Source organism: Streptomyces sp. NPDC046805, from assembly GCF_040645355.1.
In the GTDB taxonomy this organism is placed as follows: domain Bacteria; phylum Actinomycetota; class Actinomycetes; order Streptomycetales; family Streptomycetaceae; genus Streptomyces.
The window spans coordinates 1-54227 of the sequence record NZ_JBEYYC010000032.1 but is presented as its reverse complement, the minus strand read 5'-3'; the positions used below and the strand labels follow the sequence as shown (position 1 = coordinate 54227).

Annotated in this window: 59 protein-coding genes, 1 rRNA gene and 1 pseudogene (1 of these 61 running past the window's edge); 30 read left to right on the top strand and 31 right to left on the bottom strand. The window is 70.4% G+C overall.

Annotated elements, in window-relative coordinates:
- Nucleotides 1-645 carry the 3' end of a SpoIIE family protein phosphatase gene (locus tag ABZ910_RS29045; protein WP_361370473.1) on the top strand. Its footprint begins 672 nt before the window's first position, so only the last 645 of its 1317 coding nucleotides appear in the window; its start codon lies off the left edge, out of view; its stop codon occupies nt 643-645.
- Nucleotides 646-804: 159 nt separating this feature from the next.
- Here ABZ910_RS29045 and ABZ910_RS29040 read toward each other — a convergent pair whose 3' ends face one another.
- The 8 genes from ABZ910_RS29040 to ABZ910_RS29005 form a co-directional block, all read right to left on the bottom strand.
- The gene (locus ABZ910_RS29040) at nt 805-1149 is read right to left on the bottom strand and encodes a DUF2516 family protein (RefSeq protein WP_361370470.1); all 345 of its coding nucleotides are present in this window, start codon (nt 1147-1149) and stop codon (nt 805-807) included.
- A gap of 101 nt (nt 1150-1250) precedes the next feature.
- Complete coding sequence (locus tag ABZ910_RS29035; RefSeq protein WP_361370467.1) at nt 1251-1907, bottom strand: hypothetical protein; 657 nt, start codon at nt 1905-1907, stop codon at nt 1251-1253.
- A gap of 87 nt (nt 1908-1994) precedes the next feature.
- A complete protein-coding gene (locus ABZ910_RS29030; protein ID WP_361370464.1) occupies nt 1995-2498 on the bottom strand; it encodes a helix-turn-helix transcriptional regulator in 504 nt (167 codons plus the stop codon).
- 104 nt (nt 2499-2602) lie between these two features.
- Entirely contained in the window at nt 2603-3112 is a 510-nt protein-coding gene (locus tag ABZ910_RS29025; protein ID WP_361370461.1) for a hypothetical protein, read from the bottom strand.
- 30 nt (nt 3113-3142) lie between these two features.
- A complete protein-coding gene (locus tag ABZ910_RS29020) occupies nt 3143-3907 on the bottom strand; it encodes an HAD family hydrolase (protein WP_361370458.1) in 765 nt (254 codons plus the stop codon).
- Nucleotides 3907-4758: a winged helix-turn-helix domain-containing protein gene (locus tag ABZ910_RS29015; protein ID WP_361370587.1), complete on the bottom strand. Its 852-nt coding sequence runs from the start codon at nt 4756-4758 to the stop codon at nt 3907-3909. Before ABZ910_RS29015 ends, ABZ910_RS29020 begins: the two co-directional genes overlap by 1 nt.
- A gap of 71 nt (nt 4759-4829) precedes the next feature.
- Nucleotides 4830-5726 (bottom strand): GntR family transcriptional regulator, encoded by an 897-nt coding sequence (locus ABZ910_RS29010; protein WP_361370455.1) that lies wholly within the window; start codon nt 5724-5726, stop codon nt 4830-4832.
- Nucleotides 5727-6098: 372 nt separating this feature from the next.
- The gene (locus tag ABZ910_RS29005) at nt 6099-6716 is read right to left on the bottom strand and encodes an aerial mycelium formation protein (RefSeq protein ID WP_361370452.1); all 618 of its coding nucleotides are present in this window, start codon (nt 6714-6716) and stop codon (nt 6099-6101) included.
- A 168-nt stretch (nt 6717-6884) separates the two neighbouring features.
- On the opposite strand from ABZ910_RS29005, the gene dtd reads away from it, so the two are divergent.
- Nucleotides 6885-7310 (top strand): D-aminoacyl-tRNA deacylase, encoded by a 426-nt coding sequence (dtd, locus tag ABZ910_RS29000; protein WP_361370449.1) that lies wholly within the window; start codon nt 6885-6887, stop codon nt 7308-7310.
- Nucleotides 7311-7322: 12 nt separating this feature from the next.
- On the opposite strand, the gene ABZ910_RS28995 is transcribed toward dtd, so the two are convergent.
- Genes ABZ910_RS28995 through ABZ910_RS28985 form a run of 3 tightly spaced genes read right to left on the bottom strand, consistent with a single transcriptional unit; the run spans nt 7323 to nt 9361 of the window.
- Nucleotides 7323-8288, bottom strand: a complete 966-nt coding sequence (locus ABZ910_RS28995; RefSeq protein ID WP_361370446.1) for a folate-binding protein — start codon at nt 8286-8288, stop codon at nt 7323-7325.
- 9 nt (nt 8289-8297) lie between these two features.
- The gene (locus ABZ910_RS28990) at nt 8298-8735 is read right to left on the bottom strand and encodes a transcriptional repressor (protein ID WP_361370443.1); all 438 of its coding nucleotides are present in this window, start codon (nt 8733-8735) and stop codon (nt 8298-8300) included.
- Nucleotides 8736-8785: 50 nt separating this feature from the next.
- A complete protein-coding gene (locus ABZ910_RS28985) occupies nt 8786-9361 on the bottom strand; it encodes an FABP family protein (RefSeq protein ID WP_361370440.1) in 576 nt (191 codons plus the stop codon).
- Nucleotides 9362-9646: 285 nt separating this feature from the next.
- Here ABZ910_RS28985 and ABZ910_RS28980 point away from each other — a divergent pair, with 285 nt between their 5' ends.
- A complete protein-coding gene (locus ABZ910_RS28980) occupies nt 9647-10009 on the top strand; it encodes a DsrE family protein (protein WP_361370437.1) in 363 nt (120 codons plus the stop codon).
- A gap of 31 nt (nt 10010-10040) precedes the next feature.
- On the opposite strand, the gene ABZ910_RS28975 is transcribed toward ABZ910_RS28980, so the two are convergent.
- The 8 genes from ABZ910_RS28975 to ABZ910_RS28940 form a co-directional block, all read right to left on the bottom strand.
- Nucleotides 10041-10298: a DUF3099 domain-containing protein gene (locus ABZ910_RS28975; RefSeq protein ID WP_361370434.1), complete on the bottom strand. Its 258-nt coding sequence runs from the start codon at nt 10296-10298 to the stop codon at nt 10041-10043.
- Nucleotides 10299-10429: 131 nt separating this feature from the next.
- Nucleotides 10430-10717, bottom strand: coding sequence for a DUF1416 domain-containing protein (locus ABZ910_RS28970; RefSeq protein ID WP_121747762.1), 288 nt, complete (start codon nt 10715-10717; stop codon nt 10430-10432).
- 51 nt (nt 10718-10768) lie between these two features.
- Nucleotides 10769-11614, bottom strand: a complete 846-nt coding sequence (locus tag ABZ910_RS28965; RefSeq protein ID WP_361370431.1) for a sulfurtransferase — start codon at nt 11612-11614, stop codon at nt 10769-10771.
- 131 nt (nt 11615-11745) lie between these two features.
- Nucleotides 11746-11826 (bottom strand): Ms5788A family Cys-rich leader peptide, encoded by an 81-nt coding sequence (locus ABZ910_RS28960; RefSeq protein WP_350751515.1) that lies wholly within the window; start codon nt 11824-11826, stop codon nt 11746-11748.
- A 218-nt stretch (nt 11827-12044) separates the two neighbouring features.
- The gene (locus tag ABZ910_RS28955) at nt 12045-12782 is read right to left on the bottom strand and encodes a DUF2993 domain-containing protein (RefSeq protein ID WP_361370428.1); all 738 of its coding nucleotides are present in this window, start codon (nt 12780-12782) and stop codon (nt 12045-12047) included.
- A gap of 120 nt (nt 12783-12902) precedes the next feature.
- Nucleotides 12903-14021 carry a hypothetical protein gene (locus ABZ910_RS28950; protein WP_361370425.1) on the bottom strand — a complete coding sequence of 373 codons (1119 nt, stop codon included), beginning with the start codon at nt 14019-14021 and terminating at the stop codon, nt 12903-12905.
- A 3-nt stretch (nt 14022-14024) separates the two neighbouring features.
- The gene (locus ABZ910_RS28945) at nt 14025-14279 is read right to left on the bottom strand and encodes a MoaD/ThiS family protein (protein ID WP_361370422.1); all 255 of its coding nucleotides are present in this window, start codon (nt 14277-14279) and stop codon (nt 14025-14027) included.
- Nucleotides 14280-14349: 70 nt separating this feature from the next.
- Nucleotides 14350-15195 carry an alpha/beta fold hydrolase gene (locus ABZ910_RS28940; protein WP_361370419.1) on the bottom strand — a complete coding sequence of 282 codons (846 nt, stop codon included), beginning with the start codon at nt 15193-15195 and terminating at the stop codon, nt 14350-14352.
- Between the two features lie 154 nt (nt 15196-15349).
- Between ABZ910_RS28940 and ABZ910_RS28935 the strand changes: the two genes are divergently transcribed.
- The 6 genes from ABZ910_RS28935 (at nt 15350) to ABZ910_RS28910 (ending at nt 20891) form a co-directional block, all read left to right on the top strand.
- A complete protein-coding gene (locus ABZ910_RS28935) occupies nt 15350-16138 on the top strand; it encodes a response regulator transcription factor (RefSeq protein WP_361370416.1) in 789 nt (262 codons plus the stop codon).
- A 95-nt stretch (nt 16139-16233) separates the two neighbouring features.
- Nucleotides 16234-17259, top strand: coding sequence for a LacI family DNA-binding transcriptional regulator (locus ABZ910_RS28930; RefSeq protein ID WP_361370413.1), 1026 nt, complete (start codon nt 16234-16236; stop codon nt 17257-17259).
- Between the two features lie 140 nt (nt 17260-17399).
- Complete coding sequence (locus ABZ910_RS28925; protein WP_361370410.1) at nt 17400-18296, top strand: trypsin-like peptidase domain-containing protein; 897 nt, start codon at nt 17400-17402, stop codon at nt 18294-18296.
- A gap of 70 nt (nt 18297-18366) precedes the next feature.
- Entirely contained in the window at nt 18367-18576 is a 210-nt protein-coding gene (locus tag ABZ910_RS28920) for a hypothetical protein (RefSeq protein WP_361370407.1), read from the top strand.
- Between the two features lie 124 nt (nt 18577-18700).
- Complete coding sequence (locus ABZ910_RS28915) at nt 18701-19438, top strand: response regulator transcription factor (protein WP_361370404.1); 738 nt, start codon at nt 18701-18703, stop codon at nt 19436-19438.
- Between the two features lie 4 nt (nt 19439-19442).
- The gene (locus ABZ910_RS28910) at nt 19443-20891 is read left to right on the top strand and encodes a HAMP domain-containing sensor histidine kinase (RefSeq protein WP_361370401.1); all 1449 of its coding nucleotides are present in this window, start codon (nt 19443-19445) and stop codon (nt 20889-20891) included.
- A 63-nt stretch (nt 20892-20954) separates the two neighbouring features.
- On the opposite strand, the gene ABZ910_RS28905 is transcribed toward ABZ910_RS28910, so the two are convergent.
- Nucleotides 20955-22757, bottom strand: a complete 1803-nt coding sequence (locus tag ABZ910_RS28905; RefSeq protein ID WP_361370398.1) for a bifunctional metallophosphatase/5'-nucleotidase — start codon at nt 22755-22757, stop codon at nt 20955-20957.
- 132 nt (nt 22758-22889) lie between these two features.
- On the opposite strand from ABZ910_RS28905, the gene mshD reads away from it, so the two are divergent.
- From mshD to ABZ910_RS28885, 4 genes are all read left to right on the top strand, one after another.
- Nucleotides 22890-23816, top strand: coding sequence for a mycothiol synthase (gene mshD, locus ABZ910_RS28900; RefSeq protein WP_361370395.1), 927 nt, complete (start codon nt 22890-22892; stop codon nt 23814-23816).
- 284 nt (nt 23817-24100) lie between these two features.
- On the top strand, nt 24101-26332 hold the full coding sequence (locus ABZ910_RS28895; protein ID WP_361370392.1) for an RNA degradosome polyphosphate kinase: 2232 nt from the start codon (nt 24101-24103) through the stop codon (nt 26330-26332).
- A gap of 118 nt (nt 26333-26450) precedes the next feature.
- Nucleotides 26451-27506 carry a CHAD domain-containing protein gene (locus ABZ910_RS28890; protein WP_361370584.1) on the top strand — a complete coding sequence of 352 codons (1056 nt, stop codon included), beginning with the start codon at nt 26451-26453 and terminating at the stop codon, nt 27504-27506.
- 28 nt (nt 27507-27534) lie between these two features.
- The gene (locus tag ABZ910_RS28885; RefSeq protein ID WP_361370388.1) at nt 27535-27957 is read left to right on the top strand and encodes an NUDIX hydrolase; all 423 of its coding nucleotides are present in this window, start codon (nt 27535-27537) and stop codon (nt 27955-27957) included.
- Between the two features lie 16 nt (nt 27958-27973).
- Here the strand turns inward: ABZ910_RS28885 and ABZ910_RS28880 are convergent, their stop codons facing one another.
- The gene (locus ABZ910_RS28880; protein ID WP_361370385.1) at nt 27974-28147 is read right to left on the bottom strand and encodes a hypothetical protein; all 174 of its coding nucleotides are present in this window, start codon (nt 28145-28147) and stop codon (nt 27974-27976) included.
- Between the two features lie 150 nt (nt 28148-28297).
- Between ABZ910_RS28880 and ABZ910_RS28875 the strand changes: the two genes are divergently transcribed.
- Nucleotides 28298-29152, top strand: coding sequence for a hypothetical protein (locus tag ABZ910_RS28875; protein WP_361370382.1), 855 nt, complete (start codon nt 28298-28300; stop codon nt 29150-29152).
- 165 nt (nt 29153-29317) lie between these two features.
- Nucleotides 29318-29491: a hypothetical protein gene (locus ABZ910_RS28870; protein ID WP_361370379.1), complete on the top strand. Its 174-nt coding sequence runs from the start codon at nt 29318-29320 to the stop codon at nt 29489-29491.
- A 3-nt stretch (nt 29492-29494) separates the two neighbouring features.
- Here the strand turns inward: ABZ910_RS28870 and ABZ910_RS28865 are convergent, their stop codons facing one another.
- Complete coding sequence (locus ABZ910_RS28865; RefSeq protein ID WP_361370376.1) at nt 29495-29860, bottom strand: metal-sensitive transcriptional regulator; 366 nt, start codon at nt 29858-29860, stop codon at nt 29495-29497.
- A 188-nt stretch (nt 29861-30048) separates the two neighbouring features.
- Here ABZ910_RS28865 and ABZ910_RS28860 point away from each other — a divergent pair, with 188 nt between their 5' ends.
- Nucleotides 30049-30669: a DUF47 family protein gene (locus tag ABZ910_RS28860; protein ID WP_026252685.1), complete on the top strand. Its 621-nt coding sequence runs from the start codon at nt 30049-30051 to the stop codon at nt 30667-30669.
- A 7-nt stretch (nt 30670-30676) separates the two neighbouring features.
- Complete coding sequence (locus ABZ910_RS28855) at nt 30677-31675, top strand: inorganic phosphate transporter (protein WP_361370373.1); 999 nt, start codon at nt 30677-30679, stop codon at nt 31673-31675.
- Between the two features lie 742 nt (nt 31676-32417).
- Here the strand turns inward: ABZ910_RS28855 and pstB are convergent.
- The 4 genes from pstB to pstS all read right to left on the bottom strand — a co-directional run bounded on the left by pstB (nt 32418) and on the right by pstS (nt 36557).
- Nucleotides 32418-33194, bottom strand: coding sequence for a phosphate ABC transporter ATP-binding protein PstB (pstB, locus tag ABZ910_RS28850; RefSeq protein WP_361370370.1), 777 nt, complete (start codon nt 33192-33194; stop codon nt 32418-32420).
- A 49-nt stretch (nt 33195-33243) separates the two neighbouring features.
- The gene (gene pstA / locus ABZ910_RS28845) at nt 33244-34305 is read right to left on the bottom strand and encodes a phosphate ABC transporter permease PstA (protein ID WP_361370367.1); all 1062 of its coding nucleotides are present in this window, start codon (nt 34303-34305) and stop codon (nt 33244-33246) included.
- Nucleotides 34302-35303, bottom strand: coding sequence for a phosphate ABC transporter permease subunit PstC (gene pstC, locus ABZ910_RS28840; protein WP_361370364.1), 1002 nt, complete (start codon nt 35301-35303; stop codon nt 34302-34304). Before pstC ends, pstA begins: the two co-directional genes overlap by 4 nt.
- Before the next feature lie 141 nt (nt 35304-35444).
- Complete coding sequence (gene pstS / locus ABZ910_RS28835; protein ID WP_361370361.1) at nt 35445-36557, bottom strand: phosphate ABC transporter substrate-binding protein PstS; 1113 nt, start codon at nt 36555-36557, stop codon at nt 35445-35447.
- A 373-nt stretch (nt 36558-36930) separates the two neighbouring features.
- Here pstS and ABZ910_RS28830 point away from each other — a divergent pair, with 373 nt between their 5' ends.
- The gene (locus ABZ910_RS28830; RefSeq protein ID WP_361370358.1) at nt 36931-38517 is read left to right on the top strand and encodes an FAD-dependent oxidoreductase; all 1587 of its coding nucleotides are present in this window, start codon (nt 36931-36933) and stop codon (nt 38515-38517) included.
- A gap of 40 nt (nt 38518-38557) precedes the next feature.
- Here the strand turns inward: ABZ910_RS28830 and ABZ910_RS28825 are convergent, their stop codons facing one another.
- Nucleotides 38558-39271: a phosphatase PAP2 family protein gene (locus ABZ910_RS28825; protein WP_361370355.1), complete on the bottom strand. Its 714-nt coding sequence runs from the start codon at nt 39269-39271 to the stop codon at nt 38558-38560.
- A 222-nt stretch (nt 39272-39493) separates the two neighbouring features.
- Nucleotides 39494-40495 (bottom strand): bifunctional lytic transglycosylase/C40 family peptidase, encoded by a 1002-nt coding sequence (locus ABZ910_RS28820; RefSeq protein WP_361370352.1) that lies wholly within the window; start codon nt 40493-40495, stop codon nt 39494-39496.
- Between the two features lie 223 nt (nt 40496-40718).
- Between ABZ910_RS28820 and ABZ910_RS28815 the strand changes: the two genes are divergently transcribed.
- The 11 genes and pseudogenes from ABZ910_RS28815 to ABZ910_RS28765 all read left to right on the top strand — a co-directional run bounded on the left by ABZ910_RS28815 (nt 40719) and on the right by ABZ910_RS28765 (nt 50125).
- The gene (locus ABZ910_RS28815) at nt 40719-41192 is read left to right on the top strand and encodes a spore-associated protein A (RefSeq protein ID WP_361370581.1); all 474 of its coding nucleotides are present in this window, start codon (nt 40719-40721) and stop codon (nt 41190-41192) included.
- Nucleotides 41193-41347: 155 nt separating this feature from the next.
- Nucleotides 41348-41482 (top strand): annotated as a pseudogene (locus ABZ910_RS28810) (DUF397 domain-containing protein); the annotation flags it as partial.
- Between the two features lie 171 nt (nt 41483-41653).
- Nucleotides 41654-41887: a hypothetical protein gene (locus tag ABZ910_RS28805; RefSeq protein ID WP_361370349.1), complete on the top strand. Its 234-nt coding sequence runs from the start codon at nt 41654-41656 to the stop codon at nt 41885-41887.
- An 86-nt stretch (nt 41888-41973) separates the two neighbouring features.
- Entirely contained in the window at nt 41974-42162 is a 189-nt protein-coding gene (locus ABZ910_RS28800; RefSeq protein ID WP_361370346.1) for a toxin-antitoxin system HicB family antitoxin, read from the top strand.
- The gene (locus ABZ910_RS28795; RefSeq protein ID WP_361370343.1) at nt 42156-42464 is read left to right on the top strand and encodes a hypothetical protein; all 309 of its coding nucleotides are present in this window, start codon (nt 42156-42158) and stop codon (nt 42462-42464) included. Before ABZ910_RS28800 ends, ABZ910_RS28795 begins: the two co-directional genes overlap by 7 nt.
- 394 nt (nt 42465-42858) lie before the next feature.
- Nucleotides 42859-43167 carry a hypothetical protein gene (locus ABZ910_RS28790; protein WP_014673544.1) on the top strand — a complete coding sequence of 103 codons (309 nt, stop codon included), beginning with the start codon at nt 42859-42861 and terminating at the stop codon, nt 43165-43167.
- Nucleotides 43168-43357: 190 nt separating this feature from the next.
- On the top strand, nt 43358-44188 hold the full coding sequence (locus ABZ910_RS28785; protein WP_361370340.1) for a hypothetical protein: 831 nt from the start codon (nt 43358-43360) through the stop codon (nt 44186-44188).
- Nucleotides 44178-45530, top strand: coding sequence for a hypothetical protein (locus ABZ910_RS28780; RefSeq protein WP_361370337.1), 1353 nt, complete (start codon nt 44178-44180; stop codon nt 45528-45530). Before ABZ910_RS28785 ends, ABZ910_RS28780 begins: the two co-directional genes overlap by 11 nt.
- Entirely contained in the window at nt 45527-47086 is a 1560-nt protein-coding gene (locus tag ABZ910_RS28775) for an SCO6880 family protein (RefSeq protein ID WP_361370334.1), read from the top strand. Before ABZ910_RS28780 ends, ABZ910_RS28775 begins: the two co-directional genes overlap by 4 nt.
- 14 nt (nt 47087-47100) lie before the next feature.
- A complete protein-coding gene (locus ABZ910_RS28770; protein WP_361370331.1) occupies nt 47101-48540 on the top strand; it encodes an ATP-binding protein in 1440 nt (479 codons plus the stop codon).
- Between the two features lies 1 nt (nt 48541).
- Nucleotides 48542-50125: a type IV secretory system conjugative DNA transfer family protein gene (locus tag ABZ910_RS28765; RefSeq protein ID WP_361370328.1), complete on the top strand. Its 1584-nt coding sequence runs from the start codon at nt 48542-48544 to the stop codon at nt 50123-50125.
- Between the two features lie 100 nt (nt 50126-50225).
- On the opposite strand, the gene ABZ910_RS28760 is transcribed toward ABZ910_RS28765, so the two are convergent.
- Nucleotides 50226-50789, bottom strand: a complete 564-nt coding sequence (locus tag ABZ910_RS28760) for a GNAT family N-acetyltransferase (protein ID WP_361370325.1) — start codon at nt 50787-50789, stop codon at nt 50226-50228.
- A gap of 98 nt (nt 50790-50887) precedes the next feature.
- Here ABZ910_RS28760 and ABZ910_RS28755 point away from each other — a divergent pair, with 98 nt between their 5' ends.
- Nucleotides 50888-51436: a cysteine hydrolase family protein gene (locus ABZ910_RS28755; RefSeq protein ID WP_361370322.1), complete on the top strand. Its 549-nt coding sequence runs from the start codon at nt 50888-50890 to the stop codon at nt 51434-51436.
- A gap of 34 nt (nt 51437-51470) precedes the next feature.
- On the opposite strand, the gene ABZ910_RS28750 is transcribed toward ABZ910_RS28755, so the two are convergent.
- Complete coding sequence (locus ABZ910_RS28750; RefSeq protein ID WP_361370320.1) at nt 51471-53972, bottom strand: beta-propeller fold lactonase family protein; 2502 nt, start codon at nt 53970-53972, stop codon at nt 51471-51473.
- 171 nt (nt 53973-54143) lie between these two features.
- Nucleotides 54144-54227: ribosomal RNA gene (gene rrf / locus ABZ910_RS28745) — 5S ribosomal RNA — on the bottom strand; the annotation flags it as partial.

The window sequence follows — 54227 nt, the reverse complement described above, 5'->3', positions numbered from 1 at the left end:
CGCTCGCGTGCCCTGCTCGGCGGCGACTTCTACGACACCGTCCGCACCCCGGACGGCACCGTGCACGCCATGATCGGTGACGTCTGCGGCCACGGCCCCGACGAGGCCGCGCTCGGCGTGGAGCTGCGCATCGCGTGGCGGGCGCTGACCCTGGCCGGACTGTGCGGAGACGAGCTCCTGCGTACGCTCCAGGAGGTGCTGGAGCACGAGCGCTCGGACGAGGAGATCTTCGCGACCCTCTGCACCGTGGACATCTCGCCCGACGGCCGCAGCGCGGGCCTGTGCCTGGCCGGACACCCCTCCCCGCTGGTGGCCGGTCCCGGCCGTCCCGCGCGACTGCTGCCGCAGGAGAACAACGGTCCGGCCCTGGGCCTGCTCCCCGGCGCCCGCTGGCCGCGCATGCAGGTGCAGCTGGGTGCCGCGTGGAGCCTGATGCTCTACACCGACGGCCTGATCGAGGGCCGCGTCGGCGAGAGCGGCGAGCGCCTGGGCCAGGACGGCATGGTGGCGATGGTCCGCCGCCAGCTGGAGTCGGGCCTGCACGGCGAGAACCTGCTGCGCGCCGCGGTGAACGAGGTCCGCGACCTCAACGGCGGCGAGCTGACGGACGACGTGGCGGTGGTCATGCTGGACCGGGTGCCGTAGGCGTATCCGGACCGGGGGCCGTGGGCACCTGTCGGACCGGGGCCGTGGGCACCTGTCCGACTGAGGCCGTAGGCACCTGTCGGACCCGGCGCCGTGGACGCACGTCGGGACCGGACGCGCCAGGCGTTCCGGTCCCGCGGGGCTGTGGCGTCGTGTCGGTCAGCGGCCGCCGTTGTACGGCCCGTAGGGACCGTCGCTGCTGCTGCCGCGGCGGCGGCCCCAGCCGCGGCCGCCCGAGACCCGCTTGAGCGCGGGGCGCACGTCCACGAGGTAGACGATGCTCGCGACCAGCCCGGCGATGGGCAGGATCCCGATGATCGAGAACAGGTAGCTCACCACGAGCGCGACGCCCAGGATGATCAGCCAGAACACCTTGTTGTGCTTGTCGGCCGCGCGGAAAGCGTCCTCGCGCCTGAGCGCCGCGTCGACCAGCCCGAACGCGGCGAGGGCCATCAGGACGATCTTCAGCAGTCCCAGGAACCCCGCGAAGCCCAACATCAGCATGCTGTCCACCGCCCGTTCTCGCCCGACACCTACGCCGCCACCGTACCCGTAGAACGGGCCGGACACCCCAAGGGTGCCCGGCCCGTGCGCATCGGCGCTCCCTACTTGGCGGGCGGGGTGCTCTTCTTGGCGACCGGCTTGCGGGCCGGGGCCGGGGCCGGGGCCTTCTTCGCCGCGGGCTTACGGGCCGGGGCGGGCCCGGACTTGGCCTCGGCGGCCTTCGGCTCCTCCTTGACCGCGACGGGCTGGGCCTTGGGCTCGACGGCCACGGCGAGGTCCTCGATCTCCTCGGCGGCCTCGCCCCGCCAGCTCCGCACGGCCTGCTCGCCGTGCTCGGCGACCTTCTCGTAGGTCTCGCGGGCCTTCACGGCGTACTCGGCGGCGACGCCGACACCGCGCAGGGCGAAGTCCTGGGCGGACTCGCCGAACTTCTTGAGGTCCGCGTCGATCGTGGTGCCGAGCTTCTTCAGATCGCCGTCGAGGGCGACGAAGAAGTCGTTGACCTTGGTCTGCAGGCTCTCCTGCGTCTCCTTGGCCTTGGCGCCGACCTCCTTGGCGCGCGTGGTGGCCGCTTCCTGCACCGCCTTCGGGTCGGTGTTGCGCACGGCCTCGATGCGGGCCGGTGCCTCGGTACGCAGCTGCTCGACCAGGCCCGGCACCTTCTTGGCCTGCTGGAGGGCCAGGTCGGCCGTACCGGCGGCGAAGTAGAGCGGGGTCGGGTCGCTGAAGGTCTTGCGCAGGTCGTCGGTGATGGCCATGGTGAGGGTCCTCCCGGATACACATTCGGCTGAGGGTTCGTGTGATCCACAGCGGTGCGGCCGGCGGCTGACTTTTCCGGGTACGGCTCAGCCGGCCGTCCGCTGCGGACCGGCATCGCTGCCGTCGTCGTCCGTGCGGGTGTCGCATGCGGCGGTGTCGTCGCCGTCACCGTCGTGGTCGCTGTCGGGCTTGCGCTCGTGCTCGGTCTCGCGGGGCTGGGCATCCGCCCCGCCTTCGCCTCCGAATCCGTTCTCCTTGCGGAAGGACTCGTAGATCTGCAGCAGCACCTGCTTCTGCCGTTCGTTCAGCGTGGGGTCGGCGAGGATGACGGCGCGCGTCTCCACCTCGTCCCGGCCACGTTCGGCGTCGAGGATGCCGGCCCGCACGTACAGCGTCTCGGCGGAGATCCGCAGCGCCTTGGCGACCTGCTGCAGCACCTCCGCACTCGGCTTGCGCAGCCCGCGTTCGATCTGGCTCAGGTACGGATTGGACACCCCGGCGGCGTCGGCGAGTTGCCTGAGCGACAGCTGCGCGCTGCGCCGCTGCTCGCGCAAGTACTCCCCGAGATTGCCGACGTTGAGCGATGCCATGGCTCCACCATGCCCCACCGCCGCTAACAATTGCAAGCGTTCGCTAGCAGAAGTGTGTCGCGCGGCGCGCCGGGGTCACCGGGGCCGGGCGCGGGCGCACGCCGTCACCGCCCCGCTGGCCTGCCATACGCCCGCAGCCACTCCCCCAGTACCGCGAAGTCGCCGTCCGTGAGCCCCCGTTGGTGTTCTACGCGGTGCAGCAGGGCGGGGCCCCGGTGGTGGACGGCGACCCAGGACCGGTCGGCCTCGGTGAGCTCGTCGTCGAGCCAGATGAACGGCCTGCCGTCCGCCCAGCCGACCAGGGGGCGGGTCTTCCAGTGCAGCAGGGCCGGCGGCTCGTCCTCGTCCGGCCACTCCACGACCGGCAGCGGAGGCAGGCCCAGCCAGGGCGCGACGCTCCTGTTCGCGTCGTCCATCCACGTGGTGGCCCACACCAACTCACAGCCCAGCCCCGCCAGCCGCGGGCCGAGGGCGGGGTCGATGCGGGTCAGCAACGGATAGTCGACGGCGTCCGCGGACGCCGGGCCGCTCGCGGCGGCCGGCCCGTACTCGGGGTAGGGGGCGGCCGCTCCGAAGGGAAGCAGCGTTCCGTCGACGTCGAGGAAGAGAAGCATCAGGAACAGCATCGGTCGTGCGCCGCGTTTCTACCTCCGCAGCATCGACAGCACGGACTCCAGCGACTCCACGACGTCCTCGGCTCCGGCCTCGCGCAGGATCTCGGCCTTCCGGTCGTTGCGCGCGTAGCCGAGGAAGGGGACACCGGCCTCGCGGGCGGCCTCGAAGTCGGTGGGGGCGTCGCCGATCAGCAGGGCGTCCGACGGGGGTGCCCCCAGGGCGTCGAGGGCGCGGTGGAGGCAGTGCGGGTCGGATCCGAGGTGGTGGATGTCCTGGGTGCGGCCGTAGATGTGGGGGGCGAAGCAGGTGGTGAGGCCGCGGCTCTCCAGGTAGGCGTGCACCACTCGGGGCGAGTTGTCGGTGGTGACGGCCATCCGGGCGCCCAGCGCCGTCCAGGTGCGGATGAGCGGGTCGGCGTACGCCGTGGGCATCGCCGACGCCGCGGCTCTCAGCTCCTCGGCGGTGAGGCGTTCCTCCAGCTCCACCACCAGGTCGCTGCCGGGGTGCCGGCGGTCGACGGCACGCAGGACGACGTGCGGATCGGTCGACTCACGCTCCGCCTGCGTGAGCAGGCCGTTCGGGCCGCCCTGCTCCTCGATCCATCGGGTCAGTCCGTTCGCCACGCGCTCCGCCGAGTGACCGGCGAACAGCCGGCAGATCGGTCCGTCGAAGTCCCAGAGCACGACGCGTGCGCGGGTGATCAGTTCCCTGAGTCTGGTGTTCTCGACCTCGTTCGCGGGCTGCCTCCCGGGCTCTGCGGCCGGCGGTTCGGTCTGCGTCGTATCAGAAGTCACTAGGAAAGTGTCAGGTCCGTGGTGATGGTTTCCCAGAGGGCGTCGAACCACAACTGCGATTGCTCCACGAACGCGGCGTCCTGCGGCCCCGCGCCCCGCTGGAAGCAGAAGAGCGGCGAGGCGAGACCGAGGGTGTCGTACATCTCCGGCGTTCCGGTGTCCGCGGACGCCTCGCGGCGCGTGAGCGTGTAGTAGCCCATCAGCGCCTCCGTGCCGTTGAGCAGGTACAGCTTGACCGGCGGTGTGAAGGGCAACGCGCGGAAGCCGACGTGTACGTCGATGTCGTGGGTCGAGCGCAGGGCCCGCAGGTTGTACGTGAGGACCTGCCCCTGGGCGTTGCGCATCGCCAGCCAGCGCCGGTGGACCGGGTCGTCGTCGCCGCGGCCGTCGACCGGAGCCGGGAAGGCGAGGTCGATCTCCCTCGACGGCAGCAGGACGCGGACGTCGAGCCGCTCCGGGCGGATGCGGCCCTCGTGGATCAGGCGCAGGGGCTCGCCGAGCGCCATCATCAGGTTCTCGGCCGTCAGGCAGACCGCGTCGACCCGCACCCGCGGTGCCGAGAAGGCCTCCGCCAGACGGGCCCCGAGGGCGGACATGGTCGGCTGGGGTGCGTCGAGCGCGGGCCCCTGCTCCGCGATCCGCGGCGGGCTGCCCTTGCTGACGTTGCTGAGGAGGCCGTCGTCCCTGAGTGCCCGCAGGGCCTGGCGTACGGTGCCGCGCTCCACGCCGAACTCGTGCGCGAGCTCGGCCTGGGTGGGCAGGCGGTCGCCCGGCCTGAGATCTCCGGCGCGGATGCGGTCGCGCAGGATGCCGGCGATCTCCTGGTACGTGAGCCGTCTGCTGGAGTTCACTGCCACGTTCTCCTCGGTCACAGGACACACGGTTCGGCCGCACCCCTTGCCGGGGACCGGGCTGCAGGACCTCAGTCCGGCAGGACGAGTCGGGAACTGATCGTTTCCCAGAGGGAGTCGAAGGACAGGGAGGACTGCTGGACGAACGCCTCGGCGCGCGGTCCGCCGCCGGTCCGGAAGCCGAAGAGCGTCGAGCGGAGGCCGTCGGGGTCGTACGCCTCGACGCTCTCCCCCTCGTCGAGCTCCACCGCCTGCCGCGTGAGCGTGTAGTACGCGAAGAGCGCCTCCGTGCCGTTGAGGAGATAGAGCTTGACCGGCGGCGTGAAGGGCAGCGCGCGGAAGGAGACCTGGGTCTCGATGCCGTGCGAGGAGCGCAGAGTCCGCAGGTTGTACCGCAGCACCTGGCACTGGGCGTTGCGCTGGGTCAGCCACTGGCGGTGCAGCCGCTTCGCGGCCGCGCTGTCGACCGGCGCGGGGAAGGCGAGCTCGATCTCCCTCGACGGCAGCAGCACCCGGACGTCGATCTTGGCCGGTTTCAGCTGCCCGGTGTGGATCCGCCGCAGGGGCTCGCCGATCGCGAGTGCCAACTGGGTGGCCCTCAGGCACATGGCGTCGATGGTGACGTGCTCCGCGCTGAACGCCTCCGTGATCCGGGGCGTCAGCGACACGACGGTGGCCTGCGGGGTCGCGGACGGGTCGAAGGACGGTGCGGGCCGGGGCGGAGCGACCGTCGCCGGACTGCCCTTCGACACATTGGTCAACAGCTGTTCGTCCTGGAGGATGCGCAGCGCCTGGCGTACGACACCTCGCTCGACGCGGAACTCCGCGCACAGCGCGCTCTGCGTCGGCATGCGCTGGCCCGGTCCGAGCACACCGGAGCTGATCCTGGCACGCAGTTCGTCCGCCACGTCGTGGTGCGACAGTCGCGCCTTCTGCCGACCTCGAAGGGCCACACCTTCCGGGTTCACACCGGAACAGTACAACTTTGCGCCATCTTAAGGCAGTTGGCAGGTAGATGGTTACAAGACACTTCCACGGCGGAACAACTCTCGATAAGTTGGTAACCAACTAAGCCAAGATGGTTGCACTTCACGCAGGTTGGTCGACCTCGCTTCCGGAGGGGAGCCGCGAGCCCGGCCGACGGTGGGGAGAAAATCTGCGGCAACGCACGACCGGCACAGCCACAACCGAAGAGGCACCACCGCACAGCCACAACCGAACAGCGACAGCTCAACAGCAACAACCACAGCTCAAGAGCAACAGCTACGGACAAGCATCAGCAGAGCAGGGCGTCGGCCGCACGGGCGACGCCCTCTCGTCCGCCTTGGGGCCGGCGGGCGTCACATGAGCAGGTCGTCCACCTGCGCCTCGCCCTCCCGGTACCGGCGGGTGATCTCCGCACTGCAGTCGTCCGCCGTGCGCTGCAGCTGCTGGCGCCGGCGGGAGACCTGCCGCTCGTACCCGACGAGGCGGCCCATCGCGGTGTTCAGCTCCAGGTCCGTACGCGCCTGGAGGTCCGACAACTCGACCTCGGCGAGCATGTCGGCGGCCAGCCGCCGGTACTCCTCGTTGTGCGGCGTGCCCAGCGTCACGTGCCGGGCGGAGGAGCGCTGGCGAGCCGGGGCGTCGGTGAGGATCTCCGGGAGGCGGTCCACGACCGAGGCGTCCTCGGGGGCGACGACGGACATCGGCCCGCGCCGCGCCAACTCCGCGCGCAGAATGTCGATACGGCCCTGCAGAAGCCGCCGTACATAACTGAGGTCGGCCTCGTCGCGCTGGGCGTCCCGGCGCAGGACGCGCAGCTCGGGCAGGCTCGGCCCGGTCAGATCGGTCGCCGCCGGATATGTGGGCAGCGCCGGGCTGTCGCTGCGCTGTGTGGGCGGCCGGTGCGACTCGGGGACGCCCGCATGGGCGGCCGCGACCGCACCGGGCGGCTGCCCGGTACTCGGTGTGCTCATGTGCCTCTACCGTCCCCTCGACCGGCTACGGGAGCATGGTGCCACCCCACGTGGCCACTATGTGACCGAGTGCCCCCGAACGGCCCCAGATGGGCGGTTAAGGAGCAAAAATAGACCTCTTCATGGCCTTGTCGAAGGCCTCCCGGGACACCCGGCATCATGGTCTCCATGCGTGCAGTGGTACAGAGGGTGGACGGCGCGAGCGTCGTCGTGGACGGGGAGACGGTCGGGTCGATCGAGGGCGAGGGACTGTGCGTCCTCGTCGGCGTGACACACGACGACACCAAGGAGAAGGCGGCCCAACTGGCCCGCAAGCTCTGGTCGATCCGCATGCTGCACGACGAGAGGTCGTGCAGTGACGTGGGCGCCCCGCTGCTGGTCATCAGCCAGTTCACGCTGTACGGCGACGCGCGCAAGGGGCGCCGCCCCACCTGGAACGCCGCCGCGCCGGGCGAGGTCGCCGAGCCGCTGGTCGACGAGGTGGTCGCGCAACTCCGTGCGCTGGGCGCGACGGTGGCGACGGGCCGGTTCGGCGCGCGGATGCGTGTGTCGCTGACGAACGACGGCCCGTTCACGGTCCTGCTGGAGATGTGAGCATCACCGGCCTCACGGCTCGACGATGACCTCCTGGGCCGCCGCCGTGTCCCCCGCCATCAGCCGCGCGTCCGTCGGCACGTTGCGCTTGACCAGGGCGAGGGCCACGGGGCCGAGCTCGTGGTGGCGTGCGGACGTGGTGATGAAGCCGATCTTGCGGCCCTCGGGGCCGTCGTCGGCGAGGCGGATCTCCGTGCCGCGGGACGGCAGGTGGACGTCGCTGCCGTCCAGGTGCAGGAACACCAGCCGGCGCGGGGGCTTGCCCAGGTTCTGGACGCGGGCGACCGTCTCCTGGCCGCGGTAACAGCCCTTCTGGAGGTGGACCGCCGTACCGATCCAGCCCAGCTCGTGCGGGATGGTGCGGTGGTCGGTCTCGAAGCCGAGGCGGGGGCGGTGGTGCTCGACGCGCAGGGCCTCGTAGGCGAGGATGCCGGCCGCCGGGCCGTACTGCTCGGCGTACGACTCCAGTTCGGCGCGCGGCAGGAAGAGGTCGCGGCCGTACGCGGTCTCACGGACGACGACGCCCTCCGGGGCACCGGCGATCGAGCCCGCCGGCAGGTGCACCACCGCGAAGTCGGCGGTGCGGTCGGCGACCTCGACCCGGTAGAAGAACTTCATCGACTCCAGGTACGCCAGCAGCGCCTCCTGTGTGCCGGGCTCCACGTGCGCCCAGACCGTCTCGCCGTCGTCCACCAGGTACAGCGCGTGCTCGATATGGCCGTGCGCGGACAGCACGAGCGCCTCGGTGGCCTGACCCACGGGGAGTTCGCTGACGTGCTGGGTGAGCAGCAGGTGCAGCCACGTCAGCCGGTCCTCGCCGGAGACGGCGATGACGCCGCGGTGCGAGAGGTCGACGAATCCGGTGCCGTCGGCGAGGGCGCGCTGTTCACGGAACAGATCGCCGTAGTGGGCGGCGACGCCTTCGTCCACGCCCTCGGCGGGGACGGCGCCGGGCAGGGACAGCAGGGGGCTCTTCATACACACAGCCTACGACGTGGTACTTGAACTCTTGAGGGTGCAGTCCGCGCAGCGGCCGAAGATCGCGAAGTGCTTCATGTCCGTGTCGAACCCGAAGGTCTCGCGCAGCTTGGCCGTGAACTCGGCCGCCACCGAGACGTCCGCCTCGATGACGTTCTCGCAGTCCCGGCAGACGAGGTGGATGTGGTGGTGCCGGTCCGCGAGATGGTACGTCGGCGCGCCGTGCCCGAGGTGGGCGTGGCTGACCAGCCCGAGCTCCTCCAGGAGCTCCAGGGTCCGGTAGACGGTGGAAATGTTGACCCCCGACGCGGTCTTCCGCACTTCGCAGAGGATGTCGTCGGGGGTCGCGTGCTCCAGGGTGTCCACGGCTTCGAGCACGAGTTGCCGCTGCGGCGTCAGCCGGTAGCCGCGCTGCCGCAGATCGCTCTTCCAGTCGGTGCTCACCACACTGAAAGTCTAGGACCACGGCCGCGTCGGGCCGCCTGGTCGAACAGCGCCTACTTGAAGAAGGCGATGCCGTCGTCCGGCATGTCGTCGGGCAGGGCCTTGGCCCAGCGCTCGACGTCCTCCGGGGTGACGACCTTCTTCAGGTGGGCGGACATGTAGGGGCGCAGCTCGACCTCGGGGGTCTGCTTCTCGCCGACCCACATGAGGTCGCTCTTGACGTAGCCGTACAGGCGCTTGCCGCCGCTGTACGGCACGGCGGTGGCCGTGCGCGCCACCGCGTCGGTGACCAGGTCGATCTGCGGCTTCTTGTCGGCGAGCTCGCCGTACCAGATCTCGACGACACCGTCGTCGCGGGTCATCGTGACCTCGACCTTGCGGTCGGCGTCGATCCGCCAGAAGCCGGCTTCGGACTCCAGGGGCCGGACCTTGTTGCCGTCGTTGTCCAGCACCCAGGTGCGGGACCGGTACTCCAGGAAGTCCCGCCCGTCATGGGTGAAGGAGGCCTCCTGGCCGAAGTTGCACTTCTCGGTGCCGGGGAAGTCGTACACGCCCGCGCCGGCCCAGTTGCCGAGCAGGAAGGCGAGCGGGACCAGGTCCTTGTGAAGGTCTGACGGGATCTCGATCATGAGCGGCCGTTCCTAGCGGGTTCCTGTACGGGGGTCAGCGCTGGCCCTGGTACAGCTTCATCACGGTCAGCCCGGCGAAGGCGAGAACGCCGACGCAGACAAGGGCCAGCAGGATTTCGAAGAAGGTCTCCACGAATGCTCCTCGGATGAGCGTGGTGCAGGTATGTACACAGGGCCGGGCCCCAGCTTACGCGGCCTGGGCGCGGCCCTCCTGGTGAGGTGCGCCCTAGCGGCGACCGGCCGCTCGATCCCGGGGTGCGTACAGGAGTTGATTACGATTCGGTCATGGCGAAGAAGCTCGTGATCAAGGTGACGGCGGGGGCCGACTCCCCCGAGCGCTGCTCGCAGGCGTTCACGGTCGCGGCGGTGGCCGTGGCCAGCGGCGTGGACGTCTCCCTGTGGCTGACCGGGGAGTCCTCGTGGTTCGCGCTGCCGGGACGGGCGGCCGAGTTCGAGCTGCCGCACGCCGCCCCGCTGCCCGACCTGCTGGACTCGCTCCTGGCGGGCGGCCGCGTCACCCTGTGCACCCAGTGCGCGGCCCGCCGCGACATCACGGAGAAGGACGTCGTCGAGGGCGTACGGATCGCCGGGGCGCAGGTCTTCGTGCAGGAGGTCATGGCGGACGAGACGCAGGCGCTCGTCTACTGAGGCGCCGGGGCGGCGGCTCGAAACGCAGGCCCTAGTGGCGTTTCTTGCCGTCCAGTTCGTCCCACCACTCGTCGGACTGCGGGTCGCCCGACGGGTCGTCCCACCAGCGGTCGTCGGGGCCGCGGCGGTTGGCGATGATCGCGGCGACCGGCGGGATGACCATGGCCACCACGCACATGCCGACGGCCGCGGGCACCGACCAGAGGCGCACGACGCCCCAGGCCAGGACGAAGAGCCCGATGCAGATCCCCATCATGACGAAGTACACGTGCCGGCGCCGTGCGTACATACCACCAGCGTAGGTCCGCGCCGGACGTTCGGCCCAGGTCCGCGCAGGGGTTCGCGCAGGGGTCCGGGTGTGCCGAAGGGCCGCGTCTCAGGTGTCCAACCCGGGAGACGCGGCCCTTCGGTCGTTCCTGCTCAGACCGCGATCGCGACCTCCGCGAGGCCGCCCTGCTGGGCGACGACCGTGCGGTCGGCGCTGGCGCCGGGCACGAGGGCGCGGACGGTCCAGGTGCCCTCGGCCGCGTAGAAGCGGAACTGGCCCGTCGCGGAGGTGGGGACCTCCGCGGTGAACTCACCGGTCGAGTCCAGCAGGCGGACGTAGCCCGTCACGGGCTCGCCGTCGCGGGTCACGTGACCCTGGATCGTGGTCTCACCGGGCTTGATCGTCGAGGCGTCCGGGCCGCCGGCCTTCGCTCCACACATGCTGTTTCTCCAGAGGTCTTGAAAGGTCGGGTCCTACGGGCTTGCGTGCCCTTACTTGCCGGCGCCGAGCTCGATCGGCACGCCCACCAGGGAGCCGTACTCGGTCCAGGAGCCGTCGTAGTTCTTGACGTTCGGGACGCCGAGCAGCTCGTGCAGCACGAACCAGGTCAGCGCGGAGCGCTCACCGATGCGGCAGTAGGCGATGGTGTCCTTGGCCAGGTCGACGTTCTCCTCGGCGTAGAGCTCCTTGAGCTCCTCGTCCGACTTGAAGGTGCCGTCGTCGTTGGCGTTCTTCGACCACGGGATGTTGCGGGCGCTCGGGACGTGGCCCGGGCGCTGCGACTGCTCCTGCGGGAGATGGGCGGGGGCGAGCAGCTTGCCGCTGAACTCGTCGGGCGAGCGGACGTCGACCAGGTTCTGCGCGCCGATCGCGGCGACGACCTCGTCGCGGAAGGCGCGGATGGACGCGTCCTGCGGCTTGGCCTTGTAGTCGGTCGCCGCGCGCTCGGGCACCTCGGTGCCGTCGACCAGCTCGCGGGCGTCCAGCTCCCACTTCTTGCGGCCACCGTCGAGGAGCTTGACGTTGTCGTGGCCGTACAGCTTGAAGTACCAGTAGGCGTACGAGGCGAACCAGTTGTTGTTGCCGCCGTACAGGATCACCAGGGTGTCGTTGCCGATGCCCTTCGCCGACAGGAGCTTCTCGAACGCCTCCTGGTCGATGAAGTCACGGCGGACCGGGTCCTGGAGGTCCTTGGTCCAGTCGATACGGATGGCGTTCTTGATGTGGTTCTTCTCGTAGGCGGACGTGTCCTCGTCGACCTCGACGATGGCGATCGTCGGGTCGTCCAGGTGGTCCTGCAGCCAGTCGGCGTCGACCAGGACGTCGCTGCGGCTCATGCTCTTTCTCCTCCGGGGCAGTTACGGCGAGGCGTACGACTGAGACGGTGCGCGCCGGCAGTGGTGCGGGCAGCGCACGGGTGCCCTTCCAGCAGGGCGGCCGGGGCATGCGGAAACGCGGAAGGTTCCGCTCAGAAGGGGCGACAGAGCATGGCGGCAACGCGGCACAGGTCCACTGCCCGCCGCTTCGTGAGATCCGCCTGTCGCTTCATGGGCTCGATCGTAGGGACGTCCGGGCGGCCATGTCACCGGCGTTTCGGATGATGAGACTCGATCGTCCGCATAGCGGGAGTCGGCACACGCCCGAGGCTCACGTCGGGGCCTTCGGATGCCTGTGCGGGGCGCTGCTTCTGCGGTGCGGACGAGCCGTCTCGCCAGTCGGACAACCGCGGTTCCGCGGGGCCCCGCGACGTTGCTCGATGCTGTCCGCCTACCCGGCCAGCCTGACGTCCGAACCCTTCACCGCGATCTCGACGCCGTCCTTCGCCGCCTGCACCTTGTCCAGCTTGATGCCGCCGGGCAGCCGGTTGATCGCCTGCCGGAAGTCGGTGATCTCCCGGATGTCGCTCTCGCCGACGTCGACGTTGCCGATCCTGGGCAGCGAGTCGGCCCGCACCTTCACGCTGTCGCCCCGGACGGTGACGCTGCCGAGCACCGGGACCGGCTCGGGCAGCTTGGTGCCGAGGACCGTCGCCTCGACCTTGACCTTGATCTTTCCGTTGCCGCCGTCGGAGAGGCCGACGACGCGGGCGGTGACGCCGGGCGCGACCTGGGCGGGCTCGGACTTGGCGGTCCTCAGCAGCTCGGCGTAGGAGACGGTCGCGGTGCCGGTGGCGGTCGCCGCGGTGGCGGAGCTGTGATCGCCGGAGAACGTGACGCCCTTCAGGTCGGCCGTCAGGTCGTCGATGCGGACCTTCTTGGTGCCGTCGTCGCTGGCCGCCTCGTAGTTCTTGATGCGGACCTCGACGTCGTCCAGCGTGCCGCTTGCGAGCTGGGTGAGGAAGGGGAAGCCGTTGATGGACACGTCCGGGGTGGCGGCCAGGTTCTCGCTGATCCTCAGCCGGTCCGCGGCCTGGCGTTCGGCGAAACGGACGGCCACCCGGTCCGCGATCACGAAGAGGCCGCCCACGATCACGACGACGATCAGGAGGGCGCGCAGCGCTCGCATGGTGGTGTTCCTCCCCTGATCGGGCCCGGCCGGGCGGTCGTCGGCGACGATCGCCACGGTAACCCCGCGGGACTCCGCCCGCGGGGGGAACACCGATCACGTGTGACGGGGGGGAACCCGTCAGCCCAGCGCCCGGCCCAGCACCCACACCACCGGCGCCGCGGCCGACAGGGGCAGCGCGACGCCCGCCGTGAAGTGGACGAAGCGGGACGGGTAGTCGTAGCTGGCGACCCGGTGGCCGATCAGGGCGCAGACCGCCGCCGCCGCGCCCAGCAGGGCGCCCTTCGTGCCGAGGTCCGTCCATCCGCCCACCGCGATGCCCGCGCCCGCGGCGGCGAGCAGGGAGACGATCACGGAGAGCGGGGTCGGCATCGGCAGTGCGCGGGCCAGCAGGGCCACGGCCACCGCGGCCGCGCCCACCGTCACCGCGGCCGGGTCGGCACCCAGGTAGCCGGTCGCGATGACCGCCAGCGCGGTGGAGGCGACGGTGGCCATCAGGCCCTGCATCCGCTCGTCCGGGTCGGCGTGCGAGCGCAACTGGAGGACCAGGGCGAGCAGCACCCAGACCCCGAGAGGGCCGAGGATCGCCGCGGGCGCGTGCTCGCGGCCCGCCACCAGCACGGCCGCGTCCGCCGTGAGCGCCCCCGCGAAGGCGAGGGCGATGCCCTGCCGGGCGGGCCACATGCCGTTCAGCCGGAACCAGCCCGCCGCCGTGACGGCCTGGAGCAGCACCAGCGGGACGACCAGGGCGTACGAACCGATCGCCGCCGCACCGGAGAGCAGCAGCCCCAGCAGCGCCGTCAGCAGCGCGGGCTGCATCCCGGGCTCGATGATCGGGGAGCGGCCCTCCAGGCGGGCGCGCTGGGCGTCGGTGATGCGGGCGTTCCCGGCGAGCGTCGCCGGGCCGTAGTCCGGCTCGGACCCGGGGGTGTGCCCCGGCTGCTCGGCTGCCGGGGGTGTGTAGGGCGCCGCCGCGGCGGCGGGGTCGTACGTCTGCGGCGGCAGGTACGCCGTCTCAGAAGGCGACACCGGGGTGTGCGTCCGGGTCTCCCAGGTCTGCCCCTGCCACTGCTGCGTGGGCGGCTGCGCGTGGTACGCGGGGTGGTCGTAGCCGGACCGGTCGTGTCCCGCCTGCCCGGGCCACGCCTGCTGCGGCGGCTGCTGATACGGCTGCGGCTGCTGCTGTCTGTGCGGGTCGTACGCCTCGTACGGTCCGCCCTCATACGGCTGATCGGTCATCGCTCACCCTCCTGCGAACGGCGGGAGCACCTCGACCGTGCCGCCCTCGGCCAGCCGTACCGTCTCATGCCCGCGGGTTCCCACGGGGTCACCGTCGACGAGGAACGAGCAGCGCAGCAGTACGCGCGTCAGTTCACCGGGATGCCGCTCCCGTACCGCGTCCAGCGCCTCGGCGAGGGTCGCCGCGTCGTACGACTCCTCGGCGATCCCGGCCGCGGCCTTGGCGGCGGCCCAATAGCGCACCGTGACCTTTGCCATCTCGTCCCTCTGGTCCCTCGGCGGATCCGGCCCCTCGGTGGGCCGGCATCCGCACATCAACACCGTCAGGCTAGCCCGCCCGCGAGGCCGCCCACGCCCCGATCCGGCCCAGCAGGGCGTCGGCCGCCGCGTGCTCGGCGTGCCCCATGCCGGGCTCCAGCCAGAGTTCGCCGTGGTCACCGGCCGCCGCGGCCAGCATGCGCGGGTGGTCGAGGGGGAAGTAGGCGTCCCGGTCGCCGTGGACTATCAGCAGCGGCCTCGGCGCGATCCTCGAGGCGGCCTCGACCGGGGACAGCGGGACCGGGTCCCAGTCGCGGTGGTGGATGCGGGTCCGCAGGCCGAGGCGGCCCAGCAGCCGGCCCTCGGGGCGGGTCACCAGCCAGTGCAGTCGGCGCATGGGGGCGGTGCCCCGGTAGTACCAGCGGGCCGGCGCGCTCACGGAGACCACCGCGTCGGCTCCCTCGGACCCGTCGCACAGGGCCGCGTGCCGCAGCACCACCGAGCCGCCCATGGAGAAACCGACGGTGACCACGCGCGCGTGGCCGAGGTCCCGCGCCCACGCCACCGCGGCCGCCAGATCCAGCACCTCCCGGTCGCCCACGGTGGAGCGCCCTCCGGAGGCGCCGTGCCCCCGGAAGGAGAAGGTGACGACGGCCCCGTACCGCGCGAACACCCGCGCCGCCCGCCGCACGTGCGGCCGGTCCGCGTCGCCCGTGAAACCGTGCGCGATCACGAACACCGGAGGGGCGGACGGCACGGCAGGCCCGTCGTATACGACCGCACCCGGGTCGTATACGGAATCGATCGCCACCCCGTCCCGGGTGCGTAGAAACGTCCGTGTAGGGGTGTCTCTGCTCGTCTCAGAATCCGGACGAACGGTGGATCGCGCCACATGACCTGCCGAACCCGTGCTCATGTCGGCTATTCTGCTGGGCAGAGGACTCGGGCAGCGTAGCCCCCGGGTCCTTTTGTGCTTTCGGAAGCGTTGTATACGACGCGGAGGAACCAGACGCTATGGGCCAGCGAACCGTGCACGGACCGATGAAGACGACCCGGGCGGGTGAGGCACGATGAGTTCCCTGCTGCTCCTGACCAACGCCCTCCAGCCGTCGGCGGAGGTGCTCCCCGCCCTCGGCCTCCTGCTGCACAACGTGCGCGTGGCCCCGGCGGAGGGACCCGCGCTCGTGGACACCCCGGGCGCCGACGTGATCCTGATCGACGGGCGCCGCGATTTGCCCCAGGTGCGCAGCCTGTGCCAGCTGCTGCGCTCCACCGGCCCCGGCTGCCCCCTCGTCCTGGTCGTCACCGAGGGCGGCCTCGCCGCCGTCACCGCCGACTGGGGCATCGACGACGTCCTGCTCGACACCGCCGGCCCCGCGGAGGTCGAGGCGCGGCTGCGGCTGGCCATGGGCCGGCTGCAGATCGCGGGCGACGACTCCCCGATGGAGATCCGCAGCGGCGATCTGTCCGTCGACGAGGCGACCTACTCCGCCAAGCTCAAGGGCCGGGTCCTCGACCTCACCTTCAAGGAGTTCGAGCTCCTGAAGTACCTCGCGCAGCACCCGGGCCGGGTGTTCACCCGCGCACAGCTGCTGCAGGAGGTGTGGGGGTACGACTACTTCGGCGGCACCCGGACCGTCGACGTGCACGTACGGCGGCTGCGCGCCAAGCTCGGCCCCGAGCACGAGTCGCTGATCGGAACCGTCCGGAACGTCGGTTATCGATTCGTGACGCCCGAGAAGCCCGAGAAGCGCGACCGTGCGGCGGGCGAGGCGAAGGCCAGGAGCACCCGGCAAAAGCCGACGGACGGGGAGGTATCGGCCGCCCTGGACGCGGCGGACCTCCGGGCCGACGCGTAGCGGACGCGGCGGGCGCCCGGACGCGGCTTCGCTTCCGCACAGGGAAGCTCGGACACGCCCTGCCCGGAGCGGATCTCTCCGCGTAGACTCCGCGCGTGGCCAAGGTGACTCGGGATGACGTGGCGCGGCTGGCGGGGACCTCCACCGCCGTCGTCAGCTATGTGATCAACAACGGACCCCGGCCGGTCGCCCCGGCCACGCGCGAGCGCGTCCTCGCCGCGATCAAGGAGCTGGGCTACCGGCCCGACCGGGTCGCCCAGGCCATGGCCTCGCGGCGCACCGACCTCATAGGCCTGATCGTGCCGGACGCCCGCCAGCCCTTCTTCGGGGAGATGGCGCACGCGGTCGAGCAGGCAGCGTCCGAGCGCGGAAAAATGGTGCTCGTCGGCAACACCGACTACGTCGCCGAGCGCGAGGTCCACTATCTGCGGGCGTTCCTCGGTATGCGCGTCTCGGGTCTGATCCTCGTCTCCCACGCGCTCAACGACCAGGCCGCCGCCGAGATCGAGGCCTGGGACGCCCGGGTGGTGCTGCTGCACGAGCGCCCCGAGGCCTTCGACGACGTCGCCGTCGTCACGGACGACATAGGCGGCGCCCAGCTCGCCGTCCGCCATCTGCTGGAGCACGGCTACGAGTACGTGGCCTGTCTGGGCGGTACGGCCGAGACCCCCGCCGTCGGCGACCCGGTCTCCGACCACGTCGAGGGCTGGCGGCGCGCGATGACCGAGGCCGGCATCCCGACCGAGGGCCGGCTCTTCGAGGCCCCGTACAACCGCTACGACGCCTACCGGGTCGCCCTCGACCTGCTCTCCGGCCCCGACCGGCCGCCCGCGATCTTCTGCTCCACCGACGACCAGGCGATCGGCCTGCTGCGGGCGGCGCGCGAGCTGCGCATCGACGTGCCGGGTGAGCTGGCGGTCGCCGGCTTCGACGACATCAAGGAGGCGGGCCTGGCCGACCCGCCGCTGACGACGGTCGCCTCGGACCGGCCTGCGATGGCCCGCGCGGCCGTGGACCTCGTCCTCGACGACGGCCTGCGGGCGACGGGATCGCGGCGCGAGCGGCTGAAGACGTTCCCCTCACGGCTGGTGGTCCGCGCCTCCTGCGGCTGCGGACGATGACCGCCACCAGGACTTCTCCGGCGTACATGAAGACTCGCTGAGAGGCATGAAGGCCTGCTGAGGGCCGTGGCCGGGCGCTTCTGTCGGGCTTCTCAGGGAGCCCTCACGGAGCTTTCATGGTCACGGGAAATGCTCTTTCCATGACCGAGCCGAAGAAGCAGCACCCGCGGGGCACCCTCGCCCTGCTGGGCGCCGTGGCCCTCGCCGCGGCGGCCGTGGGCGGCGGCACGGCGTACGTCTTCCAGGAACTGGCCGGAGGCGACGCCGTCTCCACCGCAAGCACCGGCGCGCACGTCGTGCCCGCCGCCAAGAAGGGCGATGTCCGCGCGATCGCCGCCGCGGTCGCCCCCAGCGTGGTCGAGATCGACGCCACACTCGGCAACGGCTCGTCCACCGGCTCCGGCGTGATCGTCGGCGACGGGGGCGAGGTCGTCACCAACAACCACGTCGTCGCCGGCGCCTCGTCGATCAAGGTGGGGACGAGCGGCGGCAAGCAGTACGAGGCCGAGGTCGTCGGCACCGACAGCGCCAAGGACCTCGCCCTGATCAGGCTTCGGGGCGCCTCGGGCCTGCATGCCGCGCAGTTCGGCGACTCCGACGGGGTGCGGGTCGGTGACGCGGTCGTGGCGATCGGCTCCCCCGAGGGGCTGACCGGCACCGTCACCAGCGGCATCGTCTCCGCGCTGCACCGCGACGTGACCGTCCCGACCGACCAGGGCCAAGGCCAGGGTCAGGGCCAGGGCAGCGACGGGCGGTGGCCGTTCCGGTTCGACGGGCGGCAGTTCAACGGGGACCCGGGCTCGTCGACCACGACCTACCAGGCGATCCAGACCGATGCCGCGCTCAACCCCGGCAACTCCGGGGGCGCGCTGATCGACGCCAACGGCGCCGTCATCGGCATCAACTCCGCGATGTACTCGACCCGCTCCCGCTCCCCGTCGGCCTCCTCGGCGGGCAGCATCGGGCTCGGCTTCGCGATCCCCAGCAACACCGTCACCTCCGACCTGGCCCGGCTGCGGTCGGGCTCCACCGACTGACACCGGAAAGTGCAGAACGTACGAAAGATCCAAGGCGGTGCGCAACGCACCGAAAGCAAGGGAGTACGCCGTGATCAAGAAGGTGTCGCACATCGTGCCCGACCGTCACCCGGCCGGTTTCACCCTGGCCCTGGAGGTGGCGTACGAACTCAACGCCCCGGCCCCGCCGTCACGGCCCGTCGAGGTGGCCGCGCCCCAGCTGATGGGACTGCGGATGCCGGCCGCTCGCCCGCACCGCCACAAGGTGCCCCTCCGGCGCCTGACCGCGGTGAGCTGCTGACCCCGGACTCCCGCGGTCCAGTGATCGACCGCGCGCCCCGGGATCGGACGAAAGCCCGTAACCGCCGGAAACGTGCGAGGCTGATTGACGGCCCACCCCCGTCCACACCGAGGAACCGCGAGTGATGAGTCCCGCCGATGGCGACCGTGACCCCCGGCGCATCCTGATCGTCGACGACGAGCCGGCCGTGCGCGAAGCACTCCAGCGCAGCCTGGCCTTCGAGGGGTACGACACCGAGGTGGCGGTCGACGGAGCGGACGCCCTGGAGAAGGCGACCGTGTACCGGCCCGACCTGGTCGTCCTGGACATCCAGATGCCCCGTATGGACGGCATGACGGCCGCCCGCCGCATCCGCGGCGGGGGTGACACGACGCCGATACTGATGCTGACGGCCCGCGACACGGTCGGCGACCGCGTGACCGGGCTGGACGCAGGGGCCGACGACTACCTGGTCAAGCCGTTCGAGCTGGACGAGCTGTTCGCCCGTATCCGCGCACTGCTGCGGCGCAACGCGTACGTGGCCGCGGGCGTCGGCGGGACCACCGCGGAGAACGACGCCCTCATCTTCGCCGACCTGCGCATGGACCTCGCGACACGGGAGGTCACACGCGGCGACCGGCGGGTGGAGCTGACCCGCACCGAGTTCACGCTGCTGGAGATGTTCCTGACCCATCCGCGCCAGGTGCTCACCCGCGAGCAGATCCTGAAGTCGGTGTGGGGCTTCGACTTCGAGCCGTCGTCCAACTCGCTGGACGTCTACGTCATGTACCTGCGCCGCAAGACGGAGGCCGACGGCGAGCCGCGGCTCGTGCACACCGTCCGCGGCGTCGGCTACGTGCTGCGGCCGGGCGGGGCGGAGTGAGCCGGTGAGGAAGGTCGTACGCCGGTTCCGGTCACTGCCGATCCGGTCGCGGCTGTCGCTGCTGGTGGCGGCGGCGGTGGCGTTCGCGGTGGCGGCGGTCTCCGTGACCTGCTGGTTCATCGTGCGCGGCAAGCTCTACGCCGAGGTCGACAGCCGGCTGGCCAGCTTCGGCAGGGTCACCGCGGCCGACGCGACCGAGCTCGCCGCGCGCTGCACGCAGACGCCGGACGACGCCACGAACGACATGCAGCGCTCGTTCTTCTACGTGCAGCTGGTCACCGCGCAGGGCCAGTCCTGTGTGGCCCCCCGCTCCGAGGGCGCGCTGAAGGTCACGGGCACCGACAGGAGCGTCGCCGACCACCCCAACCTGGGGCTGCGCACCTTCCACTACACCACCGACGCCGAGGGCAACGACGTCCGGGTGATGACGGTCTCCGTCCCGGTGGCCCCCGGCCCGGACGCCCAGCCCTATCCGGACGTGGCCTTCATGATCGGCCTGTCCCTCCGCGACACCGAGAACACCCTCGACGACCTGGCCCTCATCCTCCTGCTCGTCTCGGGGATAGGGGTCTTCGGCGCCGGAGCCGCGGGCCTGGCGGTCGCGCGCGCCGGTCTGCGGCCCGTGGACAAGCTCACGGAGGCGGTGGAACACGTCGCGCGCACGGAGGACCTGGGCATCCGCATCCCGGTCGAGGACGACAGCGAGGACGAGGTCGCCCGTCTGTCCCGCTCCTTCAACTCCATGACCTCGGCCCTGGCCAGCTCCCGCGAACTGCAACAGCAGCTCATCGCGGACGCGGGGCACGAGCTCCGTACGCCCCTCACATCGCTGCGGACCAACATCGAACTCCTCACCCGCAGCGAGGAGACGGGCCGCCCGATCCCGGCCGCGGACCGCAGGGCGCTGCTGGCCTCGGTGACGGCGCAGATGACGGAACTGTCCTCGCTGATCGGCGACTTGCAGGAGCTGTCGCGCTCGGCGGGTCAGCGCGGCGAGCGTGTCCAGGTGGTCCCCTTGCAGGACACCGTCGAGGCCGCCCTGCGCCGCGCCCGCCTGCGCGGACCGGAGCTGACGATCACGGCGGACCTGGAGCCGTGGTACGTCCGGGCGGAGCCACAGGCGCTGGAGCGGGCGGTCGTCAACATCCTCGACAACGCGGTCAAGTTCAGCCCCGAGGGCGGCACGATCGACGTGGCCCTGAAGAAGGGCGTCCTCACGGTCCGCGACCACGGCCCCGGCATCCCGCCGGAGGAACTCCCGCACGTCTTCGACCGCTTCTGGCGCTCCCCGTCGGCCCGGGCGCTGGCCGGCTCGGGCCTGGGCCTGTCGATCGTGGCCCGCACGGTGGAGCAGGCGGGCGGCGAGGTGACGCTGACCCCCGCGCTGGGCGGCGGCACGAGCGCGGCGGTCCGCCTGCCCGGGGCCCCGACGGTCCCGCCCGAGACACCGTGAGACCGAAAGACCGAAGGGCGGCCGGACATCCGGCCGCCCTCCCTGCTGCACGACGGATGACCTCTACTGCACGACCGTGATCCGGTCCGCCGCGGGCGGGGCGAGCGGGCTGCCGGCCGAGGAGTTGGCCGTCAGGTACTGCGCCAGTGCGGCCAGGTCGTCCGTGCCGACCAGATCGCCCGTGCCCTGGCCCAGCGTGGGGAAGCCGTCCCCGCCGCCCGCGAGGAAGCTGTTCGTGGCGACCCGGTAGGTGGCGGCCGGGTCGATCGGGGCGCCGTTCAGCCGGATCGAGTCGGTCACCACCCGGTCCGCCCCGGCCTTGGTCAGGTCCAGGGTGTACGTCAGTCCGGCCGACGGCTGAAGGATCTTCGGCGCGGCCGCGTTCGCCCCGCTCACCTGCTCCTTCAGCACCTGGATCAGCTGGACCCCCGTGAAGTCCTGCAGGTTCACGGTGTTGGCGAAGGGCTGCACGGTGAAGCCCTCGGCGTAGGTCACGACGCCGTCGCCCTCGCCGCCCTTCGCCGCGTAGGTCAGCCCGGCGCGCACACCGCCCGGGTTCATCAGCGCGAGGTCGGTCCCCGGGTCGAGCTCCTTGCCGTACGCCAGCTGCGCGTCGGCGATCAGGTCGCCCATCGGGGACTCGTTGCCCGTGTTGCCGATGTCGGCGGAGATGTAGCCGATGGGACGGTTGCCGATCGGCGCGGCGAGCGTGTTCCAGCGGTCGATCAGCTGCGTCATGTCGGGCGCCTTGGGGACGTCCCGGGTGACGACGTGGTTCGCGGACCGCACCGCCGTACGCGCGATGTCGCCGGTCCGGCGGTCGTACGTGAGCGTCGTGTCCGTGTAGAGGCGGCCGAAGGACGCGGCCGAGGTGACCATGCGGGGCCGGCCGGCGGGGTCGTCGACCGTGCAGACGTACGCGGTGTGCGTGTGGCCCGTCACCAGGGCGTCCACCGCCGGCGTCACGTGCTCGGCGATGTCGACGATCGGGCCGGAGATGCCGCTGCCCGCGCCCGGGGAGTCGCAGTCGTAGTTGTACGACGAGGAGGCCGGGAAGCCGCCCTCGTGGATCAGCGCCACGATCGACTGCACGCCCTGGCGCTGGAGCACCTTGGCGTACTTGTCGATCGTCTCGACCTCGTCCTTGAACTTGAGCCCCTTCACACCGTCCGCGGAGACGATGTCGGGGGTGCCCTCCAGGGTGACGCCGATGAAGCCGATCTTGACGTCCTTCTTCTTCCAGACCCAGTACGGCTTCAGGATCGGCGTGCCGGTCTTCTCGTCCAGGACGTTCGCCGCGAGGTAGGGGAAGTCCGCCCCCGCGAAGCCCTCGTCGGTGTAGCAGCCGTCGGTGGGGTGGCAGCCGCCGTTCTGCAGCCGCGCCAGTTCCTTAGCGCCCTCGTCGAACTCGTGGTTGCCGACGGAGGTGACGTCCAGGTGCAGCTTGTTCAGCGCCTCGATGGTCGGCTCGTCATGGAACAGGCCCGAGATCAGCGGCGAGGCGCCGACCATGTCGCCGCCGGCCGCGGTGATGGAGTACGGGTGGCCCGCGCGGGCCTGGCGCAGATGCGTGGCCAGGTACTCCACACCGCCCGCGTCGACCGACTTCGTCGTGCCGTCCGGCTGGAGTTCGGTGACCCGGCCGGAGGAGCCGGACGGGGGTTCGAGATTGCCGTGCAGGTCGTTGAAGGACAGGAGCTGGACGTCCTGGTAGCGGCTGGAGCGCCCGTCTGAGCTCTGCTCGGCGTGCGCCTGCGCGGGCAGGGCGGCGGCCAGGGCGCCGGCGGTGGCGAGCCCGGCGATCGCCGAGACGAGCGCGTACGTACGGCGTCTGGTGCGGTGGCGCGGATGAGCTGCGGTCGGCATGTGCCCCCCTGTGGGTCGACTGTGGCGAGTAGGCCCGGTGCGGTGCGCAGCCTATGGTCAACGCGCGTAGCGCGACAGGGGGTTCGGGGGCACGTCCTGGTTTCCCTCCGCCGCCCCCGTACCCTCATACGCATGACCAGCGACGACACCGGACGGTCCTTCTCCTCCCGATCCATCGAGACCTACTCCGCGCTCTCCCCGGACCAGGCCGACGCCGTGCTCGAACTGCTCACGGACGCCGCCCGGACCGACGGGCAGCAGCCGGTGTCCGAGCAGGGGCGCCTGCAGTTGCGCGGGAGCGCGCGGGAGGGCGTCTCGCATCTGCTGCTGACCGTGGGCGACGAACTCGTCGGCTACGCCCAGCTCGAGGACACCGACCCGGTGGAGGCGCCGGCCGCCGAGCTGGTCATCCACCCCGCGCACCGCGGGCACGGGCACGGCCGGGCGCTGGGCGCGTCCCTGCTCGCCGCGTCCGGCAAGCGACTGCGGGTGTGGGCGCACGGCGGGCACCCCGCCGCCCGGCATCTCGCCCAGGTCCTGGGGCTGACCATGTTCCGTGAACTGCGCCAGATGCGGCGGCCGTTGACCGACCCGGAGCTGCCCGACCCGGTGCTGCCCCAGGGCGTCACCGTGCGCGCCTTCGTACCGGGGCAGGACGACGCGGCCTGGCTCGCCGTGAACGCCGCCTCCTTCGCCCACCACCCCGAGCAGGGCTCCCTCACCCAGCGCGACCTCGACGACCGCAAGGCCGAGGCGTGGTTCGACCCGGCGGGCTTCTTCCTCGCCGAGCGGGAGGGGCAACTCCTCGGCTTCCACTGGACCAAGGTGCACGCCGAGGAGGGCCTCGGCGAGGTGTACGTCCTCGGCGTCGCCCCGGGCGCGCAGGGCAGCGGACTCGGCCGGGCGCTGACGCTGATCGGCCTGCGCCACCTCGCCGCACAGGGCGTGCCGACGGCGATGCTGTACGTCGACGCCGACAACAAGGCGGCCGTGTCGGTCTACGAGCGGCTGGGATTCCAGACCCACGAGACGGACCTGATGTACCGCGCGGAGACCTGATCCCCCTCCGTGCCTCCAGCGGCCGCGGCGGCCGGACCGTACGAGATCGTCACGTTCTCCATACGTTCCCACCAGCGCCGATGCCCGGGAGCCGCCCCTCGCTATCCCGCACGTCATGTCTCCGTAACCGTTGATTCAGACGACCTTGCGACGCTCGGGCAATGAAGCCCGCCGCGTCAGAGCCTTCAGCGCTGCCCGAGGGGCCCGCGGGAAACGGGGCCGTCACGCTGCCACCGGCACGTTCCGACGCGCCCGTGTGGCAGATGGCGCGGAACAATGGACTCATGAGCCAGCCAGACACCCAGGCCGAGGTCCAGCAGCAGCAGCCCTCCGTGGGCTCCATAGCCGCGCACCGCCCGCGCACGGTGGCCGCCACCGTGTCCGACCTCGAGCCCGACATCGACGCCGACCTGGACGCGTACGAAGAGGCGCAGGCCGAGGGGGGCCGGCTGCCGCAGGGTCGATTCCTCGACCGGGAGCGCAGCTGGCTCGCGTTCAACGAGCGGGTCCTCGAACTCGCCGAGGACCCGAACACCCCCCTCCTCGAGCGAGCCAACTTCCTGGCGATCTTCGCCAGCAACCTGGACGAGTTCTTCATGGTCCGGGTGGCCGGTCTGAAACGCCGTATCGCGACCGGCGTCGCAACCCGGTCGGCCTCCGGTCTCCAGCCCCGCGAGGTGCTGGAGATGATCTGGGCCCGCTCCCGCGAGCTCATGGCCCGGCACGCCGCCTGCTTCCAGGAGGACGTCGCCCCCGCCCTCGCGGAGGAGGGCATCAACCTGGTCCGCTGGAACGAGCTGACCGAGAAGGAGCAGGCACGCCTGTTCACGCTGTTCCGGCAGCAGATCTTCCCGGTGCTCACCCCGCTGGCCGTGGACCCCGCGCACCCCTTCCCGTACATCTCCGGCCTGTCCCTGAACCTGGCCGTCGTCGTACGCAACCCGGTCAGCGGCCACAAGCACTTCGCCCGCGTGAAGGTGCCGCCGCTGCTGTCCCGCTTCCTGGAGGCCGCGCCCGGCCGGTACGTCCCGCTGGAGGACGTCATCGCCGCGCACCTGGAGGAGCTGTTCCCGGGCATGGAGGTGCTGGAGCACCACGCCTTCCGGCTGACCAGGAACGAGGACCTGGAGGTCGAGGAGGACGACGCCGAGAACCTGCTCCAGGCCCTGGAGAAGGAGCTCATGCGGCGCCGCTTCGGGCCCCCGGTGCGCCTGGAGGTCGAGGAGTCCATCGACCGCGAGGTCCTCGACCTGCTGGTGCGCGAGCTGAAGATCAGCGAGGCCGAGGTGTACCCGCTGCCGGGCCCCCTGGACCTCACCGGCCTCTTCCGCATCGCCTCCATCGACCGGCCCGAGCTGAAGTACCCGAAGTTCGTCGCCGGCACCAACCGCGACCTCGCCGAGGTCGAGTCGGCATCGGCGCCGGACATCTTCGCGGCCCTGCGCACCCGGGACGTGCTGCTGCACCACCCGTACGACTCCTTCTCCACGTCCGTGCAGGCGTTCCTGGAGCAGGCGGCCGCCGACCCGGACGTGCTGGCGATCAAGCAGACCCTGTACCGGACCTCGGAGACCTCGCCGATAGTCGACGCGCTCATCGAGGCCGCCGAGTCCGGCAAGCAGGTCCTCGTCCTGGTCGAGATCAAGGCCCGCTTCGACGAGCACGCCAACATCAAGTGGGCGCGCAAGCTGGAGGAGGCCGGCTGCCATGTCGTCTACGGCCTCGTCGGTCTGAAGACCCACTGCAAGCTGTCCCTGGTGGTGCGTCAGGAGGGCGACACGCTCCGCCGCTACAGCCACGTCGGCACCGGCAACTACCACCCGAAGACGGCCCGCCTCTACGAGGACCTCGGCCTGCTGACCGCGGACCCGCAGGTCGGCGCGGACCTCTCCGACCTGTTCAACCGGCTCTCCGGCTACTCGCGCCGCGAGACCTACCGCCGGCTGCTGGTCGCCCCCAAGTCCCTGCGCGACGGCCTGATCTCACGGATCGACAAGGAGGTCCAGCACCACCGCGCGGGCCGTCCGGCCTTCATCCGCATCAAGGTCAACTCGATGGTGGACGAGGCGGTCATCGACGCGTGCTACCGCGCGTCCCAGGCGGGCGTCCCGGTCGACATCTGGGTGCGCGGCATCTGCGCGGTGCGGCCGGGCGTCGCGGGCCTCTCGGAGAACATCCGCGTCCGCTCCATCCTCGGCCGCTTCCTCGAACACTCCCGGGTCTTCGCCTTCGGCAACGGCGGCGAGCCCGAGGTGTGGATCGGCAGCGCCGACATGATGCACCGCAACCTCGACCGCCGTATCGAGGCCCTGGTGCGGGTCACCGACCCGGCCCACCGGGCGACCCTGAACCGGCTGCTCGAGACCGGCATGTCCGACTCCACCTCCTCCTGGCACCTGGGCCCGGACGGCGAGTGGACCCGGCATGCCGCCGACGCGGACGGACAGCCCCTGCGCAACATCCAGGAGACGCTCATAGACGCCCGGAGGCGCCGGCGTGGCACAGCAACACCTTGACCCTGCGGACGACCCCGCGGCCGGGGCGCCCCGCGAGCTCACGGCTTCGCCCGGACCGGGCCCGAAGCCGGGACGCGAGCAGCACGGCGCCCCCCTCGGGGAAGCCCTCGGGGAGGCCTTGGCGAGTTATCTGCGCGCCCAGGCCACGGAGTTCCTCCGCGCGCTGCGCCTGCACCGGGAGACCGGCGGCGGCTCCCCCGCCCGCGCTGACACGCGCGGGGGAGCGGCGAGCGGCGCGGAGGGGGCCGTCGACGCGGTGCGCGCCCTGCGCCGCTCAGCCCGCCGCATCAGCGGCAGCCTGCACACCTTCCGCCCGCTCCTCGACCCGGCCTGGTCGGAGGAGATGCGTCCCGAACTGGCCTGGCTCTCGGGCACGTTGGGCCTGGAGCACGCGTGCGAGGCCCGGCTGCGGCGCCTGCTGCTGGCCCTGCAGCGGCTGTCGGGTTCGGGATCGACGGTGTTTCCGGCGCCGTCGGTGAACTCCACCGCCGTCGCCGGTGCGGCGCGCTCCGCCGACTCCGGCCCCCCGGTCCAGGCCGGCCCGGAGCGCGGCAACCTCACCGTGGGCGCGGCGAAGGCGGGCGCCCTGCTCGAACGCCAGCTGACCCTCGCCCGGACCCGGGCCCACTCCACCGCCCTGCAGGCGCTCGGCTCGGCCCGCTTCCACGCCGTCGCCGACCGGGTCGCCGTCCTGGCCAGCGAGGTGCCGCTCACCCCCGCCGCCGCCACCACCGACCTGCGCCCCCTGGCCGCGGCCGCCGAGGAACGGCTCACGAACGCCATCGCCACGCTGCCCCTGCTCACCGCCGGCCACCCCTACAACGCGGAGGCCCTGATCCACGGCCTGTCCCCGGACCCGTCCCCGCACCCGCAGGACGGCCCCTGGCACCAGGTCCGCCTTCTCCTGCGCCTGCACCGGTACGCCCGCGAGGTCCTCCACGGCGACGCCGACCGCGTCGACGTACGTCTGCTGGCGGCCGGCCAGGCGCTGAACCGGCACCGCGACGCCTCGGAGGCGGCGGCGGCCGCGGCGCAGGCGGCCCGCACCCCGCGGATCGCCCCGGCGACGGCATACGCGCTCGGCGTGCTCCACGCCGACCAGCGGCTCGAAGTGGAGGCGGCGCGGTTCGCCTTCCAGCAGTCATGGCTGAAGCAGCCGGTCAGCGCGCCCTGACCGGCCGACCGACGGAGGGTGAAACGGGTTGACCGGCACGAATGACACCACCGTCCAGGCGGCCGGCTGCGTCCTGTGGCGCCGCTCCCCGGTCGACGGCGAACTGGAGCTCTGCCTCGTCCACCGGCCGAAGTACGACGACTGGTCCCACCCCAAGGGCAAGCTGAAGCGCGACGAGGCCCCGCTGGCCGGCGCCCTGCGCGAAGTGGCCGAGGAGACCGGCTACGCCGCCGCCCCCGGCCCCGAGCTGCCCACGCTCCACTACGTGGCCAACGACCGCCCCAAACAGGTGCGTTACTGGGCGGCCGAGGCCGTCTCGGGCCGCTTCGCCCCGAACAGTGAAGTGGACCGCATCCTGTGGCTCTCCCCCGCCGCGGCCCGCACCCGCCTGACCCAGCCGCGCGACCGGGACCTCGTCGACGACCTGGTGCACAGGCTCGAACACGCGTAGCGGCGGGAGGCCCTCCTCAGGCCGCCGTCGCGTGGACCTCCGCGTCCGTACGAGCCTGGCTGCGGGCCCGGCGGGCCGGTCCGCGCCAGCCGCAGGTGCAGCGGGCCACACAGAAGCGGCCCTGCTCATGAGTCGTCGTGTGGTGTTCCTGCCCCTGCCGGGCCTCTTCCGACCCGTCCTGCTGCGTCACGGGGACAACGGTACCGAGCCCGTGAGCCGTGCGGTCGTACGGCCTTCACCGGACCGTGGAAGCGCGTGACGGTGCGCCCCTACCCGTCGTTAACCGGAACGACGACACGGGGGCCCGTGACGGGCCGGACCGGCTGGGGGTAGGAAGGCGATGGATCGGCGGCAGCACAGGCGCGCGGGTGCGACGGTCGTCGCGGTGGGCATGACGGTGGGACTGGGTGTGTGTGCCACGGGGTGCGTCGGCAGCGGCGCCGCCGCCGAGGACGCGCGCGGCCAGGCCGACCCGGTCGGCGTCCTGCACCGCGCCGCCGACGTGCTGCGCGACGCGGGCAGTTCCCGGGCCGGTACGTCGATGGAGATGGCCACCGGCGGCACCCGGGTCACCATCCGCGGCAAGGGCGTCTACGACTACCGCCGGCAGCTCGGGCAGCTCACGGTGGTCCTGCCCGAGGACCCGGCCGGGACGACGGAGCACCGCCCGATCACCGAGCTGCTCGCCCCCGGCGCCCTGTTCATGAAGAACCGTGGCGCGGGCGTGCCCGCCGACAAATGGGTCCGGGTGGAGACCGCGACCCTCACCGACGGCAACCTGGTGACGGGCGGTGCGACGGACCCGTACGCCGCGGCCGAACTGCTGCGCGGCGCGCGCACGGCGACGTACGTGGGGCGGACCGAGGTCGGTGGCACCGCGGTGCGGCACTATCGCGGCACCGCCGATCTGGCGGCGGCGGCCAGAAGCGCGTCCATCGGCAACCGGGCGGCGCTGAAGTCGGCGGCGAAGGGGTTCGCCACGGCCCGGGTGCCGTTCGACGCCTACCTCGACGACCAGGGGCGCATCCGCAAGCTCCGGCAGCGGTTCAGCTTCGTCAACGGCACGCGCAAGGCCACGGTGGACGTCGCCTCGACGACGCTGCTGTACGGCTTCGGCGCCCCCGTGCACGTGACGCTTCCGCGCCCGGAGGACATCTACGCGGGCCGGATCGCGGAGAACGAGCCGGACAGCTGAGCAGGCGCGCCGAGTCGGACAACCAGGGCAGACCCGGACCCGCCCGGCCGGTCATCGCCCGGCGAACTAGCCCGCTAACCTTCTGGCGAACTAGCCCGTCCGTGCCATGCGCGGCGCGTAGAGCGCTGCCTACTCTAGGAAGTCGCTGACGGCAGAGAAGAGGTGATGCACGTGGCTCCGGTCGGCGGTACGGCAGTACAGGACCACGTGGCCCTCGCCGAGATCGAGCTGTGCGGGGAGCTGATCATCGCGGCCTCCGCCGCCCGCGGGGAACGGCTCAGCCTGGAGAGCATCGACGAGGTGCTGAGGGTGACCGAGGAGCGGGACGCCTCCCGCTGACGCTCAGGTGCGCAGCAACCGCCCGATCGCCTTCGTGGCCTCCTCGACCTTCGCGTCGATCTCGCCGCCCCCCTTGACGGCTGCGTCCGCGACGCAGTGCCGCAGGTGCTCCTCCAGGAGCTGCAGCGCGAAGGACTGCAGGGCCTTCGTGGAGGCGGACACCTGCGTGAGTATGTCGATGCAGTAGACGTCCTCGTCGACCATGCGCTGCAGGCCGCGGATCTGCCCCTCGATCCGGCGCAGCCGCTTGAGGTGCTCGTCCTTCTGCTTGTGGTAGCCGTGCGTGGTGCCCTCGTGGGCCGTCTTGTCGGCGCTCTCGTGGTCCGCGCGCTCGGAGGGCGCCGTGGCGCCGGCCTCGGTGGTCGTCATCGCGTCCTCCAGACATATACCCCTGCCGGGTATATCGTAACGAACTTCGCTGGGTAGGGAGTCCTTGGAACGCCCCCGTGCTGATCACTGTCCCCGATGGGCGACACTGGATGGCGGCCCATTAGCCGTGGCCGGATGATGCGCCTAGCATCGGCCTGACCGAAACCGAAGCACCCCGAGGACCCCACGTGCGCTTTCGTCTGACCCCCAGGGAGACGAGCTTCTACGACATGTTCGCCGCATCCGCGGACAACATCGTCACGGGCTCGAAGCTCCTGATGGAACTGCTCGGGGCGGACGCCTCCGCCCGGGCCGAGATCGCAGAGCGCATGCGGGCCGCGGAACACGCAGGTGACGACGCCACGCACGCGATCTTCCACCAGCTGAACTCCTCGTTCATCACCCCGTTCGACCGCGAGGACATCTACTCCCTCGCGTCGTCCCTCGACGACATCATGGACTTCATGGAGGAGGCCGTCGACCTGGTCGTCCTCTACAACGTCGAGGAGCTGCCGAAGGGCGTCGAGCAGCAGATCGAGGTCCTGGCGCGGGCGGCCGAGCTGACGGCCGAGGCCATGCCGCACCTGCGGACCATGGACAACCTCACCGAGTACTGGATCGAGGTGAACCGTCTGGAGAACCAGGCGGACCAGATCCACCGCAAGCTGCTGGCGCACCTCTTCAACGGCAAGTACGACGCCATCGAGGTCCTCAAGCTCAAGCAGATCGTGGATGTCCTCGAGGAGGCGGCGGACGCCTTCGAGCACGTGGCGAACACGGTGGAGACCATCGCCGTCAAGGAGTCCTGAGGCGTCCATGGACACCTTCGCTCTCGTCGTGACCATCCTGGTCGCGCTCTTCTTCACGTATACGAACGGCTTCCACGACTCGGCGAACGCCATCGCGACGTCGGTGTCCACGCGGGCGCTGACGCCCCGGGCGGCGCTGGCGATGGCCGCGGTCATGAACCTCGCCGGCGCCTTCCTCGGCTCGGGCGTCGCCAAGACCGTCAGCGAGGGCCTGATCGAGACGCCCGAGGGGGCGCGGGGGATGGGCATCCTCTTCGCCGCCCTGGTCGGCGCGATCGCCTGGAACCTGGTCACCTGGTACTTCGGCCTCCCGTCCTCCTCCTCCCACGCGCTGTTCGGCGGCATGGTGGGAGCGGCGCTCGCGGGCGGTACGACGGTGATCTGGAGCGGCGTCGTCGACAAGATCATCATCCCGATGTTCCTGTCGCCGGTGGTCGGTCTGATCGGCGGCTACCTGGTGATGACGGCGATCCTGTGGCTGTTCCGGCGGGCCAACCCGCACAAGGCCAAGCGCGGCTTCCGGATAGCGCAGACGGTGTCGGCTGCCGCGATGGCACTCGGGCACGGTCTGCAGGACGCCCAGAAGACCATGGGTGTCGTGGTGATGGCCCTGGTCATCTCCGGCACGGAGAGCTACGGCGACCCGATCCCGGTCTGGGTGAAGATCGTCTGCGCGCTGATGCTGTCCCTGGGCACGTACGCGGGCGGCTGGCGCATCATGCGCACGCTGGGCCGCAAGATCATCGAGCTGGACCCGCCGCAGGGCTTCGCGGCGGAGACGACCGGCGCGGCGATCATGTTCACGACGGCGTTCCTCTTCAAGGCGCCGATCTCCACGACCCACGTGATCACCTCGGCCATCATGGGCGTCGGCGCGACGAAGCGCGTGAACGCGGTGCGGTGGGGTGTCGCCAAGAACATCGTCCTCGGCTGGTTCATCACGATGCCGGCGGCCGCGCTGGTAGCGGCGGGCGTCTTCTGGGTCGTCAGCCTGGCGTTCCTGTAACACCAGGCCGAGAGGGCTCTGCCCCCGGGCCTATGCCCACCCACCACCCGACTCGGCAGGCTGAAACCCGACAGCGCCACCCGGCAGTCGACGCGCACATTTCAGCCACCTGAGCTGTCCCCGCCGGGGCTGCCGGGAGGGAGAGAAGAAGAAGCCCCCGCGCCCGGGGGCAGGGGGCGGAACCCCGAGGCAGGAGTGGAGGGGACGAAGTCCTCACCAGGGCCGACGGCAGAACCTCAAGGCAGGGGTGCAGGGACGCAGTCCCCGCCGGGGACCGGGGCGGAGCCCCGGGAATGGGGCACAGCAGTCAAGTCCCCACCCGAAGCCCGACGGCCCCGAGCCAGCAGCCCGGGGCCCGAAGCCCCCACCAGGACCCGACGGCAGAACCCCAGGCAGGGGTGCAGGGGACGCAGTCCCCGCCCCGGGGCTGGGCACAGGAGACCAAGTCCCCACCCGGAGCCCAAGGGCAGGAGCCCAGGGCCCGAAGCCCACCAGGACCCGACGGCAGAACCCCAGGCAGGGGTGCAGGGGACGCAGTCCCCGCCGGGGACCGGGGCGGAGCCCCGGGGCTGGGGGACCTTCTGTCCTACCGAGACGGGCGGGCGGGTGGGCGAGGACCCCGCCCCCGGCGGAGCCGAACCGCACGACACACAGGCCCGCCCCTGGCATCCAGGGGCGGGCCTTCTTGCGTCCTCACGGTGGCACCGCCATGCAGCACCGCGAGGGGTATGGAGGTGTCGGCTCAGCCGAAGCGCCCGGAGATGTAGTCCTCCGTGGCCTGTACGGACGGGTTGGAGAAGATCCGCTCCGTCTCGTCGATCTCGACGAGCTTGCCGGGCTGGCCGACCCCGGCCAGGTTGAAGAACGCCGTACGGTCGGAGACGCGCGCCGCCTGCTGCATGTTGTGCGTCACGATGACGATCGTGAAGCGCTCCTTCAGCTCGCCGATCAGGTCCTCGATGGCGAGGGTGGAGATCGGGTCGAGGGCGGAGCAGGGCTCGTCCATCAGCAGCACGTTCGGCTCGACCGCGATCGCACGGGCGATGCACAGACGCTGCTGCTGACCACCGGACAGACCCGCGCCGGGCTTGTTCAGGCGGTCCTTCACCTCGTTCCAGAGGTTCGCGCCCTTGAGCGACCGCTCGACGATGTCCTTGAGCTCGCTCTTCTTGTAGTTGCCGTTCAGGCGCAGACCCGCCGCCACGTTGTCGAAGATCGACATCGTCGGGAAGGGGTTCGGCCGCTGGAACACCATGCCGACCTCGCGCCGCACCGCCACCGGGTCGATCCCGGAGCCGTACAGGTCCTCGTCGTCGAGCATCACCTTGCCCTCGACGCGACCGCCGGGCGTGACCTCGTGCATGCGGTTCAGCGTGCGCAGGAACGTCGACTTGCCGCAGCCGGAGGGCCCGATGAACGCCGTCACCGAGCGCGGCTCGACCGTCATCGAGATGTCGTCGATCGCCTTGTGGGAGCCGTAGTAGGCGGAGAGTCCGCTTACGTCGATTCGCTTGGCCATGTCTCTACTTCACTTCCAGAAATTCAAGCTCGGTCGCTGTGTGGCCGCGTCAGCGACCGGTCTTCGGGGCCTTCCAGCGGGCGATGCCGCGAGCCACCAGGTTGAGGATCATCACGAAGGCGATCAGCGTGAGCGACGCCGCCCACGCGCGGTCGTACGCCGCGTTGGCACCCGCGCTCTGCGCGTACTGCTGGTAGATGTACAGCGGCAGCGACGACTGCGCCCCGTCGAACGGGTTGGCGTTGATGAACGAGTTGCCGAACACCAGCAGCAGCACCGGCGCGGTCTCGCCCGCGATACGGGCGATGGCCAGCATGATGCCGGTGGTGATGCCGCCGATGGAGGTCGGCAGGACCACCTTCAGGATCGTCCGCCACTTGGGCACACCCAGCGCCAGCGACGCCTCGCGCAGCTCGTTCGGAACGAGCTTGAGCATCTCCTCCGTGGAGCGCACGACCACCGGCATCATCAGGATGGCCAGGGCCAGCGAGCCGGCGAAGCCGAACGGCTGCAGCTTGAGGATCAGCATCAGGCTGAGGATGAACAGACCCGCGACGATCGACGGGATACCGGTCATCACGTCCACGAAGAACGTGACGGCCTTGGCGAGCTTGCCCCGGCCGTACTCCACCAGGTAGATCGCGGTGAGGATGCCGATCGGCGCCCCGATCACGGTGGCGAGGCCGACCTGCTCCAGGCTGCCGAGGATGGCGTGGTAGATGCCGCCGCCCGGCTCGGAGTCGGCGACGACTCCCATGGAGTGGGTCAGGAAGTAGGGGTCGAGGACCTTCACGCCGCGCGCGACGGTCACCCAGATCAGGGAGACCAGCGGGATCACGGCGAGCAGGAAGGCCACCCAGACGAGGGAGGTGACGACGCGGTCCTTGGCCTGACGGCGGCCCTCGACGACGGCACCGATGCCGTACGTGAAGAGGACGAAGAGGAGCGCGGCGATCAGGCCCCACTGGACCTTGCTGTCGAGGTGGACTCCCTTGCCGATGCCGACCGCGGCGGCGATCGCACCGGCGGCGATGAACCAGGAGGAGAACTTCGGCAGGCGGGCGCCGCGCAGCGTGCCGGCGCGCTTGTCGGTGACGGCTGCGGTGCTCATGCGTTGGCCCCCGAGTACTCCTTGCGGCGGGCGATGATCGCGCGGGCCGCGCCGTTGACCAGCAGGGTGATGACGAAGAGGACCAGACCGGAGGCGATCAGTGCGTCGCGGCCCTGGTCGGTGGCCTCACCGAACTTGCTGGCGATGTTCTGGGCGAAGGTGCCGCCGCCCGGGTTGAGCAGGCTGGCCTGGATGTCGTAGCTCGGGGAGAGCACGGTGGCGACGGCCATCGTCTCGCCGAGCGCACGGCCGAGGCCGAGCATCGACGCGGAGATCACGCCGGAGCGGCCGAAGGGCAGCACCGACATGCGGACGACCTCCCAGCGGGTGGCGCCGAGGGCCAGCGCGGCCTCCTCGTGCATCCGCGGGACCTGGCGGAAGACCTCACGGCTCACGTTGGTGATGATCGGCAGGATCATGATCGCGAGCAGGATGCCGACGGTCAGCATGGCGCGCGGGGCGCCGCCGTCCCAGGAGAAGACGCCGGTCCAGCCGAGGTAGGTGTTCAGCCAGCCGTAGAGGCCCTGCATGTGCGGGACGAGGATCAGGGCGCCCCACAGGCCGTACACGATGGACGGCACGGCGGCGAGCAGGTCGATCACGTAGGCGACCGGACCGCTCAGCTTGCGCGGGGCGTAGTGCGTGAGGAACAGCGCGATCGCGACGGCGACCGGGACCGCGAGGGCCATGGCGATGATCGAGGAGACGACCGTGCCGAAGGCCAGCACCGCGATACCGAAGACCGGCGGCGTGAGGTTGGTGTTCCACTCGAAGGTGGTCAGGAAGTTGCCGTGGTCCTGCTGGATCGCGAGGGAGGCGCGGTAGGCGAGGAAGACCGCGATCGCGGCCATGATCACCAGCAGCAGGATGCCCGAGCCGCGGGACAGCCCCAGGAAGATGCGGTCACCGGGGCGGGTCGCGCCACGGGCCGCGCGCTTCTGCTCGGTCGGCTGGGGGGTGGGGGGTGGTGCGTCGGTTGTCTGCGTCTTCATGTCCATCGGGTTCTCCGGTCTGCTGAGCCACGGGGTGGGCGGCTCGGTGGAGTCCTACGCCCGTCAGGGGGCGTACGGCTCCGGGCGGCGGTGCACCGGACGATGCGGCCCGGCCCGTGGCCGGGACCGGGCCGCACTCGGATCAGGTCAGCTCAGGCCGGCGATGTTGGTGCGGACCTTGGCGATGATCTCGGCCGGGATCGGCGCGTAGTCGTTCTCCGACAGGACCTTCTGGCCGTCCTCGCTCGCGATGTAGTTGAGGAAGGCCTTGGTGGCCGGCAGGGTGTCCGGCTTGTTGCCCTTGTCGCAGGCGATCTCGTACGTGACCAGGGTGATCGGGTAGGCGCCCTCGGCCTTGGTCTTGTAGTCGAGGTCCAGCGACAGGTCCTTGCCGGTGCCGACGACCTTCGCGGCGGCGATGTCGGCGGTGGCGCTCTCGACGGACGGCTTGACCGGGGTCTTGGCGCCCGTGTTGATGGCGACGGTGCTCATGTCCTTGGCGTAGGACAGCTCGAAGTAGCCGATGGCGCCCTTGTTCTGCTTGACGCCCTGGGCCACACCGGCGGAGCCGGAGGCCGCCTGGCCGCCCTTGGCCTGCCAGGCCTTGCCGCCGGAGTACTTCCAGTCGGCCGTGGCCTTCAGGTACTTGGTGAAGTTGTCCGTGGTGCCGGAGTCCTCGGAGCGGTGGAACGCCTGGATCTTGAGGTTGGGCAGCTTCGCCGACGGGTTCAGCTTCTTGATCGCCGGGTCGTTCCAGTTGGTGATCTTGCTGTCGAAGATCTTGGCGAGGGTCGGCGCGTCCAGGACCAGGTTGTCGACACCCGGGACGTTGTAGCCGACGGCGATCGGGCCGCCGACCATGGGCAGGTCGATGCCCTGGCCGCCCTTGCAGATCTTCTTGGAGGCGGCGACCTCTTCCGGCTTCAGCGCGGAGTCGGAGCCGGCGAAGGCGACCTGGCCCTGGTTGAACGCGGTCACGCCCGCACCCGAGCCGCCGCCCTTGTAGTTGATCTGCACGCCACAGGCCTGCGAGAACTGCTTCACCCAGGCGTCGATGGCGTTCTTCTGCGCGGACGAGCCGTCGGCGAGCAGCTGGCCCTTGGCGTTGTCGCACTTGACCGAGCTGGCCTTGGCGGCCGTCGAGCCGCCGGCCGACTTGCCCGTGTCATCCGTGCCGCACGCCGTCAGGGCCAGGGCGCCGGAGACGGCGACAGCACCGAGGGAAAGGGCGCGCAGCCGGTTCTTGCGCTGAAGCATCACTTTCGGAGTTCCTTCCAGGAGCCGCCACCTTCGGCGGCGTGCGGAGTCGTCTTGGTGCACGTATGCGTTTGGGGCCGCACACCGCACCGGGTAAGGCCGAAATTAGGCAGATGAGGTGAAGCCGCCGAAGGCCGTAAATGAACGGGGAGTGAACCCCTGCCATCGGCCCGGTGAGGTCACGGAATGCTCACGGTGAGAGCACGCGGAGGTTCCGACGACGGGCGTGTCCGTACACGCAACCGCCCCTGTCCGTACATGCATGCGACGCCCGTGGAACCCGCAGGTGTGCGACGGCCGTGGAACCCCGACCCCCAGGGCGTCGTCTCGTTCCACGAGGCCGACGAAAGCACGACGGGCGACGAAAGGCACGCACATGGAACGGCGTTCGTTCATCTCGGGCGGCGCGGCCGCCCTGACGGCAACCGTGCTGACGGCCTGCGAGGCAGGCCCGGACAAGAGGCCGGCCGCCCGCTCAGGGGCAAGCCTGTCCGGCAGCACACCGCACACGGCCGCGCACTCCCGCACCCCGCTGAAGACGACCGCCGCCACGGCGGCCGCCAACTGGTCAGCCCTGGCACGGGACTTGGACGGCACACTGGTCCGCCCCGGCGACGCGGCCTGGAAGACGGCCCGCCTCCTCTACAACACCCGCTTCGACGGACTGAAGCCCGCAGCGGTGGCCTATGTCTCCCACGCGGACGACATCCGTACGACGCTGGCGTACGCCCACGCCCACGGCATCCGCGTGGCGATACGCAACGGCGGCCATTCGTACGCGGGTTGGTCCTCCGGGGACGGCCGCCTCATCGTCGACGTCTCCAAGCTGAACCGGATCAGGGTCCGCGGCGGCCAGGCGGTGGTCGGCGCGGGCGCCAAGCTGATCGACGTCTACCGGGCGCTGGCCGCGAAGGGCGCGACGATACCGGCCGGCTCCTGCCCCACCGTCGGCATCTCCGGCCTGGTCCTCGGCGGCGGCCACGGAGTGGTCTCCCGCGCCTACGGCCTGACCTGCGACAGCCTCACCCAGGCCACCCTGGTCACGGCGGACGGCACCTCCCTGACCGCGAACGCGACGACCCACCAGGACCTCTTCTGGGCGCTGCGCGGCGCGGGCAACGGCAACTTCGGCGTCGTCACGGAACTCCACTTCCGCACCCACCCCGCGCCCCAGGCCGTGACCGCCTACCTCACCTGGCCGTGGGCGAAGGCCGCCGCGGTGGTGAAGGCCTGGCAGGAGTGGGGGCCCGCGCAGCCGGACGAGATCTGGTCGTCCCTGCACCTGGCGAACGCGGCGGGCGGCACACCCACGGTTTCGGTCTCCGCGTTCTCCCTGGGCACGTACGGCGAACTCCAGAACGCGGTGGACCACTTGGCGCACATGATCGGCGCGAACGCGGCGAGCGTGTCACTGCACCGCCGGGGCTACGAGGAGGCGATGGAGATATACGCCGGCTGCTCGTCCTTCTCGACGTCCGCCCAGTGCCACCTCCCCGGCGCCACACCCGGCCGCTCCACCCGGGGCGCCCTGGGCCGCGAGACGTACACGGCCCGCTCGGACTTCTTCGACCACTCCCTCTCGGCCGCCGGCATCCAGACACTGCTGCGGCAGATCAGCTCCGTCCAGGGCGGCGCGGGCAGCATCGCCCTCACGGCCCTGGGCGGCGCGATCAACCGCGTCTCCCCCACGGCGACGGCCTTCGTCCACCGCCGCTCGCGCATGCTGGCGCAGTACCTGGCGTCCTGGCGGGCAGGCATGTCGGGCTCGGCGGCCCAGTCCTGGCTGACGCGTTCCCACACCGCGATGAAGCCGTACGCCTCCGGTGCGGCGTACCAGAACTACACGGACCCGACGCTGACCGACTGGCGCTCGGCGTACTTCGGAGAGGCGGCGACGCGCCTGAAGCAGGTGAAGACGCAGTACGACCCGGAACGCTTCTTCACGTACCCGCAGGGGTTATAGCCCGCCGCCGCGCGGCTGCGGGCACCAGGCCTCGACAGACCTACGCGGCAAGATCCCGCTCCTCGGCCGCCGCAGGCGTCCGCGCCCCCGGAACCAGCGCCTCCCCCGCCGACGACCTCCGCCGGATCAGCCACGCGCCCCACGACGACCGCCCCACCGCCTTCGTCACCGGCGTCAGCAGCGCCATGGCGCCCGGAGCCAGCAGCAGCACCACGGCCGTACCGAGCGCGAACCCACCGACGACGTCCGTCGGATAGTGCACGCCCATGTACACGCGGCAGAACCCTTCGAGCAGCGCCAGCCCGATCCCGGCGATCCCGAACTTCCGGTTGGCGATGAACAACCCGACCCCCAGGGCCATGGTGATCGTCGCGTGATCGCTCACAAACGAGTAGTCGGTCTTGCCGGAGACAAGAACGTCGAGCCCCTGGTGGTCACGAAAGGGCCGCGGCCGCTCGACGAAACCCCGTATGGGCACGTTGACGAGTACGGCGACGGCGGCGGCCAGCGGCGCCCACACGAGCGCGGCGACGGACGACGCGGCCTGGTCCCCGCTGTCGGAGCCGCTGCCGGCGCTCCGCCGCACGGACCACCAGCACCACAGCACCAGCAGCACGAGGGCGAGCACGAGCCCGTACTCACCGACGAACTCCATGATCCGGTCGAACCAGTGCGGCGCTTCCTTGGCGAGTCCATTGATGTCGTAGAGCAGTTCGACGTCGGGGTTCGATCCGGATTCGGCGAGTACAGCCATCGTGCTGCGGCCCCTTCGTCGTTGTTCCGGACGCACCTCACGTGCGTCACTGCTGCTTACCCCCGTGGCGTAGATCCGCTTCGACCGAGTGGTCGTCAGCTCGCCTACGTCAACAGGAACGCACGCTCCCCATCAATACGTTCCACACTCAACCGAACGATCACGCAGACGTTATCGAAGAGAGACCCATCGCCCCAGCTCAGGGCCGGGTTCACCGGCGATTCAGACCGATGTGGGCAGCGCTTTCGCGCCATCTTCGGTGACCCGGGTGGCCCCGAAGTAGTCGGGGGTGTCGATCGGGTCGAACCGGATCACGGCACCCGTCCTGGGCGCGTCGATCATGTACCCGCCGCCCACGTAGATCCCCACGTGCCGGATGGCACGGGAGTCGGTGAGGTCGTCCGAGAAGAACACGAGGTCGCCGGGCAGCAGCTCGCTGCGCGACGGGTGCGGCCCGGCGTTGTACTGGTCGTTGGCGACCCGGGGAAGCGTGACCCCCACATTCCGGTACGCGGCCTGCGTCAGCCCCGAGCAGTCGAAGCGTCCGCCCTGGTCAGCCGTGCCGGTACCGCCCCACAGGTAGGGCGTGCCGAGCTTGTGCTGGGCGTACGAGATGGCGGCGGCCGCCTGCCGGCTGGGGTCGACCCGGGTGACGGGAGCGGCGAAGCTCTTCGCCAGGGTGCGGATCGTCTTGACGTAGTTCCGGGTCTCGCTGATGGACGGAACCCCGCCCGCCCTTATGACGCGGTACGCGCCCGCGTTGTAGGCGGCAAGCATGTTGTCGGAGGTGTCGCCGGGCACGTCCTTGACGTACTTCGCGAGCTCACAGTCGTACGAAGCGGCCGATGGAATCGCGTCATTCGGATCCCAGATGTCGCGCCGGCCGTCGCCGTTGCCGTCGATACCGTGCGTCGCCCAGGTGCCGGGGATGAACTGGGCGATGCCGCGCGCGTCGGCCGGGCTGACGACCGTCGGGTCCCAGCCGCTCTCCTGGTACAACTGGGCGGCGAGCAGCGCGGGGTTGAGGGCGGAGCACAGGTTGCCCCACCTCTGCACGAGCGTCTTGTACGCCGCGGGCACGGCGCCCTTGGCCAGCCCGACCGTGCCGCCGCCGAGGCCGCCCGCCAGATTCCCGGCGACGAGGTACACCCCGACGACGAGCAGCATGACAAAGCTCAGCCCGAGCCCGACCGCGGCTCCGCCGACCACCCAAACTTTCCGCACGGCTCAACTCTCCCCCATGTCGGCCCTGTTCAAGGCCATTTCGACGGAGAGTGGCGCCATTTCACTGGACAATCACCCCATGATCGCCTGACACGGCATCAAACAAGTCGGACCCCCGCATACAACCAGAAGCGCCCGTCGGCGGTCTCACCTTGTGGCGCCAGCAACTCCGTCCCAGAGCCGATCGACACATGGATCGAGGATGCACATGAAGCGTGCCGCACTGAGAACCCTGACAGCCACAGTCGTCACCGTCGCCACGGCGGGAGCCGGCCTGATGGCGTCGGCCCCCACCGCCTCGGCAGCCACGTACAACGGAGTCTGCGGCTCCGGCTACGTCGTGGTGAACTCGGCACCGATCGCGAACGTGGGCACGGTCTACCTGACCTACAACTCCAGCACGGGCAAGAACTGCGTCGTGACGAAGCGCAACACCACCGGCAGCCCCATCTACATGGCCGCCTACCTCAACAAGGTCGGCGACCCGGAGTCGAGCGCAGCGATCGACGAAGGCAACTACACGTCCTACGCGGGCCCGGTCTACAAATACGCGCGCGGCGTCTGCGTCGAGTGGGGCGGCGTCATCGGCAACTGGCAGACCTTCAACGCGGGGTCGAACTGCGGCTCCCTGGCCGCGAAGACGACGTACGCCAAGACGGGCAAGGGCCTCAAGTTCCGCGACGTCCATCGGGGTTGACGACCCTCAGCGCGCATCGAGCACACCGCACACAGGAAGCCCTCGCCTCGACGGCGGGGGCTTCCCCTTTCCCTGGTCTCAGACGGAGGGCGTGGACGCCGTCGGCGTGGAGATGGGCGTCGGCTAGCAACTCCGCGGTGAGGGTGGAGGGCGGCGAGGCGCCCGTCTACCTCCGCGAGACCAGCGACCCGGACAACGTGGTCACGACCAACCGCCGTAAGTGGGACGCCTTCGTACTCGGCGTACAGGCAGGCGAGTTCGACCACTTCGTGCAGGGCGCCGGCGAATGAGCCGCTTGATTCCCCACCGTTTCGACGTGCTCGCCTACAACGGCGACCAGCAGGCCGCAGTCGTCCTGCACTGGGGCGGAGAGAACTACCACTACACCGTCACCGCCGACGGTCCCTGGGGCCAGGTGACCGGCAGCGGAGACGACTGCTTCGAAGCGCTCACCCGGGTCCGTGAGCAGATCGAACCGGGCGGCTGGCTCCTCGGGCATCAACGGCGCCCGACCCGACACCTGGCCCTCCGGGATGTGCCGCGACACGGGCGGCTTCCTCGTCTACCGCCTCACGCCCTACGCGCGTCTCACCCACGCCGACCGCATCCAGACCTTCCACGAGGCACCCCGCGCATTGCTGGCCACCATCGCCGAGCAGATCCTCTTCGAACAGCAATGGAGGCAGACCCCGTGACGTGGCCACGCCGCCGGACCGTGAACCCGCGGCCCGGACAGGGTGAAACGCCTTCCGGTGCGGTATGACCCGAGTATGATTCCAGTATGACCACGAAGATCACCGTCTCACTCTCGGACGCATCTGCCGGTTACGTTCGCGCTCACGCCCCCGAGGGCAACGTGTCCGCGTACATAGACCGTCTCGTCCGGCGCCAGATCACACTGGACGCAGCGAAGCAGCTGGCCGCAGCCGGTTACCGGCCGGATCTGGACGGCGAGGGCGACGCGTGGTGAACAAGGGGGACATCTGGCAGGTCAAGGGCGCCCAGGGTGAACGCACCGTGTGTGTCGTCAGCCTCGACGGGCTCGACGAGGCGTTCGGGGCTTGTCTGGCCATCGTCCTGCATCCGCCCGGCGCCTATCCGGACACCATCATGTCCGTCCACCTGAACGCTCCGGTCGAGGCCGTCGCCGTGGCCCTCAATCTCGTTCAGCTCAAAACCGCGCACTTCGACGACGGAACACACCTGGGAAACATCGGGCCCGACGCGATCGCGCGCATCGACGAGGCTCTACGCGCGGTCCTCGATCTCTGAACGGACGTCGACGATGCGGTCCGGCGATCCCGTCGACCGCCAAGTCCGGACCCTGGACGGTGACATGAGCGGCCCCCCTCCGGCCGCCGGAGATCCCTGCCGTCACAGAGACGATCGGGACCATCGTCCCGGCGTCTCACCCGACCGCCCGTCAGAAACCGTTCCAGGCCGAAAAAGAGTCAACGAAGCAACCGCACGACAGGTTCCGCTCAGGCCTCGTTGCCCGGCGTGACCTGCCGTGATACACAGAGTCACCGTGCGCGCCACACGTACGAAACCCGCCAATCAATGACGCCAAGTCGACATACGACAGCGGCATTGTCGGCGAGAATGAGGCCTGGCCTCTGCACACCGCAGGGGACTGCGGAACTACCCACCAGGGGCGGTGACTTACATGCTCTTTGCAGCCGACAAGGGAGACATCAACACCATCATCGGCGGGATCGCTCCGGACTGGGGCCCCTTCGGCAGCCTGGGCAACGAGGCGAAGGTGATGATCGAGGTGGTGATGGCCGTGGCCATCCTGCTCTGCCTCGGCATCGCGGTCTGGGGCGCGGCGAAGCAACGTATCGGCGCGACGGCCCTCCGGGACACCTTCAGCGCCGAGCAGGGCAAGGGCCTCATCATCGCCGGCCTGACGGGCGTCTTCATCATCGGCTCACTCGGCACACTGTTCACCATCGTGTACGGCATGGCCGTATAAGCAGCCCCTTTTCTCTCCGGGCGCGCCCGGTCCCCTACCCACCCGCCCGTCGTGCCCACCGGCTGAGGTTGCGTTTCCTGATGTCGAGTCACCACACCACGCCCGCACGCGAACCAGCACGGCTACCGTCGTACTTCAACGCGATCCGTTACGAGGTGTTCCTGTACGACATCAAGGGGGCGTACGCGGCATGAGTCTCGGAGACGAACACGGGTCCTCCGGAGGTTACGGCGACACGACCGGGTCGACCCGCACCCGGCTGCCGGACAGCGACCCCTACGGCGGGGCCCGCCGGGGCGGCCGCTCGTCCTCCCGGAGCCTGGTCACGGTCGTCGGCGTGGTCGTCCTCCTGATCGCCGCGATCGCGTTCGCGAACCGTGGCGGCGGGGGCGATGCCTCTTCGGCCGACGGCACCGGAGACAAGCCGGCGGCCTCGGCCACGGCGCCGAGCGGCGAGCGGCCGGTGGCGTCGAAGAGTGGCGGGATTCCTACGGGGTTCGCTCATAGCCGGCAGGGGGCGGAGAGCGCGGCGGCCAATTACGCAAGTGCGCTGGGCTCTGACGGCATGTTCAACCCCTCCAGACGACACCAGATCGTGCAGACCGTCGCCGACCCCAGCACCGTCAACAGCCTCCAGTCCGGCTTCGATGCCGACTACTCGGCGGACTTCCTGAAGAAGATCGGCCTCAAAGACAACGGCAGCGCGCCCGCGGGCAACACGTTCGTCAATCGCACTCTGCCTGCCGGTACCAAGGTCACGTCCTTCAGTGACAGCACGGCCACCGTCGAGGTCTGGTGCAGCGGCCTCTTCGGGATCGCGGGGAACAACTCGACCAACCCGGTGACCAGCAGCTGGTTCACCGTGACCATGAAGCTGAAGTGGAGCGGTGGCGACTGGAAGGTCCTCGGATCCAGCCAGAAGACCGGTCCGACGCCTGTCACCGGTGACAACCCCGTGTCCGGAGCCGATGAGATCAGCAAGGCGGTAAGGGAGTTCGGAGGGTTCACTTATGCCCGTTAACCAGCACCGCGCGCTCAAGCTCACCGGTCTCGTGGCCGCTGTACAAACAACCGCCGTACTCCTGGCCACCCGCGCGTTCGCCGCCCCCAAACCGTCACCGAGCGACGACCCCTGCTCACTGATCGCCGGTCCGGCCAGGAAGTACTGCGACCAAGGAACTGGCGCCAAGGGCTCAGGCACCACCCCCACCGACCCCCTGACCCCCACCCTCGACCCCCTCTCGGCCCTGGCCAAGGGATGTGCCGAGGCTGCCTCATGGACCGTCGACAAGCTCAGTGAGGCCGTGAAGGAGACGGCGAACGTCGACTTCACCAACGGCAAGTTCCTCCAGCAGTACGCGGTCGTCTTCGCGGCGTCGACGATCCTCACCCTGCTGCTGTGGCTGCTGGCCGTGGCCAAGCGGGCCGTGCGGGGCGTTCCCCTCACCACCGCCTTCGGGGAAGCCGTCGGGTTTCTGTGGCTGACCGTGCTGGCCTCCGCCTTCACGCCGCTGATCCTGTACACCGTCGTGTCGGCCACCGACGGTGTCACCGAAGTCCTCGCGAATGTCACCGGGGATCAGACAGACGTCTTCTTCGGGACCTTCTCCGGTGCCCTGAAGAAGGGGGAGGACATCGGCGGCGGGCCGATCATGTTGATCGTCGTGTCGCTCGTCAGCGTCCTCGCCGCGGGAATCCTGTGGCTGGAGCTCGTCATCCGGGCCGCCCTGCTCTACGTCGGCGCCCTCCTCGGCACCGTCGCCTACGCGGGGCTGGTCGACAAGAACCTCTGGGGGCACGTCCGCCGCTGGGCCGGGATCATGATCGCGGTCATCCTGGTCAAGCCCGTGATCGTCATCGTGCTCGGCCTCGCGGGGGCGCTGTCCGCCGACGACGGGCCGGGTGCCTTCTCCGCCGTCGTCTCGGGCCTCGCCATCATCCTGCTGGCCATCTTCGCCAGCGCGATGATCTACCGCTTCGTGCCGGGCTTCGGCGACGAGATCGCCGGTTCCCGCAACAACCGCATCATGCAGGGCGCCGAGGGCAAGGCCGCCGCGGTCATCAGCTCGCCGGCGACCATGGTCGCGCAGGGCATCAAGACTCACAGCACCCGCGCCGACAGCAACGCAGGCGGCGGTCAGGCGGGCGGCGGCTCCAGCGCGCCCCGCCCGGCCAACCCCGCCACCGGCGGAGTCGCCGCGCACAGCACCCGCACCCCCAACGCCGGTGGCGGCGGAACTGTCCCCTCCGCCGCACCCGCACCGCGCTCACCCAGCCCGGCGAGCAGCCCGGTGAACACCCCGCATGCCAGCAACACCCGTAACAGCAGCACCAGTAAACGCTCGGGAGGTGAAGGGCGTTGACGACCCAGTCCCACCTGTCCCATCCGGTCACGCCCCGCCGTACGTATCTCATCGGCCGCGCCCGGCCGAACGCGATCATCGGCCGGAACCGTGAGTCCGGCGAGATCGCGCTCATCATCGGTGGCGCGTTCCTCGGCATGATGTGCGGGCTCCTGGTCCCCGTCCTGTCGCTGCGCATCGTGCTGCTGACGGGCTTTCCGCTGCTGGCACTGGCAGCCGTGTACGTGCCGTACAAGCGCCGTACGTTCTACAAGTGGTTCGAGATCAACCGCAGTTACAAGCGCACTCTGCGCCAGGGCACCCTCTACCGCAGCGGTGCGATGGAGGCGGGCACCCGGCTCGACGGGCGCGAGGTCGAGATCGGGCCGCCGCCCGGCATCGGGCGCATCACCTGGCTCGCCGCTCCCTTCGGGCCGGACGAGATCGCCGTACTGCTGCACGCGGACCGCAAGACCGTCACCGCGGCCATCGAGATCGAGGGGCCCGGCGTCGGGCTGCGTGACTCCGAGGACCAGGAGGCGCTGGTCGACCGGTTCGGCACGCTGCTGAAGCACGTGGCCAACGGCGACGGCTTCGTCACCCGGCTGCAGATGCTCGCGCGTACGCTGCCCGCCGACCCGGACGCCCACGCCAAGGACGTCGCGCTGCGCGGGGACGAGAAGGCGCCTCATTGGCTGTCACGGTCGTACGACCAGCTCCAGTCCATGGTGTCGACCAGCAGCGAGCAGCACCGCGCCTATCTCGTCGCCTGCATGCACTTCACGCGCGAACTGGCCGCCGAGGCACATGCCATGGCGCGGGCCGCCCGGCCCCAGGCGGGCCGGAAGGTCGACCGGGACGCCGGACTCGCCGTCGTCATGGCGCGCGAGCTGACCGACATCTGCTCGCGGCTGCAGGAGGCGGACATCCGCGTACGCCAGCCGCTCGGGCAGGGCCGGCTCGCCTCGCTCGTCCACTCCATGTACGACCCGGACCACCCGATCGACCACATCCAGGCGATGTCGAAACGTAACGCCTGGCCGGCCGAGCTCGACGCCATGGACCCCACCCACCTCAAGGCCAAGACCCGCGAGTCCAGCACCCGCGCACCCTGGTGCCACTCCACGGCCTGGGTGAAGGAGTGGCCCATGACCCCGGTGGGCGTCAACTTCCTCGCGCCGCTCCTCGTCCACACCCCGGACGTCATCCGGACCGTCGCCGTCACGATGGACCTCGAACCCACCGAGATCGCCATCGAGCGCATGCTGACCGAGAAGACCAACGACGAGGCCGAGGCCAGCCGCGCCGCCAAGATGAACCGCACCGTCGACCCGCGCGACATCGCCGCCCACAACCGCCTCGACCAGCGCGGCGAGGACCTGGCGAGCGGCGCGGCCGGCGTCAACCTCGTCGGCTACATCACCGTCTCCTCCCGCTCCCCGGAGGCCCTGGCCCGCGACAAGCGGACGATCAGAGCGTCGGCCGGAAAGTCGTATCTGAAGCTGGAGTGGTGCGACCGCGAGCACCACCGGGCCTTCGTGAACACGCTGCCGTTCGCCACCGGAATCCGCAGGTAGGGGTTGATGCGCTGATGAAGGACCCGCTGTCCGTCGTCACGGACGCCTTCACGTCCTTCCTCTTCGGGGCCGTCGAGACGACCCGGCTGCCGGTGCGCACCTCCACCGGCCAGGCCCAGGCGGTCTATCTGCCCACCGCCGCCCCCGGCCTCGGCGACTCCGGCGTCATCATCGGCCGCGAGGTCTACTCCGGCAAGGGCTACATCTACGACCCCTTCCAGCTGTACGGCCAGCAGCTGCCCGCCCCGCACTGGCTGGTCCTCGGCGAGTCCGGGAACGGCAAGTCGGCCCTGGAAAAGACGTACGTCCTACGGCAGTTGCGCTTCCGCGACCGCCAGGTCGTCGTCCTGGACGCGCAGGGCGAGGACGGCGTCGGCGAGTGGAACCTCATCGCCGAGGAGCTGGGGATAACGCCGATCCGGCTGGACCCGGCGGCCGCCCTGAACCACGGAATCCGGCTCAACCCGCTCGACCCCTCGATCACGACGACCGGCCAGCTCGCACTGCTCCGGACCATCATCGAGGTGGCGTTGGGGCACGGCCTCGACGAGCGCTCCGGCTTCGCGCTGAAGGTGGCGCACGCGTACGTCAACGAGACGATCGTCGAGCGCCAGCCGGTCCTCACCGACATCGTCGAGCAGCTACGGCACCCCGAGCCGGAGTCGGCCGAGGCGATGAACGTCGCCATAGACGACGTACGGGCCTGGGGACTCGACGTCGCGCTGGTCCTCGACCGGCTGGTCGACGGTGACCTGCGGGGCATGTTCGACGGGCCGACGACCGTCGGCATCGACCTGGACGCCCCGCTGATCGTCTTCGACCTCAGCCACATCGACCGCAACTCCATCGCCATGCCGATCCTCATGGCGATCGTCGGCGTGTGGCTGGAGCACACCTGGATCCGCCCCGACCGGAAGAAGCGCATCTTCCTGGTCGAGGAGGCCTGGCACATCATCAACAGCCCTTTCGTGGCACAGCTGTTCCAGCGGCTGCTGAAGTTCGGGCGGCGGCTCGGTCTGTCGTTCGTCGCGGTCGTTCACCACCTGTCCGACGTCGTGGACGGCGCGGCCGCGAAGGAGGCGGCGGCGATCCTCAAGATGGCCTCCACCCGGACCATCTACGCCCAGAAGGCCGACGAGGCGCGCGCCACCGGCCAGGTGCTGGGCCTGCCCCGGTGGGCGGTGGAGATCATCCCGACGCTCACCCCCGGCATCGCCGTCTGGGACGTCAACGGCAACGTCCAGGTGGTCAAGCACCTGGTCACCGAGACCGAACGCCCCCTGGTCTTCACCGACCGCGCCATGACCGAGTCGTCCAGCGACCGGCTCGCCTCCGACGACGCGCTGCACGCCGCCGAGGTCGAGGCGGAGGAGCGGGCGGCGGCCTTCGTGGAGCAGCACCTCGGCGACCCGGACGGGTACGGCTACGGGTCCTCCGAGTCGACGGTGGCCTGAGATGGGCCCCGCACCCGAGGCGCGGGACCGCCGCCGGGAGGACCCGGGCGAGCGGGGCGGTCAGGGCGGCGTCCCCGACGGCCTGCTGGTCGGCCTGCTCGGCTTCCTGCTGGGCATGACCCTGCTGGTGTGGACGGCCACGGGCCTCGCGGGCTGGTTCGACCGGGGCGCCTGGCCGGCCGGCGTCACCTTCGCCCGTACGCCGCTGGCCATGCGGCACCTCATCGGCGAACCGCACGACATCGCCGGCGCCTGGCCCGACACCTCGTCGGGGCAGCTGTCGGGGTACGGACTGTTCTGGGGGCTGTTCGTCGGGCAGTTGATGGTGCTGGTCGTCCTCACCGTGTTCGTGATGGGGACCGTGGCCCGGTGGCGGGCGGGGCGGGTGCGGCGGAAGCTCGCCCATCAGCCGCGGCACGAGCAGTATGAGCCGCACGAGCAGGACACGCAGCACGGGCAGGACACGCAGCACGAGCCACGCGAGCTGTACGAGGCATACGCACAGCACGAGGCGTACGAGGTTCCGGTGCCGCGCAAGGAGCTGCAGCCCGAAACGGGGCTGGGTGCGGGGCCGGGGCCGGCGGTGGAGTCGGAGCCGGAGCCGGAGCGGGCGGACGTCGTCCGGGAAGCCACCGCTCCCGCCCCCTCGCTCGCCCACCCTTGGGAGAAGATCCTCGTCGCCCCGAGGGAGGGCCGGCAGGCGACCGCGGCCCGCGCCGTCCGGGACGCTGAAGGCCCCGTCCTGGTCGTCACGTCCAGCCCCGCCCTCTGGGCGGAGACCAAGGACGCCAGAGCCAAGCTGGGCCCCACCCTCCTCTACGACCCGGCCCACCGCTGCGACACCCCGGCCCGTATCCACTGGTCCCCCATCGCGGGCTGCGAGGACAGACGGACGGCGATGGCGAGAGCGATCGCCCTGCTGACGCCGGTCCGGCCGACCGCCCGGCTGGACCAGGCGGTGAGCGACACCGCCGAAACGCTCCTGCGGAGCTATCTGCACGCCGCCGCCATAGACGGCCGGACCATCCGCCACGTCCATCGCTGGGCCCAGGGCACCCAGGTCCAGGAGGCGGTACGCATCCTCCGTACGCACCCCAAGGCCGCCCCCGGCGCCGCGGGCGAGCTGGAGGCCGCCCTCACGTCCCATCCCGAACGCCGTGACATCTCACAGGAGTTGACCGGACGTGCGCTGTCCGCCCTGTTCACGGTCAACATCCGCGAGGCCTGCACGCCGAACCGAACTGATGCACTCGCCTTGGATTCCTTCGTCACCGAAGGGGGCACGCTCTATGTGGTCGGAGAATCCATCGAGGACCCCAGGGCGAACCCCGGCGCGATGCCCCTCCTTACGGCCCTCGTCTCAAGCGTGGTCGAGCGCGGCCGCCGCATGGCCGAACGGTCATCCGGCGGTCGGCTCGACCCACCATTCACCCTCGTCCTCGACGACATCGCCGCCGTGGCCCCGCTCCCCCAGCTCCCGGACCTGCTGTCCTCCGGAGCGGCCCGAGGCCTGCCGACCCTGGCCCTCCTCCGCTCCCGCGAACAGGCCCGGTCCCGCTGGCCGCACCACGAACTCCCGGCGTAGCGAGGGAGGTCGGGCTCAGGTACGCCGGTCGCCCCCTTCCGATCCACGCCGGTCGTCCCCTACCGGTGGACGTCGGACATCCCCTCCCGATGGACGCCGGTCACCCGCGTCCGACGACGAACTCCAGCTCCCGCTGCCCCTGGTAGGCGACGAGGTCCACGACGACCCCGCTCGGCACGAACCCCGCCTTGCGGTACGCCGCCTGGGCCCGCCCGTTGTCCTCGTGCACCAGCAGCCGTACCCGCTGCGCCCCGCGCTCCCAGGCCCACTCCAGGGCCGCCTCGCACAGCGCCTCCAGCAACCCGCGCCCGCGGTGCTCCGGACGCACGAACACCCCGACGACGTGCCCCTGCGTCACCTCCACCGGCGACCCCGCCCAGTCCGTCGTCCCGGCCTCCTCCATCACCATGGTGACGGTCGCGGCCCAGGTCCCGTCCGGCGCCTCGGTGATGAACTGCCGCACCCCGCGCGCGCCTTCGCCCGACCTCGTCGCCCGGCCCTGCCAGAAGGAGTCGGGCTCGGTCACGGCCTCCTCGTAGGACTCCATGAAGGCGATCGGCGCGGCCGGATCCCGCAGCGCGTCCAGACGCAGCCGCTTCACCTCGGGCCACTCGTCGGGGCGGATGGCACGTATGACGTAGTCGTCACGGGTTCTGAGGTCCATGCGGGCCAACGTAACGCCGGTGCCGTTGTCAGTGCCTCGGATTAATGTGGGCGGCACACGATGATCTGAGAGATCTCAGGGATCTCAGGGGGTTACTCATGACGACACTGCCCGACCGCCCGAACAGCGCGTTGCTCGTCATCGACGTCCAGAACGGCGTGGTGGAAGGCTCCCACAACCGCGACGACGTGATCGCCAACATCAACACCCTGATCGACAGGGCCCGCGCCGAGGACGTACCGGTGATCTGGATCCAGCACAGCGACGACCAGCTCAAGCGCGGGAGCGAGAGCTGGGAGTTCGTGCCGGAGCTGGAGCGCCGCGACGCCGAGCCCCTCGTCCACAAGAACTACGGGGACTCCTTCGAGGACACCGACCTGGAGTCCGTCCTGGCGGCGCGCGGGGTGGGCCGGGTCGTCGTCACGGGCGCCCAGACCGACGCGTGCGTCCGCTCCACGCTGCACGGCGCGCTCGTCCGCGGCTACGACGCGACGCTGGTCGCCGACGCCCACACCACGGAGGACCTCACCGCGTACGGCGCTCCCGCCCCGGAGCAGGTGGTCGCCCACACGAACCTCTACTGGAGATTCCAGAGCGCACCCGGCCGCCGGGGCGGGACCGTGGAGACGGCGGAGGTGACCTTCTAGCCTCCGCCGTCAGTCATCGACCTGGCCGCCGCCGTCAGTCGTCGTCGTCGAGCTTCGCGGCCTGGTCGTTGGGGATGGCACCGTAGAGGTCGTGCCGCGGCTCCGGCATCACGGACTTGGCGCCACGCACGCTCTTCCAGATCGCTTCGTTGAAGGTCCGCTCGTCGATCTGGTCCTCCTTGGTGAGGTTCTGCTTCTCCGACACACCGGCCAACGGCGCGTTGACCGAGTTCACCGCGCTGAGGTCGGTGGTCGGCTTCACGGCGTCGTACGGGGTCGTATCCGGCCGACCCGTGAAGGAGTTCACCATCGGGGTGGCGTACGCATCGAACTGCGTCATGGGCGCGAGCCCCAGCAGCAGCTCGATCGTTCGCACCATGGAGGCGGTGCTGTAGAAGGTCGAGTCGACCCTGCCGGTGCGCGAGTACGGGCTGATGACCTGGGAAATCGTCCGGTGCGCGTCGACGTGGTCCGGCCCGTTCTGCGCGTCGTCCTCGGTCACGAAGATCGCGGTCGACTTCCAGAACCTCGAGTGCGAGACGGCGTCGACGAGCTGTCCGAGCGCCCAGTCGTTGTCGGCGACGTAGGCCTGCGGGGTCGGCATGCCGGCCTTGGTCCCGGAGGTGTGGTCACTCGGCAGCCGCACCATCTCGAAGGCGGGCAGGTTGCCGTTCGCCTCGTACTGTGCGAACTCCCTCTTCCACTCCTCGATCCGCGGACCGCCACAGGCCGCGCTCCGGGGCGTGAAGCTGCCGGCCGAGTCCGGGCAACTGAGGTTGTACGGCAGGTAGTCGGGGTCGGTCCCCGCATTGAGCACGGGATCCTCGGCGACGGCCTTGCCGTTCGCGTTCGCGTTGGCATAGAACCCGTAGTTCCTGAACGTGACACCCTTGTCGTGGAGCCGCTGCCATATGTAGGCGTGTTCGGGGTCCTTGTTGGGCGCGATCGCCGGGTTGCCGTTCTCGGAGGGGTAGTTGTGGTTGCGCCCCGAGTAGTTCGCGGGCCACCCCTGCTCGCTGTACGGGTTGGAGTTGGCCGCGACCGTCCAGTTCCAGCCCTGAGCGCTCACCTCGGCGTCGGCGTAGAAGTTGTCGAGGTTGACGAACTTCCGCTGCAGAGTACGCGCGTTGGGCGCGACATCCTCCCCGAAGAGGTTGAGCGAGGCGTCGCCGTTCCCCTTCTCCAACGAGCCGAACTCCTGGTCGTAGGTCCGGTTCTCCTTGACGACGTAGATGACGTGCTTGATCGGAGTCCGCTCACCGACCCTGCGCGGCACGACGGCACCGGTGGCCCGCGGGCTGTCCCCGTCCTCGAACCCGTTGTTCGCGACGACGGTCCGCGTCCACCGCCGCATCTGGTCCTGATCGACCCTCAGCGGGATGGTCGACAGGGTGCCCTTGATCATCGAACCCGAGTACTGGTCGGGCGAGCCGGGCGCGGTGGACGTCGGATTCGGATACCCGGGGCCGTTGTTGGGCCCGGCGCCGAGTCCCTTGGCGTTCGTCACGAACAGTTTGCCGTCATGCGGGACGACCGCGGTCGGGTACCAGGCGGTCGGGATGAGCGCCGACGGACGCCCCTTCGCGAGGTCGACGACAGCGATGTCGTTGTTCCCGGAGTTGGCGACGTAGAGCCGCCGCCCGTCCTCGGACAGCGCGAGCGCGTCGGGGTTGCTGCCGACGGGCGCGTTCTCGTACGGCGCGAGCCCGATCGTCCGCGTCACCTTCCGCGTGCCCACGTCGACGACACTGACCTGGTCACTGTCCCCGTTGGCAACGTAGAGGGTGTTGTGGTCCGCGTCCGTGATGACGGCGTTGGGATGCGTCCCCACCTTGACGGCCGTCTGCTGCACGGGCGCAGACCCGCTGATGTCGAGCACGCTGACCGTGTCGCCACCCTGGTTGGTGACGAAGGCGGTCTTCCCGTCCGCGGCGAGGGCCACGGCGTACGGCGCATGCCCGACGGCCGTGGTCGCCATGGACCCGTCGTCCAGATTCACCACGGTGGTGGCGTCCGCGAGCCGGTCCGCGACGACCAGCCGTTTCCCGTCGGGTGTGACGGCGATCCCGGCCGGATACATGTTCACGGACTGACCCTCGGGGTTCTTCGTGGGCAGCTTGATGGGACTGGTCTCGGTCAGCCGCCCATTGCTCACGTCGTACGTGTGGATGATCTCGCGCCCACCCCCGCTGGCGTAGGCACGCTTCCCGTCGGGACTGAAGGCGAGCCCGGTGAACACGGCCTGGGGGCTCGGATACGAGATGGTCTGCACGACCTCCGAATTCTCGGGGTCGACCACCTGGAGGGACTGGGTGCCCTGCCCGGCATTGCTCACTAAGAGCATGCTCCTGTCAGGCGAGAGCACGGCATTGAGGGGGAGATTGCCCAGCTGGGTCTGGTGGCCGGCCGGCGTGACCTTGTAGCCGACGGGAGTGATGGCGGTCCCGTCGGCCCTCGGTCCTGGGGCGTCCTGGCCGCCGGCGGCGGCGAGGGCAACGGCGGCTCCCGTGACGAGCGCGGCGGTACCTGCCAGCACAGTGACAACACGGCGTCTGTTTCTGCGTCTGAGGACCATGAGTCACGACGGTGACACGTACGGTTGTCTCCCGGGAAGACCCTGGACGACATGAACATGACTCTGGCCTGAACACGAAAGAGCCCCAACTCGCGGGTAACTACCCGGAGTTGGGGCTCTCTCTCAAAATTTGTTCGGCGGCGTCCTACTCTCCCACAGGGTCCCCCCTGCAGTACCATCGGCGCTGTGAGGCTTAGCTTCCGGGTTCGGAATGTA

What these genes read in the sequence shown, in the direction of transcription:
- ABZ910_RS28895 (WP_361370392.1), top strand. Translation starts at nt 24,101, where the DNA reads ATGAGCCAGCCAGACACCCAGGCCGAGGTCCAGCAGCAGCAGCCCTCC.
- ABZ910_RS28965 (WP_361370431.1), bottom strand. Translation starts at nt 11,614, where the DNA reads ATGAGCCGCAGCGACGTCCTGGTCGACGCCGACTGGCTGCAGGACCAC.
- pstA (WP_361370367.1), bottom strand. Translation starts at nt 34,305, where the DNA reads ATGAGCACCGCAGCCGTCACCGACAAGCGCGCCGGCACGCTGCGCGGC.
- ABZ910_RS28825 (WP_361370355.1), bottom strand. Translation starts at nt 39,271, where the DNA reads ATGGCTGTACTCGCCGAATCCGGATCGAACCCCGACGTCGAACTGCTC.
- ABZ910_RS28970 (WP_121747762.1), bottom strand. Translation starts at nt 10,717, where the DNA reads ATGTGTGGAGCGAAGGCCGGCGGCCCGGACGCCTCGACGATCAAGCCC.
- ABZ910_RS28955 (WP_361370428.1), bottom strand. Translation starts at nt 12,782, where the DNA reads ATGCGAGCGCTGCGCGCCCTCCTGATCGTCGTCGTGATCGTGGGCGGC.
- ABZ910_RS28940 (WP_361370419.1), bottom strand. Translation starts at nt 15,195, where the DNA reads ATGAGCACGGGTTCGGCAGGTCATGTGGCGCGATCCACCGTTCGTCCG.
- ABZ910_RS28765 (WP_361370328.1), top strand. Translation starts at nt 48,542, where the DNA reads ATGGGCCCCGCACCCGAGGCGCGGGACCGCCGCCGGGAGGACCCGGGC.
- ABZ910_RS28830 (WP_361370358.1), top strand. Translation starts at nt 36,931, where the DNA reads ATGGAACGGCGTTCGTTCATCTCGGGCGGCGCGGCCGCCCTGACGGCA.
- ABZ910_RS28950 (WP_361370425.1), bottom strand. Translation starts at nt 14,021, where the DNA reads ATGACCGATCAGCCGTATGAGGGCGGACCGTACGAGGCGTACGACCCG.
- ABZ910_RS29040 (WP_361370470.1), bottom strand. Translation starts at nt 1,149, where the DNA reads ATGCTGATGTTGGGCTTCGCGGGGTTCCTGGGACTGCTGAAGATCGTC.
- ABZ910_RS28800 (WP_361370346.1), top strand. Translation starts at nt 41,974, where the DNA reads ATGACCACGAAGATCACCGTCTCACTCTCGGACGCATCTGCCGGTTAC.
- pstC (WP_361370364.1), bottom strand. Translation starts at nt 35,303, where the DNA reads ATGGACATGAAGACGCAGACAACCGACGCACCACCCCCCACCCCCCAG.
- ABZ910_RS28975 (WP_361370434.1), bottom strand. Translation starts at nt 10,298, where the DNA reads ATGTACGCACGGCGCCGGCACGTGTACTTCGTCATGATGGGGATCTGC.
- ABZ910_RS28770 (WP_361370331.1), top strand. Translation starts at nt 47,101, where the DNA reads ATGAAGGACCCGCTGTCCGTCGTCACGGACGCCTTCACGTCCTTCCTC.
- ABZ910_RS28865 (WP_361370376.1), bottom strand. Translation starts at nt 29,860, where the DNA reads ATGACGACCACCGAGGCCGGCGCCACGGCGCCCTCCGAGCGCGCGGAC.
- ABZ910_RS29035 (WP_361370467.1), bottom strand. Translation starts at nt 1,907, where the DNA reads ATGGCCATCACCGACGACCTGCGCAAGACCTTCAGCGACCCGACCCCG.
- pstB (WP_361370370.1), bottom strand. Translation starts at nt 33,194, where the DNA reads ATGGCCAAGCGAATCGACGTAAGCGGACTCTCCGCCTACTACGGCTCC.
- ABZ910_RS28870 (WP_361370379.1), top strand. Translation starts at nt 29,318, where the DNA reads ATGCACGTGGCTCCGGTCGGCGGTACGGCAGTACAGGACCACGTGGCC.
- ABZ910_RS28905 (WP_361370398.1), bottom strand. Translation starts at nt 22,757, where the DNA reads ATGCCGACCGCAGCTCATCCGCGCCACCGCACCAGACGCCGTACGTAC.
- ABZ910_RS28790 (WP_014673544.1), top strand. Translation starts at nt 42,859, where the DNA reads ATGCTCTTTGCAGCCGACAAGGGAGACATCAACACCATCATCGGCGGG.
- ABZ910_RS28915 (WP_361370404.1), top strand. Translation starts at nt 18,701, where the DNA reads ATGAGTCCCGCCGATGGCGACCGTGACCCCCGGCGCATCCTGATCGTC.
- ABZ910_RS29030 (WP_361370464.1), bottom strand. Translation starts at nt 2,498, where the DNA reads ATGGCATCGCTCAACGTCGGCAATCTCGGGGAGTACTTGCGCGAGCAG.
- ABZ910_RS28875 (WP_361370382.1), top strand. Translation starts at nt 28,298, where the DNA reads ATGGATCGGCGGCAGCACAGGCGCGCGGGTGCGACGGTCGTCGCGGTG.
- ABZ910_RS28760 (WP_361370325.1), bottom strand. Translation starts at nt 50,789, where the DNA reads ATGGACCTCAGAACCCGTGACGACTACGTCATACGTGCCATCCGCCCC.
- ABZ910_RS28855 (WP_361370373.1), top strand. Translation starts at nt 30,677, where the DNA reads ATGGACACCTTCGCTCTCGTCGTGACCATCCTGGTCGCGCTCTTCTTC.
- ABZ910_RS28755 (WP_361370322.1), top strand. Translation starts at nt 50,888, where the DNA reads ATGACGACACTGCCCGACCGCCCGAACAGCGCGTTGCTCGTCATCGAC.
- ABZ910_RS28960 (WP_350751515.1), bottom strand. Translation starts at nt 11,826, where the DNA reads ATGAAGCGACAGGCGGATCTCACGAAGCGGCGGGCAGTGGACCTGTGC.
- ABZ910_RS28995 (WP_361370446.1), bottom strand. Translation starts at nt 8,288, where the DNA reads ATGAAGAGCCCCCTGCTGTCCCTGCCCGGCGCCGTCCCCGCCGAGGGC.
- ABZ910_RS28945 (WP_361370422.1), bottom strand. Translation starts at nt 14,279, where the DNA reads ATGGCAAAGGTCACGGTGCGCTATTGGGCCGCCGCCAAGGCCGCGGCC.
- mshD (WP_361370395.1), top strand. Translation starts at nt 22,890, where the DNA reads ATGACCAGCGACGACACCGGACGGTCCTTCTCCTCCCGATCCATCGAG.
- ABZ910_RS28925 (WP_361370410.1), top strand. Translation starts at nt 17,400, where the DNA reads ATGACCGAGCCGAAGAAGCAGCACCCGCGGGGCACCCTCGCCCTGCTG.
- dtd (WP_361370449.1), top strand. Translation starts at nt 6,885, where the DNA reads ATGCGTGCAGTGGTACAGAGGGTGGACGGCGCGAGCGTCGTCGTGGAC.
- ABZ910_RS28935 (WP_361370416.1), top strand. Translation starts at nt 15,350, where the DNA reads ATGAGTTCCCTGCTGCTCCTGACCAACGCCCTCCAGCCGTCGGCGGAG.
- ABZ910_RS28985 (WP_361370440.1), bottom strand. Translation starts at nt 9,361, where the DNA reads ATGATCGAGATCCCGTCAGACCTTCACAAGGACCTGGTCCCGCTCGCC.
- ABZ910_RS29005 (WP_361370452.1), bottom strand. Translation starts at nt 6,716, where the DNA reads ATGAGCACACCGAGTACCGGGCAGCCGCCCGGTGCGGTCGCGGCCGCC.
- ABZ910_RS28780 (WP_361370337.1), top strand. Translation starts at nt 44,178, where the DNA reads ATGCCCGTTAACCAGCACCGCGCGCTCAAGCTCACCGGTCTCGTGGCC.
- ABZ910_RS29025 (WP_361370461.1), bottom strand. Translation starts at nt 3,112, where the DNA reads ATGCTTCTCTTCCTCGACGTCGACGGAACGCTGCTTCCCTTCGGAGCG.
- ABZ910_RS28980 (WP_361370437.1), top strand. Translation starts at nt 9,647, where the DNA reads ATGGCGAAGAAGCTCGTGATCAAGGTGACGGCGGGGGCCGACTCCCCC.
- ABZ910_RS28785 (WP_361370340.1), top strand. Translation starts at nt 43,358, where the DNA reads ATGAGTCTCGGAGACGAACACGGGTCCTCCGGAGGTTACGGCGACACG.